Origin of the sequence: Streptomyces sp. NPDC026206 (genome assembly GCF_040638465.1) — a bacterium.
Classification (GTDB): domain Bacteria; phylum Actinomycetota; class Actinomycetes; order Streptomycetales; family Streptomycetaceae; genus Streptomyces.
Genome location: NZ_JBEZYL010000017.1, coordinates 55,271 through 110,464, shown reverse-complemented (window position 1 = coordinate 110,464; position 55,194 = coordinate 55,271). Strand labels below are relative to the sequence as shown.

Here is a 55,194-nt window from a genome sequence, read left to right as displayed (position 1 = left end):
GAGTCGATGACCTCAGTGGCACGGTCAGAGTGCTCGATCCAGGGGCTGGCGCGGGATCCCTGAGCGCTGCCCTCGTTGATCGACTGCACGCCGAGCGCCCCGACGTTGCGGTCCACGTCGTGGCTGTGGAAACCGACCCCGTCATCATGCCTTACCTGCGCGCCACTCTCGAGGAATGCCAGGCCGCCTACGGCATTTCGTACGACCTGGTCGAGGGTGACTACTTGCTTGGCGAAGACGCCAAATTGGGCGGTCCGTTCGACCTTGTGATCGCCAATCCTCCGTACGGAAAGCTCGCCGCAGATTCCCCCACACGGCTTGCAACAGCAGCGCGCGCCGTGGACACCCCAAATATCTACGTGGCCTTCTGGGTGCGGGCAATCGCTTCACTCAAGAAGGATGGACAGGGAGTCTTTATCGTTCCCCGCTCATGGGCGAGCGGGCCTTACTATCGGCAATTCCGCCACTGGCTGCTATCGACCGTAAGTCTCGATGTTCTCCATGAATTCGAAAGCCGCACTAAGGTATTCGCCGACACGAATGTAAAGCAGGAGAGTGTTATTGCGGCCTTCACTTTGGGGCCTCAAGCCCCGAATGTGATCCTCTCGAAGTCGGTAGCGCAATACGAGAATCCTATCGCGCGTTCTGTGCCATTCTCCGTCATTGTCCAAGGTGAAGACGATGACAAAATCGTACACTTCACCGAAGGTGTATCGGTGCCATCGGCGGCGAAATTCACCCTGGCCGACCTCGGTATCGGTGTCAGTACGGGAAAGGTGGTCGATTTTCGGAACCGCCAGTACCTGACTGATGACCTCAACATCCCCGGCGTCGCTCCAATGGTTTATCAGTCAAACATTCGATCCGGTGGGATTGAGTGGCCGCAAGCGAAGGCGAGAAAGCCGCAAGGATTCCTTGCCGTCGACGATGCCGCAATCCGCCAACTCCTCCCTCAAGGCCCGTACGTTGTCGTGAAACGACAAACTGCGAAGGAGGACCGCCGACGTGTCATTGCTGCGCTCTGGGATGGACCTAGTAAGGTCGCATTCGACAACAAGACGAATTATCTGCATGAATCGAAGAATCCGCTTGAGAGAGACCTCGCTCGCGGTCTTATGCTCTGGCTGAACTCGACCGTATTGGATCGATACTTCCGAGCCTTCTCGGGCCACACTCAGGTCAACGCGGGCGACCTGCGCCGCCTCCCGTTTCCCTCCCGTGAGGACCTTATTCTTCTCGCCAAGACGGCACCCGACGGCCTGCCCAGCCAGGAAGCGTTGGATGCCGTGGTAGCCAAACTCTTTTCGGAGATGCCAGACTCCACCGCGTGACCACTAGCAACGAAGTCGACGAGACGCTAGCGACCATCGACACCGCACGGGCGCTGTTGAAGAGCTTCGGGTTCGACGCGCAGCGACATAATGTCCGCAGCGCCGTGACACTGCTCGCGCTTGCTGGCCTGAAACCGGGAGACCGCTGGGCCGACTCGCATACTCCACGTCTTGGCGTGCAGAAGATCATGGACTGGTCTGGCGCGTATTGGGCCAAGCCCTACGCCACCGGAAGTCGGGAAGATTTCCGCAAGAAGACCCTGCGTCAGTGGGTTGATAACGGATTCGCGGTCCTCAACGCGGACAACCTGAATATCGCCACAAACTCGCAACTCAACGAGTACTGCCTGTCTGACGAGGCGGTTAGAGCAGTAAGGTCATATGGCGCGGACGCTTTCGAGGGGGCTCTGGTGGACTTCCTTAATGGAGCCTCAGAGGCAGTTAAAGCGCGTGCGGAAGCCCTCCATGCGGCTATGATCTCCGTTGATCTGCCTGACGGGGAAGAGTTCCTTCTCTCTCCCGCTGGACAGAATCCGTTGCTGAAGAAAATGGTCGAGGACTTTGTTCCGCGCTTTGCACCTGGTGCGAAGGTGCTCTACCTCGGAGATACGCGAGGGAAGCACGCTCGCTTCGAGGAAAGGATCTTTGAGGAGACCCTTGGGCTGACTTTCGATCCCCATGGGCGGATGCCGGACCTCGTCCTATACGACAAAGTCCGTAAGTGGCTCTTCCTCATGGAGGCTGTAAAAAGCAAGGGGCCGTTCGATGATGAGCGCCACCGTGCCCTACGAGGAATATTTGCAACGCCTGTAGCGGGACTCGTTTTCGTGAATTGTTTCGAGAATCGCGAGTCGATGCGCCAGTGGCTCCCAGAGCTTGCTTGGGAGACTGAGGCTTGGGTGGCGGACGATCCTGATCATCTGATTCACCTGAATGGCTCGCGCTTCCTCGGCCCTTACGAGCGCTAGCCTCGACCTTCGTGGCGGTCGGTTGGTTCCTCGGTGGGCTGCTTCGACGTTCGGACAGGCTTCGTCTACCACTCACCCCAACTCCCATCCCGTCTGCCGTCGGCCCACACGCATGTGGAGCGGGCGCGGTGCCGGGCGTCCAGGTGGAGCGCGCCACTGTACGAACGACCTGGACGCCCGGTGCCGTGTCTGCTCGGCTTGTCCTGGGCCGATGGCAGACGGGATGGGAGTTCCCCCCGCCGCCAGCCATCCACGGGCCGGCACCCGCGTACGGCGCCCCGTCCATCCCGGAGTCGGAGCGCCCCCGCCGGAGGCATGTTGGTGCGTGATGGCACTGCTGGCCCGTGGGGCTCGACTCATGCCCTTGGGCCTATCCCGTCTTGCAGGAGCGGGCGTCGGCGCAGCGCGCGCGGAGCGGGCCGCAGGCAGGAGCGTCGCGCGGAGCGGAGCCGGGAAGCCCGCCCGGCGGAGCGTAGCGGAGCCGGGTGCCTTGATGGAGTAGAGAAACTTTGACCGCGTGGGCCGTCTTGTGGTCATGCGTCGAGAGCTGCTGCCATATGGGTGGGGATGACGCAGATGCCGGGGGGCTGGCTTGAGCGATCTCAGGGTCACTGCGCGGGATGGTTCAGGGCGAGATCGGCTGTACGTGGAACTGCCCGACGGCATGGTCGTGGCGTGGCTCGACCGCGCGACTGGTGAGGTGACGATCGTGCGCGAGGAGTACCGGGCTGTTGCGCTGGAGGTCCTCGCTCCCTACGTGTCGCAACCGAATGGGCTTCCGCCATCGTCGATGTCGCCGCTGCCACCCAGGCTCCCATCGCTACCACCCCTCACGCCGGGCGACGACCTCGCCCGCAATCGTCCGGGGGAGGCACTCAGGGACAAGCTGGCCGCTGAAGGGCCCGGCTCCCTCGAACGACTGATCTCTTGGTTATTACGCCGCGAATCCGAGTGGAGCCCCTGGCGCAGGGGCCTGGTTGGCGAACGGCGGGTAGGGGCTGAGCTTGAGCGCTTATCCGGTCAAGGCTGGTACGTGCTGCACTCGATCCTGCTACCGAACTCGGTAGACATTGACCATCTGCTGATCGGCCCTGGCGGAGTCTTCAACATCAACACGAAGCACTACCCCGAGAAGAATGTCTGGGTCGGCAACGACTCCGTGACGGTCAACCATGGTCCACCGCGTCCACATACGCGCAGGGTCCGGACCGAAGCCCGACGCGTTCAACGCGTTCTGGAGAGGTACAGCGGAACGGCCGTTCATGTCCAGCCGGCTCTGGTGTTCGTCGGAGTGTCGGAGCTGGAGCCTGTAGCCACTCTCCACGACGTGAAAGTCTGGCATCAGCGGGAAGTGGCCGCGCTCGGCCCGTTGACGGGAGTGCTCACCCCAGGCCAGATACAGACCCTGTATGCGATTGCCCGCCACCGCCTTGCCTGGGCAGAGGTCTGACGGCAGCGGCGATCATCGCCCTGTTCGGCAGCGGCGCACGTCGCTAGGCTGGTGCCCGCAAGCTACTGAGTAGGGAGTGTGCTGCCGGGGATGGGACCGAAGACCGAGCGGGTGTACCGCGCGATCCTGGGGTGGGTCGAATCGGGTAAGTACGGGCCCGGGGACAAGCTTCCCTCAGAGCGGCAGATGACCGAAGACCTAGGCATCGGACGCACCGCGTTGCGCCAGGTGCTGGCACGGCTCAAAGCTGAAAACGTGATCCAGTCCCACGACCGGAGTTCGTACACGGTCCGCCCGCGCCCCTCCGACCGAGACGCGGTTGTCGAGCCGCCGGCCGACATGGAGCCCTGGCGCATCCATGGCGAGAGAACCGTCTACGACAACCGCTGGGTACAGCTGGCCGTCGTGGACGTCGAGCCGCCGAAGATGGAGCGATTCGAGCATCACGTCGTGCGGCTCCAGCATGTAGCGATCGCCGGGGTTGTCGACGCCCAAGATCGCGTCCTCATGCTCTGGCGCTACCGCTTCGTCCCGCAGCAATGGGGATGGGAACTGCCCGGCGGCATCGTGGATGAAGGGGAAGACCCGCACGCGGCTGCTCTTCGTGAGGTTGAGGAAGAGACCGGGTGGCGGCCGGACGCGCTTGAGCGCGTCGTCACCTATCAACCCATGGTGGGCATGGTGGACTCGCCCCACGAGATCTTCGTCGGACGGGGTGCCAGTTACGTCGGCGAGCCGACAGACACGGAAGAAGCTGGGCATGTGGCCTGGGTGCCACTGGCAGACGTCCCGGCCCTCATGGCCCGTGATCAGCTCATGGGGTCCGGAACCTTGGTGGGCCTGCTTCATCTGCTGGCGCAGCGGGGGGAGAGTGCCGCTAGAGCTGCTGGGTGATCTGTTCGATCCGGCGACGATGTCGGACGGACCCCGTTCGGTTGGCCAGGAGTCGAGCTTGCACGACGTTTTCACGAGCCTGGTCGTATTCACCGCGTGCCAGGTGGGCTTGGGCCAGATCGCAACGCAGCCCTGACGTCGCCCGGACGAACGTCGGGTCGGCCGCCTCCAAGGCGTCGTACAAATTGCTTACCGCACCTCCGTCCCCGATCAACGCGAGAGCATTGCCGCGCCACCGGGCCAGATGTCCAGCGTTCAGGAAGATGCTCAGCATGTCAGGGTCCCTGGCTTCTTCGCCCTCAGGAAGGCAGGCCATGGCCTTGTCCAGCGCCCGGCGGCAGGCGTCTGGGAGTCCGGCCTTGGCACACAGCTCTGCCTCGGCCGCATATAGCCACGCCCTGAGTCGCGGGGACAGCTTGCTGCCGCCGGCTCGCTGAGCGTCTCGTACGAGGTCTACGGCGAGGGACCCGCGCCCGGCGTCGCAGAGGACGTATGCCTGCTCGGCTGTGGCATGTGCGAGGTACATCGGCTCCTCGGCTTCCTGGGCTGCGCGCTTGCCCAGCTCGTAATGGCGCCAGGCTCGTTCGACCGCACCCACATCCAGAGCTTGCCAGGCTGCCAGGGTCGCGGCACCGGCCAGCGCCAGAGCCACGGGCCTGCGGGTCTCGGGGAGCACGGCGAAGGTGAGCGCGTCCTCCAGCCTCGTGAGGTGCCCGGTCATCTGATCAACCAGGGTCGTGGCGCCCATTTGGCGGTCCATCGTTCTCAGCAGCTCAGTTTGATCCATGAAGGTCTTCACCAAGGTCAAGCTGACGTTGCGTGCTGAGTCGATTCGATTGACCAACTCTTCGTACCCCTCAGCCGAAGGTGGCTGGATGGCGAGCCCGCTGCTGCCGAGTAGCTCCGCGTCAGTGACTCCGAACAGCGACCGGAGGATGCGCGCGTACCGCTCGGAGATCGGGCGGCGGCTGTTCTCCCACTCCGAGACGTACACGTGGAGGCTGGCCCGTGATGCCACGGTGAGCGTGTGCCGGAGCGCATAGCTCTCGATCTCTCGGACCAGCCGCTCTTGGGACCACTCTCGCGCGGTTCGCAGTTCACGCAGCCCGTTGGTCATTTCGCACCACCCACGATTGAGTCCGCCACTCCGCTGTCCGTCTCCCGACAGGTGCCCGGCATCTCTCCTGGTGGGAGGCGGTTAACTCCATGGGGGTTAACCGCTGTTGTCTACCGGAGAGTTGTGCGATGGGTGTTCTCTGGAACCGTCGCCAGAAGGTGAGTTGGCAAACCGAACAGCGACAACGCCTTGACTTCTGGTGCGCACCAGATGCACTCTAGTGGTGCGCACCAGTTGGGGGCGGGAAGCCCCAAAGTGCGGAGCGGCGCCCTACCGCCAAGCAAGTCGCCGCTCCCTCCCCTCTCGGAAAAGGGAGTTCCATTATGCGTCAAATCCCCGTCGATACGGCCCAGATGACGGTGATGTTGATTCAGGCCCCGGAGCCCAAGGTCAAGAACCGGGAGACCGGTGAGATCGCTCAGGACCGGACGACAGGTAAGACCCTGTACAACGTGAACGTAGCCGTCATCGTGGACGGCAAGCCGGACGCGGTCACAATCGTGGTTGCGGAAGACGGACGCTCTCCGGACCTGGTGCCAGGAATGCCGGTCACCTTCCCCGGGCTCGTCGCTCGTCCCTGGGAGACCAGCAACGGTCACGGCATCAGCTACCGGGCAACCGCTGTCATGGCGGCCACTCCTGTGGCGGCCTCGAACGGTAAGGGCGAATCCCGGTGACCACCGGAGACGCTGCCTCGCTGGTTGGCTTAGCTGCCTTCCTGACCGGACTGCTGGTTCTGCGTCGGATGCGCCCGGCGTGGTACTGGCTGAGCGTCGGAGCCTTGGTGGCACTGGTGCGGGTGCTGATCACCTACCGGTCCGTGATGGAAGCGTGCGGCCTGGCGGAACGACCGACCCGGCTCCGGATCTGGGTGGCCAAGCTGGCCCGCAGGGAACCCAGCAGGATGGTCCCGCGACTGCGGCGAGTGCGGGTCACCCGGACCGGTCTGATTCTTCGGATCAGGATGCAGCCGGGGCAGGAAGTCCACGACTTCGTGGTAGCCGCAGAACGGCTCAGGCACGCGTGGTTCGCCCACGGTGTGCACATCAGGGCCTTCAGGCCTGGGTGGCTGGAAGTCCGGTTGATCGCCTATGACGTCCTGCGCCAGGTGGTCATGCCCCGTGGGATCACGGGCAGTCTCCTGCGGGTGCCCGTGGCACTGCGTTCGGACGGGCTGCCACACGTGCGAGACTTCCGTAAAACCCCTCATGAGCTCGTCATCGGCGCGACGGAATCAGGTAAGTCCGTCTACCTCCGGGGTCTGGTGAAGGAGCTGGCTCCTCAGCCGGTCGCCCTGCTCGGTATCGACTGCAAATGGGGAGTAGAGCTCTCGCCCTTCGCTCCGCGCCTGTCGGCTCTGGCACCCACTCCGGAGGAATCGGCGCTCCTCCTCGATGTGCTGGTCCAGGAGATGACCGACCGCTATGAGCTGATCCGCGCGGCACAATGCCTCTCATCCGGCACGCCCCTCGAAGAGATCGCCTCCGACGTCTGGGGGCTGCCCGAACATCTCCGCCCGGTCCCGCTGGTGCTGATCGTCGATGAAGTCGCCGAGTTGTTCCTCGTCTCCACAGCGGCCGATGAAAAGCGCCGGGACCACATGGTCACCCAGCTGATCCGCCTTGCTCAGCTCGGCCGTGCCGCAGGGATGTACCTCGAAATTTGCGGACAGCGCTTCGGCTCCGAACTGGGCAAGGGCGCAACCGCGCTGCGGGCCCAGCTCTCGGGTCGTGTCTCACACCGGGTCAATGACGAAGGCTCCGCCAAGATGGCCCTGGCCGACGTCAGTGCCGCTGCCGTGCTCGCCGCGACCTCGATCCCTGAGGATCGCCCCGGCGAAGCGGTGGCCGGCGACTCCTCCGGCGGCTGGACAGTGATCCGCAGCCCACTCACCACCTTGCACGAGGCTACGGCGGCCTGCGCCGAGTACGCCCACATGACGCCGGACATTCCAGCCCTGGCCCCCTTCCGCCCGGACTCGACTGAGGTGCCCGTCGAAGCCCCGGCCCCGGTGCTCGAACCCGCGTAACCCCTCCGCTCCATCGGTCGGCGCGACCGTCTCGCGCCAGGTCCCTACCCCATCCATGCCCGCAACCGGACGCAAAGGAGATCAGCAATGTCCCGACGCACAGACGACTACGACCGCAGTGCCCGCATCACGCGGGATGTCTGCGACTACGCCGAGCGGGACGGGGCGGACGTCGAGTTCGCCAGCGTGATCGTTGACTCGATGCTTGAGCAGGGTCGTCGGGAGCGCCGGGGCGAGTACCCGCCCGAGGGTCACGACTACCCCAACCGGGACCGGTGATCGCCATGATCCCTGACCCGGAGGCCAGGTCGGCTGACGACCACCTGCAACATCACCTCGCCTGCCATGTCGGCGACTACCTCTGCAATCCCGAGCACGACCCGGAGTTCGCTGCGGCCCTCTACTCCACCACGGTCGCCGAGTTCGAGGCCAAGGACTGGGGCGCGTACCCGCCCAACGGCCACGGCTACCCCCGTGAGGAACGGTGATCGCCGTGGTGACGCGGAAGACCACCCGCCGGAAGCCCTCGTCAGAGCCGTGCCCGGACTGCACGGCGGGCCAGGTCTCCGAGGCCTTCAAGGTCGGCGGACGAAAGAAGCTCGAAAGCCCCGACCGGCAGCAAGCCATCTGCCTGACCTGCCTCGGTAGCGGCGAAGTCCCCGCCACCGACTGAACCGCCCCTCTCTCGGGGTCGGGTGGCACAGACCCACCCACCCGGCCCCGGCTCCCGACCTGACGCTCGGAAGGAGGACCGTGCGATGAAGCGACTCTCCCACCGTGACCCGGTGCTGGTGCAAGCCGTGATCGCCGGTGCCCTGTCCTTCGCCCACCTCCACGACATCGCCCAAGCCACCGGACAAGACGGCTGGAAAGGCTGGGCCTACCCCATCTCCGTCGACCTGCTTCTGGTCGCCGCATGGCGCCGCCTCCGCTCCGGCCACGGGGTCCGCCTGGCCTGGGTCTGGTTCCTCGTCGCCCTCACCACCTCTCTTGGTGCAAACGTCGCGACCGCCGGATTCCTGGACCTGGCCCACCCCCCGGCATGGCTGCGGATGCTCGTGGCCGGCTGGCCCGCTGCGGCCTTTCTCGGGGGCACCCTCCTAGCCCATACGCCGCAGCCCCTGGCCGCCGAGCCCACACATGAACCCGCCCGGGCTCCTCTTGCCCCGGCCCCGGAGCCAGCACCATCCATCACAGAACCTCAGAAGGTGATCGAGCCGCCGAGGCCGGAGCGGCAAGAACACCAAGAGCCGGACAGCGACCCGCAGCCCGTCAAGCCCGTGCCCGTGGCGCCCCCTGCTGCGCTGGTCGCCCACGCCCGGAAGCTCGCCGACACCCACAAAGCCACCACCGGACAGCCCATCGACATCGACACCCTGCGCGCCCGCCTCGGTGTCCCCGCATCGATGGCCGAAGCCATCGCCACCCAACTGACCTGACCACCACGAAGGGACCACTCATGCGACGCAAGCGCTTCTGGAACCGCGACCGTGTAGGGCAAATCGAGATCGCTACCCACACCGACCGCCTCGGCCGACTCGCCCACACTGCCGCCTGCACCGCCCCCGGCTGCGACTGGTCCGCCGACTACCTCAACCGCGCCGCCGCCGAACTCGCCGCACAGACCCACCGCTGCGACCCCCGCTGACAGCGGAGAAGGAGACACAGCCGTGAACATCCCGCTCTGGTTCGCCATCGCAGTGATCGGCTACCTCGGCATCAAGCTCACCCGCGTGCCCGCCTGGATGGTTGCCGTCCTCCTGATTGCTGGCTTCCTCCTGGCCGGGAGCTTCTTCAGCGGTGCGATTGAAGCCGGAATCAACGGCGGGGCCTCCGTCCTCGGCGGCTCCAAGTAACCAGCCCAGAAAGGACCGATCATGCTCCGACCCCGAGTCCCGACGAACCCGCTCCCCACCACTACGGCACTCACTACGAACATGGAACTCCAGCCGCAACCGGCTCAGGTCATCTGCCAGCACCACGCACAGGCCCCAGCAACTCCCGCTCGTGGGGGAGTGCGCCTCACGGCGGGCGCCACAGTCGCCGCCATCGGCGCGGGCGCGATCGGCGTGCTCGTCATCGGCGCGGTCCTGGTCGGCATGTTCCTGGCCATCTCCATCACGGCTGGCTCGCTTGCCGTCGTCGCCGTGGTCACGCGCTCGATGCTCAACAGCCAGAGCAAGCGCTAAGCGGCCCCCGGGGCGGCCTCTACCGCCAAGTATCCGCCGCCCCGAGGACCCGACCCCCCCCTTCCCGATCACCAAGACCAGCAAAGGGAGACCTCCATCATGCCCGAGCACAACCATGCCAAAACACGCCACTGCCCCCACTGCGGCGGCTTCTCCGCCGTAGCGGTCACCACCGGACAGCGCACCTTGGCCGGGTACCGCGAGACCGTCACCGCCACCTGTCCGGCCTGCCATGGCACCGGCATCGCGCCCCTGGCGAGCCGGATCAAGGCGGGTGCGGCGTGCTGACCTACATCGACTTCTTCTGCGGTGCGGGCGGCTCCTCCTCCGGCGCCGCCGCCGTCCCCGGCGTCCAGCCCGTGCTTGCCGCCAACCACTGGGACCGAGCGATCACCTCACACGCCGCGAACTTCCCCGACGCCGAGCACTTCACCGGAGACCTGCACGACGCGGACGCCGCCCGGTTCCCGGCCGCTGACCTGTTCTGGGCCTCGCCCGAGTGCCCCCAGTGGTCCAACGCCCGGGGCAAGCGACGCGACTTCGACAAGCAACCCGACCTGTTCGGCGAAACCCTGCCGGACGCCGCCGCCGACCGCTCCCGCGCCCTGATGTGGGACGTCCCCCGCTACCTCGACAGCTCCCACCGGCGCGGTCGTCCGGTCCTCGCCGGGGTGGTCGAGAACGTCATCGACGTACGGGCCTGGGACCTGTGGCAGACCTGGCGCGACGACATCCGCAACCTCGACTACGACACCAAGCTGATCGCGCTGAACTCCATGCACGCCCGCCCGGTCACCACCGAATGGGCGCCGCAATCGCGGGACCGCCTCTACCTCGCCTACTGGCATCGCTCGCTCGGCCGGGCCCCCGAATGGGACAAGTGGTTACGACCCCGGGCCTGGTGCTCGGTGTGCGGGGAGACGGTAAACGCGGTACAGGCGTTCAAGAACCCCCGCCGGGACATGGGGCGCTACCGGCAGCAGTACGTCTACCGCTGCCCCCGCGTCTCCTGCCGCAATACCATCGTGGAGCCCGAAGCCCGGCCGGCTGCGGCCGCCATCGACTGGACCTTGCCCGCAGAACGCATCGCCGACCGCACCAAGCCACTCGCCGCCGCCACCCTGCACCGCATCCGAGCAGGACTGGCCAGGTACGGAGCACCGATCCTCTCCCCGGTGGGCGGCACCTGGCGAACGGACGCCGCGCCGGTCACCAGTCCCATGCCCACACGCACCACGCGCGAAAACGACGGCTTGGCCGTACCCGCGCTCCTGGTCCCCGTCGAAGGCCGGGACGGCAAACACGCCGCACCTGCCACAGCGCCCCTGCGCACCCAAACTGCCCGCAACGAGACCGGCCTCGCCTGGGTGCCCTACCTCATCCCACTCCGAGGCGGCGGCGACAAGGAACGCGCCCGCCCCGTCACCGACGCTCTCACCACGGTCACGGCCTCTGGTAACCATCACGGACTCGTCACCACCTCCGGCTTCACACCCCAGGACGCCGCCCTGCTCGTCCCCTACTACGGCAACGGAGCCGCCCGCCCGGCCGACGCCCCCATCGGAGCATTGACCACACATGACCGTTCCGGCCTTGCCACCACCGACACGATCGCGGTGGACGACGTGCGATTCCGGATGTTGGAACCGGGCGAGATCGGCCGCGCCATGGCCTTCGCAGACAGCTACCGCGTGACCGGCAACAAGCGCGAGAAGGTCCGCCAGTACGGCAACGCCGTCACCCCGCCCGTCGCAGAGATTCTCATCTCCGCCCTCGTCGAAGCCGTCACCGGCGCCCCTCGCGAACGCCAGGAGGTGACCCGATGACTACTCACTCCGCCCGCGCCCTGACCGTGCCCCAGCCCTGGGCGAGCTGCATCGCCCACGGCACGAAGAGGGTCCTGAACCGACCCCAGCCCACCGACTACCGGGGCCCCATCCTCATCCACGCCGGACACACCACCGACCACCGCGCGTGGAACGCACCCCTGGCTCGTCCGTTCGTGCGGCGCCCGCAGCCCGCCGCCGCCATCGTCTCCGTGGCTTGGCTCAACGACTGTCATGCCTATGACGGATACTGCACCCTTTGGTCCGGCCGTGGCCTCTGGCACTGGCGTCTGACCAACGTCACCCCGCTGCCCAAGCCAGTGCCCTGGTCCGGTACCTCTGATCATCTTTGGCTGCCCCCGGCGCCCTTGCTGACCAACCCCCGCATCGTCGACGCGTTGGAGACGACGGCCCGTGCCTGACCTCCTCGACCCGACCACCCTGGGCGACCTGCTCAGGGTGGCTTCGGCCCCAGACTTCCGCCGATGGCAGGAACAGATCCGCCGTACCGGAGGCTGCGCCGACCCGGTCCACCTCCGAGGCTGGACGGTCACCCAAGACGGCACCACCGGCGAGATTCTCCACCGGTACAACACCGCCCATGAACCCGGCGGACGACTCCGCATCGCCTGCGGCAACCGCCGCGCCTCCCGCTGCCCCTCCTGCGCCTGGCTCTACGCCGGGGACACCTACCACCTCATCCGCGCCGGACTCGTCGGCGACGAAAACAAGAACATCCCCGGCAGCGTCCGTGACCGACCCCGGGCCTTCATCACCCTCACCGCTCCCTCCTTCGGCCCCGTCCACAACCAGCCCACCACCGGCCGCTGCCGCTGCGGCATCCACCACCGGGACGGCAACCCCGACCTGGGCACCCCGCTCGACCCGGAAACGTACGACTACGCCGCCGCCGTGATGTTCAACAACCACGCCGGAGATCTCTGGGCCCGCTTCACCCGGCGACTCCGTCGCGAGATCGCTCTACGCGCCGGGATCACCCAGCGCGAGTTCCCGTGGTACCTGCGGATCTCGTTCGGCAAGGTCGCCGAATTCCAGAAACGGGGAGCCGTTCACTTCCACGCCGTCATTCGGCTCGACGGACCAGACCTCTGCCCCGACGCGCTGCCCTCCTGGGCCACCCTCGATCTGCTCACCGACGCGATACACGCTGCCGCCTCGCACCCCTACACCACGGTCAAAGTCCCGCCGAACCCCAAGGCGGGCTACCCCGACGGGTGGTCCCTGCGCTGGGGCACCCAGATCGACATCCGACCTATCCGGGCCTTCGACGCCGGGACCGACATCACGGAACGAGCCGTCGCGTCCTACGTCGCCAAGTACGCAACAAAAGCCGCCGAGACCACCGGCACCCTGGACCGACGCATCGGCGAACTCGCCGAACTCGACCGTCACCAGGTCTCCGCCCACGCCCGCCGACTGATCCGTGCCTGCTACGACCTCGACCAGGCGTACCCCGACCGCCGGCTGTGGGCCTGGGCCCACATGCTTGGCTTCCGAGGCCACTTCTCCACCAAGTCCCGCCAGTACTCCACCACCCTCGGCGCCCTTCGCCAGACCCGCGCCGACTACCGCGCCACCCAGCAACGCCAAGCCCTCGGCCTGCCCGAGTACGACCCGGACGCCGTACTCGTCCTCGCCGACTGGCAGTACGCGGGCCACGGTCACACCCCCGGCGAATCCGCCCTCGCCGCCAGCATCGCCGAAGACATCCGCACCAACCGCGAAACCGCCCGCGAAGCACTCAGCGATCTACACGACCAGGAAGGAGACACCCCATGACCGCCGCAACCGCTGAGCTGCTGACCGTGCGGGAGGTCATGGCGCGGCTCAGGCTCGGGCGTTCCAAGGTCTACGACCTGATCCGTTCCCACCGCCTCATGTCGATCAAGATCGATGGCGCCCGCCGTATCCCCGTCGACGCCGTCCAGGACTTCATCCTCCAGCAGATGGAGGAGGCTGCCTGATGGCTGGCCAACGCAAGCGAAACCCCAACGGCGCGGGAACGATCACCAAGCGCAAAGACGGCAGGTATCAAGCGGCGGTCTACGTGCTCCAGCCGGATGGGACCCGCGCACGCAAGTTCACCTACGGCAAGACCTGGGCCGACTGCGATGTCAAGCGTCGGGAACTGCTCACCAAGGTTGCGAGCGGCGTACCCGTACCCACCCGGTCCGCAAAACTTTGCGAGTGGCTGCCGTACTGGCTGGACAACATCGTCAAGCCCCGCCGGAAGCGCACGACATACGCGAAGTACGAGATGCACGTACGGCTCTACCTGATCCCCCAACTCGGCAAGAAGACCTTGGAGCGACTCGGCGTGCGGGACGTCAGAAAGGCTCTCGCAGAGATCGCCAAGGCCACGACCGCAGCAACCGCCAAGGAGTCACACCGGGTGCTTCGGTCGGCTCTGTCAGCGGCCTGTCGTGAGGAACTGATCGCGCGCAATGTGGTCAAGCTGGTCGAGCCCCCGAAGGCGGACACCTACGAGAGTCAACTCTGGACACTGGACCAGACGTTGCGCTTCGTCCTCACCGCTCGCCGCGATCCGCTTTACGCGGCCTTCATGCTGGCGGTCTGCCTGGGTCTGCGTCGTGGTGAGCTGGTCGGCCTGCGGTGGCAGGACATCGACTTCGACAGTCGGACCCTGCAAGTACGCAAGCAGCGTCAGAGGGCCATGGGCGAGAACTACGAGGACGACACGAAGAACCGTCGCAAACGCACGCTCCCGCTACCAGCGCTCTGCATCGCTCCCCTGCGCTGGCAGCGGATGCGGCAGCAAGCCATGCGAATCAAGGCGGGTGACTCCTGGCAGGAGACAGATCTTGTGTTCACCACTCGTACCGGTCGGCCGATCGAGGGCAGTAACGTCCTGCGTTCCTTCTACCGGCTGACCGCCAAAGCCGGGCTGCCTCGCATCCGTGTGCACGATGCTCGACACGGTGCCGCCACTCTTCTCGCCGTTGGCAACGTGCACCCTCGCGTGGCCATGGAAATCCTCGGGCATAGCAAGATCAGTGTGACCATGGAGATCTACACTCACGTGCCGGATGAGCTGAAGCGCGAGGCGGTCGCTCACATGGATCGGATGCTCGGTCGCCACCGGCGTTGATGTCATCTGCGGATGTCAAAGAGCCCCCAGCCGTGATCGACTGGGGGCTTTCGCACTGGTGGGCACAGACGGATTTGAACCGCCGACATCCGCTTTGTAAGAGCGGCGCTCTACCGCTGAGCTATGCGCCCTGGCACGAAAGGACAGCCTACCTTGCCCCACCCCGGTGCTCGCAAACCCGGCCTCCGGGCCATGGGGGTGCCGGCACCACCCCCGATTCGGCAGTGGTGCTAGCACCACCCCCGATTCGGCAGCTGGCTGCATCCCCGGGGAAGGGCATCGCTCCTACGATCATCCATGCAGGTCAGAGCGTACGAACCTTGATCGGAGACCACCATGCCGTCCCGTTGCCGCCGCGCCGTCCGCATCTCGGCCCTCGCCGGCGCAGCCCTGCTCGCGAGTGCGGCGCTCTCCGGCTGCGGAACGACCGACGCCGACAGCGCCGCTCCGGAGGAGAAGACGTTCTCGGTCAGCGGCCACGAACTCGTCGTGGACTCGGACAACTCGGCCATCGAACTGCTCCCGGCGAGCGGCGGCGGCAAGGACATGAAGGTCACGCGGCGGTTCGACGGATGGGCCCTGGGCGGGTCGGCCGGGGTGTCGTGGGAGATGACGGACGGGAAGACCCTGAAGCTGCGCATGCGGTGCAAGGGGATCACCGTGGGATGCGAGGCCAAGCACCGGATCGAGGTGCCGCGCGGCGTCGCCGTCACGGTCAAGGACCGCAACGGCGCGATCGAGGCGCGGGGCTTCGAGACCGCCCTGAAGGTCGACGCGGACAACGGCGCGGTGGACGTCCGGGACTCCAGCGGGCCGCTCGAACTCAGCACGTCCAACGGACAGATCACCGCCGAGGGCATCCGCTCGCGCAAGGTGTCGGCCACCACGTCGAACGGGGCGATCCGCATCGCCGCCCAGCAGGTGCCGGACCGGATCGAGACCCGGTCCGACAACGGCGCCACCCGCATCACCGTGCCCCGCGCCGGATACAAGGTCGTCACCGGCTCCGGCAACGGCCGGACCAAGGTCGACGTGCCCCGGGACGACGCCTCCGGGCACACGGTCACCGCCCGCAGCGGCAACGGCGCGATCGACATCCGCACCGGCGGCTGACCGGCCCGGCCCGTGTATTCCCTGCGGCCGGATGGGAGAATGGCACCCGGCCTGGGGAGATCCATCGGGAGAGGGCAAGTGACGGCGACGTTCACACGTACGGTGACGGCTGCGGCCCGCGAGAGCCTCGCGCTCGTCCTGCTGCCCCTTCCCCTCCTCGTCGCCGCCGTGGCGACCGCGCCCGCCGCCTTCACCGGGGGCGGTACGCGCCGCTGGGGCCGGGGCCGGGGCGAGAGCCAGCGGGCGGAGGCGCAGGCAGCGAAGGACGCGGCGGCCGCCGCCTTCTACGAGCTGGACACCGCACAGCGCGAGCTGCGGATCTCCATCGAGACGATCACTGCCGTCGACCCCTCGCCGGCCGCCCGCAAGGCGGCCGCCGACTTCGAGGCGTTCGGGCGGCGCGTCGACGAGGTCTCCAGCACCTACATCACCGCCGTCGACGCGCACGACCTGGACCGCGACGACCTGGACGGCGCGGCCGCCGGCCGGGCGCGCGCCGACCTGGCGAAGGCCAAGGACGAGCTCGTACGGGCCAAGGCCGACCTGGAGCGGTTCGGGCAGAGCCTGGGCTCCCTGCTGACACGGGCCGAGAACCAGCTGGCGCAGGTCGCGCCCGCCGTGGAGCGGGCCCGGCAGGGGCTGCTCGCCGCCAGTAACGCCCTGGACGCCGCCCGTGCGACCGGGCTCAAGGCCGACGACCTCGCCGCGCGGCTGGCCGGGCTCTCCCCCGAGCTGACCAAGCTCAACCAGGGCGCGGGCCGGCACGGGGTGCAGGAGACCGTGGTGCGGGCCGAGCGCGTGCAGCGGGAGGCGGAGGCGATCCGCAGCGAGGCCGAGCAGCTGCCGCAGAGAGCGGCGGAGACCGACAAACGGCTCGTCTCCCTGCGGACCCGCGCGCAGGCGCTGACCACGCGCGCGGCGGGCGTCGCCCCCGTCCTGAGCGAGCTGCGGCGCCGCTACACCGCCGCGTGCTGGCAGGACCTGCAGCAGGTGCCGGAGGAGGCGGAGCGCGCGGTCGCGCTGGCGGAGCAGCGGCTGGGCGAGGCCCGGGCGGCCCGGGACGAACAGCGCTGGGCGGACGCCACCTCGCTGCTGGCCACGGTCCGGGCGCTGCTCAACACCACGGACGAGGACGTCTCGGCCGCCGGTGACCGGCTGCGGCGGCTGGACGAGGTGGCGTTCGACCACCACAAGGAGGTCGAGCGGACCCGCTTCGCCATCCGCGACGCCCAGCGGCTCGCGATGGCCGGGCGCAGCACGCCCGATCCGCGCCACGCACGCCCGCTCGACGAGGCGGTGGACCGCCTGGAGCGGGCGGTCGGCGGCCTGGAGGGCCGGCATCCGGACTGGTGGCACTTCCTGACCGAGACGGAGGCCGTTCGCCATTCGGTGGCCCGTGTGGTGCAGGAGATCCGTGAGGAGCGCGGGAAATCCAACCCGTCCGGGGGCGGCTCCCAGCAGTAGCCGGAGGAGCTCAAGGGCACCGTGCGAAGCGCGGTCCGGGGGCCTGGGGGCGTAGCCTCCCCGGACCGGGACGGCGTAGCCTCCCCGGTCCGGGACGGCGTAGCCTCCCCGGTCCGGGAAGGGGCGGGTGAGGCGGGTAGGGCGGGTAGGGGGAAAGCACCCCCGGGCTCCCCTGGCTAAGCTGCCCCCATGCCCCGTTACGAATACCGCTGCAAGCCCTGCGGCAGCACCTTCGAGCTGAACCGCCCCATGGCCGAGTCGTCGGCCCCCGCCACCTGCCCGGACGGGCACACGGACACCGTCAAGCTGCTCTCCACCGTCGCCGTCACCGGCACGGCGGGTGCTGCGCCCGCCCCTCAGCCGGCCGGTGGCTGCTGCGGGGGCGGCGGCTGCGGCTGACCCCGCGACAGGGCGTCACCGTCAGCCCACCCGGCGCGCCAGGGTCAGGCCGTCCGCGACGGTCAGCATGACCGACTCCATCCGCCGGTCCGCGGCCGCGTGCTCGTTGAACGCCCTGATGTGCGCGCCCGGACCGCTCGTCACGGCCGGGTCGGCGGCCTGGCCCATGAACAGGACGTTGTCCACGACGATCAGGCCGCCGGGGCGCAGCCGGGGCACCAGCTGCTCCCAGTAGTCGATGTAGCCGTCCTTGTTCGCGTCGAGGAAGGCCAGGTCGACGTGCGGCTCGGCGGGCAGGGCGCGCAGCGACTGAAGGGCGGGCGCGATGCGCAGGTCGATGCGGTCCGCCACCCCGGCCTTCGCCCATGCCTCGCGGGCGTGGGCCGTCCACTCCTGCGAGATGTCCAGGGTGATCAGCCGGCCGTCGGCGGGCAGCGCCTGCGCCATGGCCAGGGCGGACAGCCCGGTGAAGGTGCCGACCTCCACGACCTGCCGGGCGCCGGTGAGCCGGACGAGGAAGGCCAGCAGCGGGGCCTGCTCCTGGGCCACCTGCTTGATCGCCTCATCGGGGAAGAGGGCGTGGGTGGACTCGACCAGGGCGCGCTGCACGGGGTCGAGGGGCGGGTTGTGGGCGAGCACGTACGCGTACAGCTCGGGGGTGAGCGGAGCGCTCTTGGTCTCGGGCACGCGATCTCCTCGTCGACTCGTCGGAGGGCAACGGAGTTGAAGGACACGGTGACGCGTCCCCGAGAGTAGTGCCTCGCGGTGCGGGCACGGCCGCGGCGGCTACCGCCCCGCGAACGCCCGCAGGATTTCCTCCCCCGCCGCCACGCCCCGCGTCGGGAGCGCGGTCACGTGCGGGGCGCTCCAGCCCACGTCGGCCAGCTCGCCGTGGCCCGGCCGCCAGGCGCGGTCGGCGGCCAGCAGCAGATCGGCGTCCAGCAGCGAGTCACCGGCGGCGAGCACCTCGGTCGCGTCCGTGCGGCGCGCCACTTCCGCCATCGCCGCGCTCTTGGTGAGCGGCTTGGGCACGGCGTAGACCTTGCGGCCCTGCAGCGAGACCGTCCAGCCCCGTTCGCCGGCCCATACGGCCAGCTCCTTCACCCAGGCGTCGGGCAGCAGCTGCCGGTCGACGACGAGGTACGCGAACAGGTCCGCGGCCGTGCGCGCCTTGAGCAGCCACGCCGGGTCGGCCGTCCGCACCAGGCGCTCGTGGACCTCCTCCAGCGAGGCGCACTCGGCGGCCAGCGACCGGCGCACCCGCGCACGCCAGCCGAGGTCGGGCTCCCCGTGGACGAGCACCTCCCCGCCGTTGGCGCAGATCGCGAACTCGGGTGCGGGCCCGGGCAGGTGGATGCGGCGGTACTGCTCGGGCGTGCGGGTGGTGGTGGGGACGAAGGTGACGGTGCGGGCGAGCTCGGCGAGCAGCGCTGCGGCGGCCTCCGTCATGTAGGAGAGCGGCTTCTGTTCGTACATCTCCACGCACAGCAGGCGGGGCGCCTGCGCGTCCGGCATGGACAGGGCCAGTGCGGCGGTGGAGTAGATGAGCGTGCGGTCGAGGTCGCTGGCGACGAGCGTGCGGGCGGCGGTCACTGTGCGGCCACCGCCTTGCCGTCGGCGCCGGTCGCGCCCCGGGTGAAGCGGGGGTGGATCAGGCCCACGCAGCTGTACGGCAGGCCCTCCACCTCCTCGACCGGCACACCCCGCTGCGCGGCCAGCAGCCGCACATGGTCCAGGTCGGCTCCCACGCTGCGCTGGGCGAGGATCTTCCAGGGGACGCGGCGCAGCAGCACGCGTGTGGTCTCACCGACGCCCGGCTTGACGAGGTTGACGTCGTGGATGCCGTACTCGTCACTGATGCGCTCGACCGCCGCCCACCCGGCCCAGGTGGGGGTGCGGTCCGCGGCGGCCATCTCCTTGACGTCGAGGGCGACGTCCTGTCCGACCTCGGCGAAGCGGGCGGTGACGGTGTCGAGGAAGGAGCGGGAGACGTCGGCGTCCGCCAGCTCCCGGTAGTACTTCGCGCCGTGGAAGTCGTGCGGCCCCACGAGGTCCGCGCGCAGCACCGTGCGGGAGATCAGGCCCGAGACGGTGGAGTTGAGGCAGGCGGAGGGGATGAGGAAGTCGTCGCGCGTGCCGTAGGTCTCCACGCAGTGGCCCGGATCGGCGAGCACGGCGATGCGCGGGTCGAAGCCGGGGCCCCCTTGGCCGGGCCGATGGGCCGCGAGGGCGTCGGCGAGTTCGCGGGTGATCGCGCCCTTGCCCGTCCAGCCGTCGACGAAGACGACGTCGGAGGGGTCGTGGTGAGCGGCCAGCCAGCGCAGGGCGTTGGGGTCGATGCCCCGGCCCCGCACGATGGACACGGCGTAGTGCGGCAGGTCCAGACCGTGCGCGTGCCGCGCCCAGCGGCGCATCAGCACCCCTACGGGCGTGCCGGCCCGGGCCAGCGACACCAGGACGGGCCGCGGCGTCCGCTCGGCCAGCACGGTCTCGGTGACCACGCCGACGGCCCGTGCAACGCGGGCCGCGGAGGACTCGAGAGCCGAGTGGTAGAGCGCCTGGTAGCGCTCGCTGGGCTGGTACTCGACCGGCAGCGACTCGGCGTAGTGTGCGCCGCCGCTCTGGATGGCCTCCTCCCGCTCCTCGGTGGGCGCCTCGAGGTCCACGGCGGAGAGGTCCTGCAGCAGCCAGCCGACGTCCTCGGAGTCGTACGAGGAGAAGGCGGGGCCGCGGAGGGGTTCGGGCATGGGTGGGGCAGCCTCGGGGGTGTAGGAGGGGATGACGGCGAGCAGCAGGTGGCCGGTGTGCGGGCCGAGCACGTCCAGCAGGCCGCCCGGCGCGTGCAGTTCGGGGGTGTCCACCGTGGAGTCGACGACCACGACGACGGCGTCGAAACGGCCGCCCGCGACGTTGTACGCGTACCGCTCGCCTTCGTGCGTGGAGAAGGTGAGCCGCGACCGGATCGCGTAGCCGGGGTCGTCGACGGCGAGGACGGGCGAACGGGTGGTGGTGGAGAACCGCACGTCGGCGAGCGCGGGTTCGAGCGCCTGCGCGAGCCGCAGCGGCGCGTACATCAGCTCCTCGTTGCCGAGGACGAGGACGCGCTCGGTGCCTGCCGGGAGGGCGTCGCGGACACGGGCCGCCATGCGCGGCAGCGCGGCTTCCAGGCGCGTCCGGTGCGTGGGGGTGAAGCCGTGGCGGCCGCCGTCGGGCAGGCCGGCGGGCCAGCCGAGGCCGACGCGGGCCGTCAGCTGCGGTGGGCCCGGCACCGCCGAACCGGACGGCAGGGGGCTGAGCACCGTTGCGGCGGGGACAAGAGCCCCTGGCCCGCCCCTTCCCGAAACCGGGGCTCCGCCCCGGACCCCGGGGGCCCGGGGGCTTGCCCTCGGTTTCGGGAAGGGGCGGGCCAGGGGACTGTTCTCCGCCGCAGCGGCGCTGGGCCCCGACGGCGCGGTCCGGCGGTCATCACCGGCCGGGACCGGTGACGCCTCGTACCGGGCGACCAGCTCCCGCCCCCGTTCCAGCACCCCCGCCGGCAGGCGCACCGTGCCCTGGGCGAGCGCGATCAGGTCCACACGGGCACCCAGCTCGTCCGCGAACTCCTCCAGACGGGCCCGGTCCCGGGCCGACCGCATGTCGACGAGGGCGACGACCACGTACCGCTCACGCGGGAAGCGCGCGTGCAGCGCCGCGATCGTGTTCAGGACCGTCCGCCCCGTCGAGAACTCGTCGTCGACGAGCACCAGCGGGCCGTCGCCCGAGAAGAACCGCGGATCCTCCGGCAGCAGCAGGTGCGACGTGGCGTGGCTGTGCTCCTCCTCGAAGCCGCCCACCGGGGCGACGCCCGGCACCTCGCGGCGCGTGGAGTGCAGGCAGGGCGCGAGGCCGATGCCGTCCGCCACCGCGTGGCCCAGGCCCGTGGCGGTCTCGGCGTAGCCCAGCACGACCGCCCGCGCGGCGTCCGCCTCGCCCAGCAGCTCCCGCACCCGGCGGCCGAGGCCGGCCCCGGCCTCGTACACGACACCGGGGCGCTGCGGCACGTGCTTGCCCAGCACGTTGGAGACGAGCAGGTGCGCCCGCTTGGGGTTGCGGCGCAGCGCCAGGCCCAGCAGCTCCGGCAGCCGGGCGTCACCCTCCAGCCCGACGCCCAGCCGCCGCGCGACCCACTGTCCCGACCACACCACGGGCGAACTCTCCTTCATCGTGGAACTCATACGTCCTGCAATCCCGCGGCCAGCAGCTCCACGAAGCTCACATTCTCCCGGGCGACGCCGAACACCTCGGCACGCAGCACGGTCCGCTCGGCCCAGGCGCGGTGCGGTTTCACTTCGTTCATCTTGTTCGTATAGGCGGAGCGCAGTACTCCACCACCGTCGCGTTCCGGCCGCAGGATGTCCTGGGCGTCGCTGAACTCCTCGTGGCTGACGACGGACAGCGCATGCACGGGGGCGACGTGCGAAGGGTGGATGCAGGTCTTGCCCTGCAGGCCGTTGGCGCGGTCCAGCTGGATCTCGCGCAGGAGGCCGTCCATGTCGTGCTCGATCAGGGCGGTGCGCAGGGCCTCGGCGGGGCCGGCGAAGGGGCTGCGGCGCAGCTGGGGCTTGAACATCCGCTCGGGCTGCGGGAAGTACTCCCAGACCGGGCCGGTGACGGTGAAGCCGCTGCCGTCGGCGCGGCCGAGGACGTTGACGACGTCGGCGATGACGGAGGCGACGATCTGGACGTCGTACGCGGTCATGTCGGGCGCCCGGCGCAGCCCGTAGGCGGAGCAGAAATCGGTCACGCCCAGCCGCAGTGCCAGCACGCGGTCGCGGTACTTGTCGACGGCCCGGGCGATGCCGGCGAGGGTCTCGGTGCGGGTCTCCAGGTGCAGCAGTTCCGGCGATTCGAGCACGGGCATGGCGAACAGCCGCCGCCCCGAGGCCGTCTCCGCTTCGGCGAGCGCCTCAAGGAACGGAAGCCCTCGCTCCTCGGTGAACTTCGGCAGTACGAATCCGGACAGCAGCCGCCCGGCGGGGCCGAGCCGCCGCACGAGGTCGGTGATCTGCGCGGGCCGGCGGACCCGGATGAACAGCAGGGGGAGCCCGCCCCCCGCCTCCTTCTCGGCGTCGGCCAGCTCGGTGAACCGGCGGACCAGGTTCTCCTCGGCGCCGACGACGTCCGCGTCGCCGATGGAGTCCTCCAGGCACAGGACCATGGAGACCACCCCGCGTCGCGCCTGCTTCACGACGTCCACGGCGAGCGTGGTGCGCGTGGCGGGGCTGTAGAGCGTGGCACCGAGGGCGGCTGCGAGCGTACGGGCGGGGGAACCGGCGGTGAATTCACCCGGCTCCTTATGGAACAGCCCACTCCGCACCGCAGGCGCAAGGTGTCCGAAATGCCTCATTGCTCTCCCCGAATGCCACAGCCTGGGCGCCTTCCCCCCGGCCCGGCCGGCGCGGAAGTGTGGCCGATTATCGTACGTCCGGGAGTGGGTCAAGAGTTCCCCAATTCCGTTAAAAGCTCATGACCAGCGCGGATCCATCCGGTAAGTGATCGAGTGGCGCGAGAAGGCCCGGTCGCCCCCTGCGTTGTCCCCGGGCCGCACGGGAGGGCAGGATTGCGGGCATGACGCACGCGATGCTGAAGGGGTCGAACATCCCGCTGGACGCCCCGACCGTGCGGGCCGTACTGCGCTGGACTCCCGGCCCGGGCGTCCCGGACGTGGACGCCTCCGCCCTCCTGCTGGGCGACGAGGGCCGTGTGCGCTCGGACGAGGACTTCGTCTTCTACAACCAGCCCCGCCACCCCTCCGGCCTGGTCCGGCACCTGCCCAAGAAACGACTGGCCGAAGGGGCGACGGACTCGGTCGAGGCCGACCTGTCGGCGCTGGACGCCTCCGTGGCGCGCGTCGTGCTCGCGGCCTCGGCCGACGGCGGGCCCTTCGGGCTCGTCCGGGACCTGTGCGTGCTGCTGTACGACTCGGCGCGCGGCGGCACGGGAACGGCCGAGGTGGCGCCCATCGCGCGCTTCGACGTACGGGCCGAGACGGGCGACGAGACCGCGATGCTCTGCGGCGAGCTCTACCGGCGCGGGGACGGCTGGAAGTTCCGTGCGCTCGGCCAGGGGTACGCCTCGGGTCTCGTGGGACTGGCCACGGAGTTCGGCATCTCGGTCGAGGAGCAGGAGGGGCCGGAGGAGCCCGGCGGCCGTCCGGACGGAACGGGCGGCACAGGCGGGCGCGAGCAGGCGGCCGCCGCCCCGGACGCCGCACCCGAGTCCGTAGCCCTCACGCCCCGGGCCCAGACGCCCTCCCCCTCCCCAGCATCCGCATCCGCATCCGGCTACGCCTATCCGCCGCCGCCCTCCGCACCGCCCGTCGTTCCACCGCCCTCGCAGCCCGTGCCCCTGCCCGGAGCCACGCCGGAGCCCGCCTACGGCTATCCGCAGTACCCGCCGGCCCCGGCGGCCCAGCCGTCGTACGGCTACCCGCAGCAGCACCGGACACCGCAGACGCCCCAGCCGTCCTATGGCTACCCGCAGCAGCCCGCACCCGACCCGGCCTTCCGACTGCCCCCGCAGGGACCGCAGTTCCAGCCGCAGTTCCAGCCCGGCCGCTGACCCGGTGCCGGCCCCCGGCCGGCACCGGCCCCTCAGCCCCTCAGCCCCTCACACCTTGCTCTTGTAACCCCGCCCCCACTGCAGCCCCCACCCGTAGAGCCGGTCCAGCTCCGACTGGAAGCCGTACACGTACTTCATCTCGCGCCGCACGACGATCTCGCCCTTGATGTTCTCGATCAGCACCACCGCGCAGGAGCGCGCCTCGGGAGCGCGCTCGTCGAGCGCGACCTCCAGGCGCGGGCCGTTGCCGGGGTAGAGCGTCACCGTGGCGTGCGTGCGGTCGAACGCCGGGGTGCCGTCGTAGATGTAGACGAAGACCAGCAGCCGCTTGATCTGGTCGCGGTGGTCCATGTTGATGTAGATCGTCTCGCCCGATCCCGACCCGAACCGGTCGTCACCGCTGAGCTGAACATACGGCGGCGAGTTGACGCTGCCGAGTATGTTCCCGAGCGGCTGGACTACGCCCTTGGAACCGTCCTGCAGCTCGTACATACAGGCGAGGTCGAGGTCGACATTGACCATGGCCGGGCCCTGCGCCTGTACGACCTGCGGGGTGAACTTGCGCAGCGGGTGCCGCAGCCCGGCGACGAACGAGGGGCGCTCGTCGAAGTCCGAGGTACGCATCCGCCAGGACAGGTTGACGCGCAGGTTTCCGGTGACCGCACCCTGTTTGGTCAGCGAGAACGTGGGACGTCGCTTGGTCAGTTCGACAGCGCCACTGGCGCCGCCGACGTCGAATTGGCGCGCGGCGGCGCTCCCCCAGTTCCCGAAGAGCTTCTCCCAGATCGCCATTGCCGTTACCCCCACCACTTCGAGCACACATGCCACGGGGCGGCCGCGAGGATGATCCTCGCGACCGCCCCGGTGAGAGCGTTCCTCAAATGTGCCGGGGTCACACCCCGGACGACACCTCGGCCTTCGCACCGGATCCGTCGCCGGGCCCGGCCTCCTTGCGGTTGCGCACGATGGAGGACAGGAACGACAGGCCGATCAGCACGACGCCGACGAGGCCGGTGATGACGTCGTTGATCTCGTACTTGATGGTGATCAGCAGGATGACGGCGAGCGCGCCGATGGCGTAGTGCGCGCCGTGCTCCAGGTACACGTAGTCGTCCAGGGTGCCCTTGCGGACGAGGAAGACCGTGAGGGAGCGGATGTACATCGCGCCGATGCCCAGACCAAGGGCCATCTCGAAGATGTCGTTGGTGATGGCGAAGGCGCCGATGACACCGTCGAAGGAGAAGGACGCGTCGATGACCTCGAGGTAGAGGAACATGAAGAACGCGGCCTTGCCGGCCAGGCCGACGACCGAGCCGCCGCTCTTCCTCGCGGCCTGCTCCTCGGCCTCCTCGTCCTCCTCCGCCTCTTCGAGACGGTCCTCGAAGAATCCGGAGACGCCGCCGACGACCAGGTACGTCACCAGGCCGCCGATGCCGGCCAGCAGCACGGTCGCGGCCTTGTCGATCGTGCCCTCACCGCCGTGCACGGGGACGGACGTGGCGACGGTGGTGGCGGCGACCATCAGGACGACGAGCGCGACGACCGTGGAGAGCGTCTCCAGCTTGCCCAGCCGCGCCAGCGGCTTCTCCAGCCACGCCAGCCACTTGATGTCCCGGTCCTCGAGGATGAAGTCCAGGAAGATCATGAGCAGGAAGATGCCGCCGAAGGCGGCGATCGCCGGGTGGGCGCTGGTGACCAGCTGCTCGTAGCGGTCATGGTCCTGGATGGCGACCTTGACCGCCTCGATCGGCCCCAGCTTGGCGGTGATGGCCACGATGACGACCGGGAAGACGAGCCTCATGCCGAAGACGGCGATGAGGATGCCGAACGTCAGGAACATCTTCTGCCAGAACGGGTTCATCTTCCGGAGGATTCCGGCGTTGATGACCGCGTTGTCGAACGAGAGCGAGATCTCCAGGACGGAGAGGATCGCGACGATCGCCAGCCCCTGCCACCCCCAGAGGACGCCGGCCAAGGCCAGGCCGGCCGCCGTGATGGCGAACGACCAACCAAAGGTTTTCAGGAGCACTGGCTACCCAATCCTTCGCTGTTCGGGATGACCGCGCGGACGCGGCTTTACGAAACGTTGACCCCGAAGTCTAGGGCGATGCCTCGCAGCCCCGACGCGTACCCCTGTCCCACGGCCCGGAACTTCCACTCGCCGCCGTAGCGATAAACCTCTCCGAAGATCATCGCCGTTTCGCTTGAGGCGTCCTCGCTGAGGTCGTAGCGGGCGAGCTCGGTGCCGTCGGCCTGGTTGACGACGCGGATGTAGGCGTTGCTGACCTGGCCGAAGCTCTGGCCGCGCACATCGGCCTCGTGAATGGAGACCGGAAAGACGATCTTGTCGCAGGCGGCCGGCACCTTGGTGAGGTCGACCAGGATGGACTCGTCGTCGCCGTCACCCTCACCGGTGAGATTGTCACCTGTGTGTTCGACGGAGCCCTCGGGGCTCGTGAGGTTGTTGTAGAAGACGAAGTACTCGTCCCCCAGCACCCGGCCCGCGGCGCACAACAGCGCGCTGGCGTCGAGGTCGAAGGGGGCCCCCGTGGTGGAGCGCGCGTCCCAGCCGAGCCCGACGGTGACATTGGTGAGGTTCGGCGCGGCCTTGGAGAGGGAGACGTTGCCTCCCTTGGCGAGCGTGACACCCATGATCTTGGTCCTCCCCGAGTTGAGTTGTGTCGCCGTGCGCGTCCGGCGCCGCACTCCCGGAGAGGGTGTGCGGCGCCGGAACGCGTCGGCAGCCTGCGTCGGCCGTCAGACGTTCACGCCGAAGTCCTGCGCGATGCCGCGCAGGCCCGAGGCGTACCCCTGCCCGATGGCCCGGAACTTCCACTCGGCGCCGTTGCGGTACAGCTCGCCGAAGACCATGGCGGTCTCGGTCGAGGCGTCCTCGCTGAGGTCGTAGCGGGCGAGCTCGGTGCCGTCGGCCTGGTTCAGGACGCGAATGTAGGCGTTGCGGACCTGGCCGAAGCTCTGCTGGCGGGTCTCGGCCTCGTAGATGGAGACCGGGAAGACGATCTTGTGCACGTCCGCCGGGACACCGGCCAGGTTGACCTTGATGACCTCGTCGTCGCCTTCGCCCTCACCGGTGAGGTTGTCACCCTGGTGCTCGACGGAACCGTCGGGGCTCTTGAGGTTGTTGAAGAAGACGAAGTTCTGGTCGTTGGCGACCTTCCCCTGGTCGTTCGTCAGCAGGGCGCTGGCGTCCAGGTCGAAGTCCGTACCGGTGGTGGTACGGGCGTCCCAGCCGAGACCGACGACGACCGCGGTCAGGTTCGGGGCCGCCTTGGTCAGCGAGACGTTGCCGCCCTTGCTGAGACTGACTCCCACGAGTCCTCCATTGGTTCGAGGGGCCAGGCGAGTCCCGAGCCCCCGGTTGTGCGATGGCATCCGATCAACGTTTTGATCCTAGTGACCGGTTCCCACCGATTACAGGGTCTTGCGACAAGGACGCACAGGTCGCCCGCCAGGGTTGCCCCGGGCGTCACAGCAGTGCACTCAGAGCGCGGCGAGCGCCTTGGTGTACTCGTTCAGGTCACGCGCGTCGGGCAGGCCGTTGACGATCGTCCAGCGGACGACGCCCTCCTTGTCGATGATGAAGGTCCCGCGCACCGCGCAGCCCTTCTCCTCGTCGAAGACCTCGTAGGCGCGGCTGACCTCGCCGTGCGGCCAGAAGTCGGACAGCAGGGGGTACTCCAGGTTCTCCTGCTCCGCGAAGACGCGCAGGGAGAAGGGCGAGTCGTTGGAGACGGCCAGCAGCTGCACGTCGTCGTTGGCGAACTGCGGCAGCTCGTCGCGCAGGGCGCACAGCTCGCCGGTGCACACACCGGTGAAGGCGAAGGGATAGAAGAGCAGGACGACGTTCTTCCGGCCCCGGAAGTCGGAGAGCCGGACGGTCTCGCCGTGCTGGTTCCTCAGCTCGAAGTCAGGGGCCTTGGTGCCGGCGTCGATCGCCATGATGCGCATCCCTCTCTCGACGGCGCCGGCGCGAAGGGGGCGTGCGCCCCCGGCCTCCGGCGCAGGTAGGCGGCCAGTGTGTCACTGCGCGCCGGGGCGCGATGCACCGCGCCCCCCTGCAGCGGTGCTGCAGGGGGGCGCGGTGGTGGTCTCCGGCGACGGCCGGATCACGGCGAGGCTTGTGCTGTCAGCGCTTCGGGGCCACCAGGCGGGCTGCGACCCAGTCCTTGGCCACGCTGATGCTCTTGGTCTGGCTCAGCCCGGCGGTCTGTGCCGCCTCGCTGACGTCGCTGGGCTCGACATAGCCGTCGCGGCCGGTCTTGGGGATCATCAGCCAGATGATGCCGCCGTCCTCGAGCAGACCGATGGCGTCCACCAGCGCGTCCGTCAGGTCGCCGTCCTCGTCGCGGAACCACAGGACGACGGCGTCGGCCACGTCGTCGTAGTCCTCGTCGACAAGATCCTGGCCGGTGATCTCCTCAATGGCCTCGCGGAGCTCCTGATCGACATCGTCGTCGAAGCCGATCTCCTGGACCACCTGTCCGGGCTGGAAACCCAGCCTCGCGGCAGGGTTGGTCCGCTCCTCCGCGTGGTCCGCGGTCGCGCTCACGGATTGCCTCCTGTCATCTTTCGAGAAATGTTCTTGTGATCCTCGCGTACGCAAGGCATTGGGCGTAGTCCACACGTGCCGGACGGATCGCGCAAGTACCCGGCCATCCGCACCGCCGAAACGTTGACGGACGCGGACGTCTCATGGCAACTCCAACCATGAGGCAGCAGGCCCGAGTGATTCACGCCACAGCATTCTGCCGGGTTTCCGAAGTTACTCCGTGCGATTGCAGCAATCGGGTCCGAACGGCCGTACGCGGAGGACCCTCAATGGGGGCGTAAGGTTGCGATTTGGCCGCCCCGGGCGACCAACCTTCGACGCTTCGTCTCATGAGTGGTGGTTACTGCTCGGTAGAGATGACGTTTCCGCCGCCGCGGTCCACGATGGGAGCCGGCGCGACATAAAGCAAGAGCAGTATTGACCGCGTGCTGAGCACGACCCGAACAGCGAAGGAACAGCGTGGCTTCCGGATCCGATCGCAACCCGATCATCATTGGCGGCCTTCCCAGCCAGGTCCCGGACTTCGATCCCGAAGAGACCCAGGAATGGCTCGACTCGCTCGACGCAGCCGTCGATGAGCGAGGCCGGGAACGTGCCCGCTACCTCATGCTTCGCCTGATCGAGCGGGCGCGCGAGAAGCGCGTCGCCGTGCCCGAGATGCGCAGCACGGACTACGTCAACACCATCGCGACCAAGGACGAGCCGTTCTTCCCCGGCAACGAGGAGATCGAGCGCAAGGTCCTGAACGCGACCCGGTGGAACGCGGCCGTGATGGTCTCGCGTGCGCAGCGCCCGGGCATCGGCGTCGGCGGCCACATCGCCACCTTCGCCTCCTCGGCCTCGCTCTACGACGTCGGCTTCAACCACTTCTTCCGTGGCAAGGACGAGGGCGACGGCGGCGACCAGATCTTCTTCCAGGGCCACGCCTCGCCGGGCGTCTACGCCCGCGCGTTCCTGCTGGACCGACTCTCCGAGCAGCAGCTCGACGCCTTCCGGCAGGAGAAGTCCAAGGCCCCTTACGGCCTGTCCAGCTACCCGCACCCGCGCCTGATGCCGGACTTCTGGGAGTTCCCGACCGTCTCGATGGGCCTCGGCCCGCTCGGCGCGATCTACCAGGCCCGCATGAACCGCTACATGGAGGCGCGCGGCATCGCCGACACCTCCAAGTCCCACGTCTGGGCGTACCTGGGCGACGGCGAGATGGACGAGCCGGAGTCGCTCGGCCAGCTGTCCATCGCCGCGCGCGAGGGCCTGGACAACCTGACCTTCGTCGTCAACTGCAACCTGCAGCGCCTCGACGGCCCGGTGCGCGGCAACGGCAAGATCATGCAGGAGCTGGAGTCGCAGTTCCGCGGCGCCGGCTGGAACGTGATCAAGCTGGTGTGGGACCGCTCCTGGGACCCGCTGCTGGCCCAGGACCGCGACGGCATCCTGGTCAACAAGCTCAACAGCACCCCCGACGGCCAGTTCCAGACGTACGCGACCGAGACCGGCTCGTACATCCGTGAGCACTTCTTCGGCGACGACCAGCGTCTGCGGAAGATGGTCGAGGGCATGACCGACGACCAGATCCTGCACCTGGGCCGCGGTGGTCACGACCACAAGAAGATCTACGCGGCGTACGCGGCGGCCAAGGCCCACAAGGGCCAGCCGACCGTGATCCTGGCGCAGACCGTCAAGGGCTGGACCCTGGGTCCGAACTTCGAGGGCCGCAACGCGACCCACCAGATGAAGAAGCTCACGGTCGAGGACCTCAAGCGCTTCCGTGACCGTCTCCACATCCCGATCGCCGACAAGGAGCTGGAGTCCGGCCTGCCGCCGTACTACCACCCGGGTCGCGACTCGGAGGAGATCCAGTACATGCACGACCGGCGCAACTCGCTCGGCGGCTACGTGCCGACCCGTGTCGTGCGCGCCAAGCCGCTGGCTCTGCCGGAGGACAAGGTCTACGCGACCGCCAAGAAGGGCTCCGGGCAGCAGTCGATCGCCACGACCATGGCGTTCGTCCGCATCCTGAAGGACCTCATGCGGGACAAGGAGATCGGCAAGCGCTTCGTGCTGATCGCCCCCGACGAGTACCGCACCTTCGGCATGGACGCGTTCTTCCCGTCCGCGAAGATCTACAACCCGCTCGGCCAGCAGTACGAGGCCGTCGACCGCGAGCTGCTCCTTGCCTACAAGGAGTCGCCCACCGGTCAGATGCTGCACGACGGCATCTCGGAGGCGGGCTGCACGGCCTCGCTGATCGCGGCGGGCTCTGCCTACGCGACGCACGGCGAGCCGCTGATCCCGGTCTACGTCTTCTACTCGATGTTCGGTTTCCAGCGCACCGGTGACCAGTTCTGGCAGATGGCCGACCAGCTGGCGCGCGGCTTCGTCCTGGGCGCCACCGCCGGCCGTACGACGCTGACGGGTGAGGGTCTGCAGCACGCGGACGGCCACTCGCAGCTGCTGGCCTCCACGAACCCCGGTGTCGTCGCCTACGACCCGGCGTTCGGCTACGAGATGGCGCACATCGTCAAGGACGGTCTGCGCCGGATGTACGGCGGGACCCCCGAGGAGAACGAAGACGTCTTCTACTACCTCACCGTCTACAACGAGCCGATCCAGCACCCGGCCGAGCCGGAGAACGTGGACGCCGACGGCATCCTCAAGGGTCTGTACCGCTTCAAGCAGGGTGAGCAGGGTGCCGTCCCGGCGCAGATCCTCGCCTCCGGCGTGGCCGTGCCGTGGGCCGTCGAGGCCCAGCGGATCCTCGCCGAGGAGTGGAACGTCAAGGCGGACGTCTGGTCGGCGACCTCCTGGAACGAGCTGCGCCGCGACGCCATCGAGGTGGAGGAGCACAACCTCCTGCACCCGGAGGAGGAGCAGCGCGTCCCGTACGTGACGAGCAAGCTCGCCGCCGCCGAGGGCCCGAAGGTGGCCGTGTCCGACTGGATGCGGGCGGTTCCGGACCAGATCTCGCGCTGGGTGCCCGGCTCGTACCAGTCGCTGGGTGCGGACGGCTTCGGCTTCGCGGACACGCGTGGCGCGGCCCGTCGCTTCTTCCACATCGACGCGCAGTCGATCGTCCTGGCGGTGCTCACCGAGCTCGCCAAGGAGGGCAAGGTCGACCGCTCCGCCCTGAAGCAGGCGATCGACCGTTACCAGCTGCTCGACGTGACGGCAGCCGAGCCGGGTGCGGCCGGCGGCGACGCGTAGGCGTCACCCGCAGCACGAACGCCCGGGCCCCCGACCGCATCGCGGTCGGGGGCCCGGGCGTTCGTGTCAGCTTTCCCACACCTTGTAGGCCCGCACGATGTACGGCGACTCGGGCGTCCAGGTGCCCGATGGATAGGTCGAGAACTCGCCGGTCTCCGCGCAGGTGGCGCTCTGGTACGTGGTCACCGGCCGCCCCGTGCGGTTGACGAAGGACGCGGCGCTCACGCCGCCCGGCACGGTCGTGCAACTCTCGATGTCGATGCCCGCCAGCTCGCTGACCTGCCGCTGCCCCCGGAAATCGGTCCTCGGCCACAGGCACAGCTGCCCGGCGGCGCAGGGTCCGGACCGCTTCCCGGGCTGAGCGCTCGCGGCGGGCGCGCCCGCCGTCACGGCAGCGGTGAGAACGACGGCTCCGGCGAACGCGACGGCTCGATTCGTACGCATATGGGTTCCTCCCCCACTCGAATGGAACGCCGAGTCTGGTGGCCGCTGATCATCGCTGCCAAGAAGGCCGGGTCGGTCATGCCCGGATAGGGGAAGAGAGGGGATGGCTGATTTTCAGCCCGTCAGATGTGGGCCGCGGCCGCCCCGGCCCCGGCGTTCGCGCCGCGCTTGGTGAAGACGGCGACGGCCGCCGCGAGCAGCGCCACACAGCCGGCCACCGTGAAGCCGGTGTTGATCGCTGACACGAAAGTGTCATGGGCGACGGTGGAGATCTTCGCCGCGAGCTCCGGCGGGGTGTTCGGCGCCACGGGCGCCACGCCGACCTGGACGGCGTCGGCGGCCTGGGCCGCCTGCCCGGGCGTGACCTGGGGCAGCCCGGCGGCGGTCCACCTCTCGGGCAGCAGGTGGTCGACCCGGGCGGCGACGACCGCGCCCAGCACGGCCGTGCCGAGCGAGCCGCCGACCTGCATGGCGGCCTGCTGGAGGCCGCCGGCCACACCGGCGTGCTCCAGTGGCGCGTTGCCGACGATGACCTCGGTCGCACCCACCATGACCGGCGCGAAGCCCATGCCGAGCAGGGCGAACCACAGCGACAGCAGGGGCGTGCCGGTGCCGGGTTCGAGGTAGGCCAGCCCGAAGCAGGCCACGGCGGCGCAGAGCATGCCGGCGACCAGGGGGATGCGGGGGCCGATCCGGCTGATGAGCGCGCCTGCGACGGGCGAGGCGACGATCATCATGGCGGTGAGCGGCAGCAGGTGCAGACCGCTGTCGACCGGCGTCATCCCGTGCACGTTCTGCAGGTAGAAGGTGACGAAGAACAGGCCGCCCATGAAGGCGAAGGCCATCAGCACCATCAGGACCGTGCCGGCGGACAGCGGCAGGGACCGGAAGAGGCCCAGCGGCAGCAGCGGTTCACGCGCTTTGAACTGCCATGCGGCGAAGAGGACGAAGCACAGCAGCGACGCGGCGAGGAAGAGCAGCGTCCGGGCGCTTCCCCAGCTCCAGTCGGTCGCGTTGATCAGCGCCCAGATGAGACAGAACATCGCGGTGGACAGCAGCAGGATGCCCAGGATGTCGAAGGACCTGGGGGCGTTGGGGGTGCGGTGGTCCTTGAGGATGACCGCGCCGAGCGCGAGCGCGAGGGCGCCCACGGGAACGTTGATGAAGAACACGGACTGCCAGTTGACGTGCTCGACCAGCAGGCCGCCGACGATGGGGCCGCCCGCCGTGGAGGCGCCGATGACCATGCCCCACAGGCCGATCGCCATGTTGAGCTTCTCGGCCGGGAAGGTCGCGCGCAGCAGGCCGAGCGCGGCCGGCATCAAAAGCGCCCCGCACAGCCCCTGCAGGACGCGGAAGCCGACGACCGTCGACACGCTGCCCGACAGGGCGATGAGTCCGGAGGACAGGGCGAAGCCGGTGGTTCCGATAAGGAAGATCAGGCGGTGGCCGAAGCGGTCGCCGAGCTTGCCCGCGGTGATCAGGGCGACGGCGAGGGCGAGGAGATAGGCGTTGGTGATCCATTGCACGTCGGCGAGCGAGGCGCCGAGGTCCTTCTGGATGGCGGGGTTGGCGATGGCGACGATCGTGCCGTCGAGCGCGACCATCATCACGCCTGTCGCGACGGTGATCAGGGTCAGCCAGGGGTGGCCGCGTAATCCTTTCCGGGGCCCGAGCCCGGGCGTCGCGCCGGCGACGGTGGTCTGTGTCATGCGTCCGAGATTATGGCAGGCGCTGACAATTGACAATCTGATTCAACCGCCGTTGTCTGTCATCTTGGGCATGACTATCCTGAGCAGCGCAAACACAGCAGAAGAGGGCAGGACGATGCACACGGTCGAAGGCGCGACAGGCCTGCGGGAGCGCAAGAAGCGCCGGACGCGGGACGCCCTCATCAGGTCCGCCCTGGAGCTGTTCGCCCGGCAGGGCTACGAGGGGACGACCGTCGACGAGATCGCCGGCGCGGCGGACGTCTCGCAGCGCACCTTCTTCCGCTATTTCGCCGGCAAGGAAGACGTCGCCCTCTCCGTCCAGCACATGGTGGAGTCGCACTTCTTCGACGCCGTGTGCGAGCGCCCCGCCGCCGAGTCGCCGCTCACCGCGCTGCGCACCGCGGTGCTGTCCTCGTGGGACACCATCGAGGAGGCCATCCAGTCGGTCGTCCCGCTGACGCTGCACGTCCGCACGTTCCAGATGATCCAGTCGAACCCGCAGCTGCTGGCCGCCCATCTGCGCCGGCTCATGGAGCTGGAGGACCGGCTGACCCAGGAGATCGCCCGCCGGGAGGGCCTGCCCCCGCAGGATCCCCGGCCGCGCATCCTCGTCGCGGCGTTCAGCGGGGTGATGCGGGCGAACGGCAAGCTGTGGTCCGAGGTCGCGGACGGGGACATGAGCGAACTGAAGCGCACCACCGCCGCCTATTTGGATCAGATCGGACCGGCATTGGCGGAAAACTGGCGATCTTGAACGAAAGCCAGGAGAGTGCGCCCGAATACCGTTGATCCAAACGTGAGATAGCTCACCGACTCCCCGGACGCAAGCGAGTTTCTCCTAGTCTGGTCCGCGGTGACTTCCTTCCCGGAGCTCGGCTCCCACTCCCCCATCCCCTGGTCGAACGCGACCACGGCCTGGCGCGCGCTGCTCGCGCTGGCCGTGGTGTTCGTCATGCTCGCGACGACCGGCTGGACGGCCGTGAGAAGCCACAAGGCGGCCGCCGACCCGGGCGCGGCAGCGATGAAGGCCTGGCTGCACGGCTCCGTCGCCGGCCTGCCGCTCCCCTCGCCCACCGCGGACACCGCCACCCTGGCCCGCTTCTTCGGCGCGCTCTCCGGCGGCCAGCGCGAGCGCCTGGCCGAGCGCCACCCGCTCGTCCTCGGCAATCTGGCCGGTGCCCCCGCCGAGCTCCGCTACCGCGCCAACCGGATCGCCCTGGACCGGGCCCGTACGATCGAGGAGCGCCGCACGCACGACAGCGGCCTGACCCCTTCCGGCCGCTACGAGGCGACCCGGCGCATGCACCGCTTCGAGTCCCTGCTGGCCGACGGCCGGCAGATCCTCTCCTTCGATCCCGCCGGCCCCGGCCGGGTGGCCGAGGTCTTCGGCGACCTCGACCACGCCCAGCGGATCTCCGTGGTGGTGCCGGGCGTCGACACCAACGTGCTGACCTTCGAGAAGACCCAGCGCGCCTACAGCGCCCCCGTCGGCATGGCCCGGTCCCTCTACGCCGCCGAGCGGAAGGCCAGCCCCGCCACCGGCACGGCCGTCATCGCCTGGGCCGACTACACCTCGCCCGCCGGCGTGGGCATGGACGCCGCGACCGGCAAGCTCGCGGCCGAGGGCGCGCTGCGGCTGCGGAAAATGGTGCGGGCGCTGCCCGGCGAGTCCAAGGTCTCGCTGTTCTGCCACAGTTACGGCTCGGTGGTGTGCGGCGTCGCCGCCCGCGACCTCTCCCCGCGCGTCACGGACGTGGCGGTGGCCGGCAGTCCCGGCATGCGCGCCGAGCACGCCTCCGACCTGCGCAGCAGCGCCCGGATATGGGCGATGCGGGACGCGGACGACTGGATTCAGGGCGTGCCGCACATGGAGGTCGGCGGCCTCGGCCACGGCGCCGACCCGGTCTCCGAGGGCTTCGGCGCCCGGGTGCTGTCCGCCTCCGACGCCTCCGGCCACGCCGGCTACTTCGCCCCCGGCACCACCAGCCTCGCCAACTTCGCCGGGATCGGAGTCGGCGCCCCCGCCTCCGTTCGTTGCGCGAGGGACGGAAGTGACTGTACGGACGATCTGGGTCCGGATATCGCAGCCCCCGCCGTTTGACGCGCGTAGCGTCACGAGGGGGGACGGGCGGACGGCCGCCGCATACGATGAGCGGCATGGGTGATGTGCTGGCCGGTTTCCACACCGTCTGGGAGTTCGACACCGACTCCGTGCTCATCCGCTTCGAACGGGGGATCCGCACACCGAGGCTGCTCCAGGTGCTCGGTGAGCGACGCATCCCGTACGAGGCGCTCGCGGCCGTCGAGCAGGCCCCGGGGAAGCACGGGACGGTGGTGCTGCGCGCCGTGCCCAGACCGGGCGCCGATCCACTGGCCGACGCCGCCGACGGCCAGCTGAAGGAGGGCTGCGACCCCTACCGGCTGGTGCTCCCGGCCGAGCGCGAGCTGCTCGCCGAGTACTACGCCGAGCGCATACGGGCCGAGCTCGGCCCCCGTGCCACGGAGCCGGCCGAGCGGCATCTGGTGGCGGCGCCGACGCCGCCGCTGTCCTTCAAGGCCTATGACGGCAAGGCGTCCTTCGACGGGCGGACGATCTCCTTCCGCTGGTTCTGGACCGGGGCCTCCTCCGCCAAGTGGAAGGCGGGCGACCAGCGTTTCACCGTCGACGAGCTGACGGACGTGGACTGGCGCTCCCCCGACGCCCTCGGCGGACACCTGCGGCTCGTGCGCCGCACTGCGGACGGCCGGCGGCCGGGCGCCGCCGACCAGGACCCGGCGGCCGTGGTCTTCGGCATGGGCTACGGCCTCGTCCACGAGTCGCTGCCCTTCGCGGCGGCGGTGCTGGCGGCCGTACGGGCCAAGGCACCCGCCCTGGCCGGGGACCACCTGCACGGCGCTCACAGCGTGCCCGCCGCCCGCCCCGACCCGGGCGGCATCGCGGAGCGCATCCGGCATCTTGGCGAGCTGCACGACGCGGGGCTGCTGACGGACGAGGAGTTCAGCGCGAAGAAGGCGCAGCTGCTGGCGGAGCTGTAGGGCCCGGGGTGATACCGGGGTATGACGTCCCAGCTGGTCCCCCGGTGTGACGTTTTCCCTGGTCGGTCGCCCTACGCTGAGCACGTCATGTCTTCTTCACCGCTCCGCCGCGTACGCGCCGCGTTCGCCCCCGCCGGGCGGCCCGAGCCCCTTCTCGGCCACGCCCGCAGCCGCTTCGTGCGCCGCCTGCCCTACGGCGTCGCAGCGCTGTTCATCGCCATCCTCCTGCCCTCCGGAACCATGGTGCTGGGTGAGGAGTACGGGATGAACTCCGATCTCGCGCTGCTGCTCGGCATCGTGCAGACGGGGCCGCTGCTGCTCGCCGTGCGCCGCCCCCTGCCGGCCTGGGCGGTGGCCTTCGCCGGCCATGTCACGGGCGCGGCGGTCCTGCTGACCCTGCCTGCGTCCAAAGGCTGGGCCTGGCCGTGGACGCCCATGGGCATCATCGGCATGCTGCTGCTCCTGCTCGCCCTCGGCCTGCGCGAGCGGCCCCGCGTCCTGTTCGCGGCCTGGGCGCTGACGGGAGCGGTCAGCCTCCTCTTCGAGAGCCTGGACCCCGCCCGGAGCAACGGCTCCTGGCCGGTGCTGGTCATCGTGGGCGGCATCCTGCTCGTCGTGGGCGCCCTGTTGCGCGAACGCGGCCTGGCCCGGCGGGCGCTCGCCGAACAGGAGACCATCAGCGAGGCGGAACGGGCCCGCCGCACCCTGCTGGAGGAGCGCGCCCGCATCGCCCGCGAGCTGCACGACGTGGTAGCCCACCACATGTCCGTCATCACCGTGCAGGCCGACAGCGCCCCGTACCGCATCGCGGATCTCCCGGAGGCGGCCCGCGAGGAGTTCACCGCGATCGCCGCCACCGCGCGGGAGTCGCTGACCGAGATGCGGCGCCTGCTGGGCGTGCTGCGCAGCGAGGACGGCTCCGGTGCGGCCGGCGGGCCCGAGCGGGCGCCGCAGCCGGGCGTCGGGCGGATCCCGCAGCTGGTCGAGGCGACGGTACGGGCCGGGGTCCCGGTGGAGCTGTCGATGCCGGAGCCGGTGCCGGCCGCGCTGCCGCAGACCGTGGACCTGTCCGCCTACCGCATCGCCCAGGAGGCCCTGGCCAACGTCGTCCGGCACGCCCCGGGCGCTGCCACCCGGGTCTCGGTCTCCCTCGACGGGGACCGGACGGGCCTGACGCTCCTGGTCGTCAACGCCGCCACGGCCGAACCGGGCGCGCCGCCGCTGGAGACCAGCGGCACGGGCCACGGCCTGGTCGGCATGCGGGAGCGGGTCCGGCTGGTCGGCGGCACGCTCGACACCGGTCCGCTGCCCGACGGCGGCTTCCGGGTGGCGGCCCGGCTCCCGTTCGCCACAGAAGAGGAATCATCCCCCGCATGACCATCAAAGTGATCATCGTCGACGACCAGGCCATGGTGCGGGCGGGCTTCGCCGCGCTCCTGGCCGCCCAGGCCGACATCGACGTCGTCGGCGACGCTCCGGACGGGCGCCAGGGCGTGGAGCTGAGCCGCACCACACACCCGGACGTGGTGCTCATGGACGTGCGGATGCCGGAGATGGACGGCCTGGAGGCCGCCCGTCGGCTCCTCGACCCGCCGAAGGGGGTCACGCACCGGCCGAAGGTGCTGATGCTGACGACGTTCGACGTCGACGACTACGTCTACGAGGCGCTCCGCGCGGGAGCGTCCGGCTTCCTCCTCAAGGACGCGCCCCCCGCCGACCTGATCTCGGCCGTGCGCGTGGTCGCCGCCGGCGAGGCCCTCCTCGCTCCTTCCGTCACCCGCCGCCTCATCGCCGACTTCGCGAAGCGGCCCGCTCCGCGGCGGCGCGCGGGGGCGGTCCGGGTGAACGGGCTGACGCCGCGTGAGACGGAGGTGCTGGAGCTGATCGCGCGAGGGTTGTCGAACCAGGAGATCGCGGCCTCGCTGGTGCTGGCGGAGCAGACGGTGAAGACGCACATCGGGCGCGTGCTGGCGAAGTTGAACCTCCGCGACCGCGCGCAGGCGGTCGTCTTCGCCTACGAATCGGGCCTGGTCGCCCCGGGCGAGGGCTGACCGTCCCCACCCCGCCCCTTGGTGAAGGGGCGAGGTAGGGGAACGACTACTCGCGACCGGCCGACGTGAAGGCCATGTCCGCGTAGCGCCCGCCGGACACCTGCCCGGCAATCGGCTCCAGAGCGGCCAGCTCATCCGCTCCGAGCTCGATCCGCGTCGCCGCCGTGTTCTCCTCCAGGCGGGACCGGCGCCGCGTGCCCGGGATCGGAACGACCGTCAGGCCGTGTACCTGCGCCTGCTGCTGGGCCCACGCCAGGGCGACCTGGCCGAGGGAGATGCCGCGCGCCTCGGCGATGCGCCGCACCGGCTCCAGCAGGGCCGCGTTCGCCGCCGCGTTGTCGCCGGTGAAGCGCGGCAGCGTACGGCGCCAGTCGTCGCTCGACAGCTCCTTGTCCGCGTGCACGAACGCACCGGTCAGGAAGCCGCGGCCGAGCGGCGAGTAGGGCACGAGGGCGACGCCCAGCTCACGTGCCGCCGGCACGACGTTGGCCTCGATGTCACGGCTGAACAGCGACCACTCCGACTGCACGGCGGCGATCGGGTGCACGGCCTGCGCCTCGCGCAGCTCGCTGCCCGTGACCTCGCTCAGGCCCAGGTGCTTGACCTTGCCCTCCGCGACCAGTTCGGCCATCGCACCGACCGACTCCTCGATCGGGACGTCGGGGTTGCGCCGGTGCATGTAGTACAGGTCGATCTCGTCGACGCCCAGGCGCCGCAGGCTGGCCTCCACGGCCTGGCGGATGTACGGGCGGTCGTTGCGAATGGTCCGCTGTACCGGGTTGTCGGGGTCGGGGACGATCGCGAACTTGGTGGCCAGGACGACCTGGTCGCGGTGGGCCCGGATGAAGGGGGCGATGAACTTCTCGTTCTCGCCCAGCCCGTACATGTCGGCGGTGTCGAAGAGAGTGACACCGAGCTCCAGTGCCCGCTCCAGCGTCGCCCGTGCCTCGGCCTCGTCGGTCGTCGGACCGTAGGCGAAGCTCATGCCCATGCAGCCGAGCCCCTGGACGCCGACCTCGGGGCCGCCGTTGCCGAGTGCCACGCTCGTTATCGTGCTGTCGCTGCTCATGATGGTGCGTCAGACCCTTTCGGACGCCCGGCGCCGGGCGTCGGAGTAGATGTCGATCTTGTAGTCGAGTACGTCGAGCGTGCTGCGCAGCTCCGCGATGCGCTTGCGTACGTTCTCGCGGTGCTCGCTCAGCAGGCGCTCGCGTTCGGCGAAGGTGTGGTCGCCCTGGCGGACCAGCTCCGCGTAACGGACCATGTCGGCCACCGGCATGCCGGTCAGCCGCAGCCGTCCGACCAGATCCAGCCAGTCCAGGTCGCGGTCGGTGTAGCGGCGCTGCCCCGTGTGGGAGCGGTCGACGTGGGGCATCAGGCCGATCCGCTCGTACCAGCGCAGGGTGTGCGCGGACAGCCCGGCGTAGGCGACCACTTCACTGATCGTGTACCGGTCGCGCCCCTCCGGGCGGCGGTGGCGCTGCCGGTCCAGCTCCAGGCATCCGTGCACCGGTGCCGGTGCGCTGTCCATCACGGTCATGCCGCTCCCCCTCGCGAACTTCTGCGGTGACCCCCACGCTAGAGAGTTGGAGTGCACTCGAAGCAAGCGAGATCCGGTGCGATCCGGAAGCCGGGTTAGGCTCCTTGCCATGGAGAGCCTGCGGATGATCGAGAACTGGCCCGTGGAGACCGCCGCCGCGGCAGTCGTACGGGCGGACGGCACGCGTGCGGGATCGTACGGGCCGGCCGGGCACCGCTTCGCCCTCGCGTCCGTGACCAAACCGCTGGCCGCCTACGCCGCGCTGATCGCCGTCGAGGAGGGCGCGATCGAGCTGGAGGAGCCCGCCGGGCCGGCGGGCGCCACGGTCCGGCACCTGCTCGCGCACACCTCCGGGCTCGCCTTCGACGAGCACCGCACGATGGCCGGGCCCGGCACGCGGCGGATCTACTCCAACGCCGGCTTCGAGGTGCTGGGCGACCACATCGCCAAGGCCACCGACATCCCGTTCGCCGAGTACCTGCGGCAGGCGGTGCTGGAGCCGCTCGGCATGACCTCGACGGACCTTCCCGGGTCACCGGCCAAGGACGGCGTCTCGACGGTGGAGGACCTGGCCCGCTTCGCGGCGGAGCTGCAGGCACCGCGGCTGCTGTCGCGGGAGACCGTGGACGGGGCGACCTCGGTGGCCTTCCCCGGCCTGACGGGCGTCCTGCCCGGCTACGGCCACCAGCGCCCCAACGACTGGGGCCTGGGCTTCGAGATCCGGGGCGCGAAGTCCCCGCACTGGACGGGCGCCTCGTCCTCACCGCGCACCTACGGGCACTTCGGCCAGGCGGGCACGTTCCTGTGGGTCGACCCGGAGGCGGGCGCGGCGTGCGTGGCGCTGACGGACCGGGCGTTCGGCCCGTGGGCGGTCCAGGCGTGGCCGCCCCTGACGGACGCGGTCCTGGCCGAACTGCGCCCGGCCTGAACCGCCAAGCGGTAGCGCTGCCGTCAGCCGAAGTGCGGCTCGGCGTGCATCTCCCACGCCAGCAACTCGGCGGAGCCGATCGCCTCGGCCTCGGCACCGGCGGCATCCGGCACCCGCGCGGCGTCGCCCTCGCGCAGGACCTCGTCGCCGAGGCGCACGGTGCCCCGCACCACGTGCACGTACAGCCACGGAGCGTCCGGCAGCGCGGTGCGCTCCCCCGTGCGCAGCCGCCGCACGTGCAGCACCGCCTCCGCCCGCGACAGCGCGTACGGCGTCCCGTCGGCGATGCCCCGCACCACCTCGTACAGGGGCTCGCCCCCGAATTCGGACGGGGTGAGCCACATCTGGACGAACCGGAGCGGTACCGCCCCGGCGTTGCGCTCGACGTGGCGGACGCCGGAGCCCGCGCTCAGGCGCTGGACGTCGCCGGGGCGGACGGTCACCACATGACCGGTGGAGTCCTCGTGGGTGAGTTCGCCCTCCACGACCCAGGTGACGATCTCCACGTCGCGGTGCGGATGCCCGGCGAAGCCGGCGCCGCCCGCCAGCCGCTCCTCGTTGCAGGCCGCGAGCGGGCCGAACCGCACATTGTCGGGGTCGTAGAAACCGGAGAAGGAGAAGGCGTGCCAGGTCTCGATACCGGCCGCCGGGTCACCGCCCCGGAAGCGTTCGGCGGCCCGCTGCACGTGCGTCATCGGCCCACCGTAGCCCCGTGGAACGCTTGGCAGGGGCCCGGCGGCCCCGGAGCCCACCCGAATAAGGCAGGCTTGTCCCCGTGCCTGAACCAGCCGCTAACACCCCGCATCCGCACAGCGCCACCCTGCGCAACCTGGAGAAGTCCTCCGGAACGCTGGCCAACGCGGCCATCGCCCGGATGGACGCCCAGCTGCCGTGGTACCGGGCGATGCCCCCGGAGAACCGGTCCTGGATCGGCCTGGTCGCCCAGGCCGGCATCGCGGCCTTCACCGAGTGGTTCCGGCATCCGGAGACCCCGCAGGCCATCAGCACGGACGTCTTCGGCACCGCGCCCCGCGAGCTGACGCGGGCGATCACGCTGCGCCAGACCGTGGAGATGGTGCGGACCACCATCGAGGTCATGGAGTCGGCCATCGACGAGGTGGCCGCGCCGGGCGACGAGTCGTCGCTGCGCGAGGCGCTGCTGGTGTACGCCCGGGAGATCGCCTTCGCCACGGCCCAGGTCTACGCGCAGGCCGCCGAGGCGCGCGGCGCCTGGGACGCCCGGCTGGAGTCGCTGGTGGTCAACGCCGTGCTGTCGGGCGAGGCCGACGAGGGCGTCCTGTCACGGGCGGCGGCGCTGGGCTGGAGCTCGCCGGCGCATGTCGCGGTGGTGCTGGGTACCGCCCCGAACGGGGACAGCGAGCTGACGGTGGAGGCGATCCGCCGGGCCGCCCGGCACGCGAAGCTGCAGGTCCTGACGGGGGTGCTGGGCGACCGGCTGGTGGTGATCGCGGGCGGCTCCGACGAACCGCTGCAGGCGGCCAAGGCGCTGATCGGCCCGTTCGCCGCCGGGCCGGTGGTCGCCGGCCCCGTGGTGGGCGACCTGCTGGCGGCGACCAAGTCCGCGCAGGCCGCCGCGGCCGGCCTGAAGGCCTGTGCGGCATGGCCGGACGCCCCCCGTCCCGTGCTGGCCGACGACCTGCTGCCCGAGCGGGCGATGGCGGGTGACCCGGCCGCGCGCGAACAGCTGGTGGAGGAGATCTACAGACCACTGGAGGAGGCGGGTTCGGCGCTGCTGGAGACGCTGAGCGTCTACCTGGAACAGGCCAGCAGCCTGGAGGGGGCGGCCAGGATGTTGTTCGTCCACCCCAACACCGTGCGATACCGCCTCCGACGTGTGACGGACGTCACCGGCTGGTCACCCTCCGATGTCCGCTCGGCCTTCACGCTGCGGATCGCGCTGATCCTCGGGCGCCTGGCCGACGCGGAGTGACACCCTTAGGCTTTTGTCGAACGTCCACAATTCCCCTGACGGTTCTTCGTCCCTGTCCTCACGGGTGACCGATGCCGTCCACGAGAGAGAGTGTGAGGGTGCTCGTACTCGTCGCTCCCGGCCAAGGCGCTCAGACGCCCGGCTTCCTGACCCCCTGGCTCGACCTGCCCGGTGTATCCGGCCGTCTGGCCGAGTGGTCCGCCGCCATCGACCTGGACCTCGTCCACTACGGCACGAACGCCGACGCCGATGAGATCCGCGACACCTCGGTGGCCCAGCCGCTGCTCGTGGCGTCCGCGCTGATCTCGGCGGGACAGCTGTTCCCCACGCAGGACGACTTCGCGCGCCTCGTCGGCGCCGCCGCCGGTCACAGCGTGGGCGAGCTGGCCGCCGCCGCGCTGACCGGCGTACTGTCCGAGCGGGCCGCCATGGAGCTCGTACGCAGGCGCGGCCTGGCCATGGCCGAGGCCGCGGCCGTCACCGAGACCGGCATGGCCGCGCTGCTCGGTGGCGAGCCGGAGATCGTGCTGCCGCACCTGGAGAAGCTGGGCCTGACCCCGGCGAACGTCAACGGCTCGGGCCAGATCGTGGCCGCCGGCACCGCCGGGCAGCTGGCGGCGCTGGAGGCGGACAAGCCCGAGGGCACCCGCCGGGTCGTCGCGCTGAAGGTGGCGGGCGCCTTCCACACGCACCACATGGCCCCGGCCGTCTCGGTCCTTCAGGCCGCGGTCGGTGAGGTGGAAGTCGGCGACCCCCGCACGCGTTATGTCTCCAACAAGGACGGCCAGGTCGTCACCGGCGGCCGGGAGGTCGTGCAGCGGCTCGTGGGCCAGGTGGCCAACCCGGTCCGCTGGGACCTGTGCATGGAGACCTTCAAGGAGCTGGGCGTCACCGCGCTGATCGAGGTGGCCCCCGGCGGCACGCTCGTGGGCCTGGCCAAGCGCGCCCTGCCGGGCGTCAGGACCCTCGCGCTCAAGTCCCCGGACGACCTCGAGGCCGCCCGTGAGCTGATCGCCGAGCACGCTGCCGACGCCGCCGGCCCGGCCGAATAAGGAGCCCGACAGCATGACCTCGAAGATCAAGCCCGGTAAGGGCGCCCCGTACGCGCGCATCATGGGCGTGGGCGGCTACCGCCCCACCCGTGTGGTGCCGAACGAGGAGATCCTCAAGCACATCGACTCCTCGGACGAATGGATCCGCTCGCGCTCGGGCATCGCCACCCGGCACTGGGCCGGCCCGGAGGAGACCGTGGCCGCGATGTCCCTGGAGGCCGCGGGCAAGGCCATCGCGGATGCGGGCATCACGCCCGAGCAGATCGGCGCGGTCCTCGTCTCGACGGTGTCGCACTTCAAGCAGACCCCGGCCATCGCGACCGAGATCGCCCACAAGGTGGGTGCGGGCAAGCCCGCCGCCTTCGACATCTCGGCGGGCTGCGCGGGCTTCGGCTACGGCCTGGCCATCGCCAAGGGCATGATCACCGAGGGCTCGGCGGAGTACGTCCTGGTCATCGGTGTCGAGCGGCTCTCCGACCTGACCGACCTGAAGGACCGTGCCACGGCCTTCCTGTTCGGTGACGGCGCCGGTGCCGTGGTCGTCGGCCCCTCCAAGGAGCCCGCCATGGGCCCGACCGTGTGGGGCTCGGAGGGCGACAAGGCCGAGACGATCAAGCAGACCGTCGCATGGGACGTCTACCGCGAGGAGACGGACGTCCGCTTCCCCGCCATCACCCAGGAGGGCCAGGCGGTCTTCCGCTGGGCCGTCTTCGAGATGGCGAAGATCGCCCAGCAGGCGCTGGACGAGGCCGGGGTGAGCCCGGAAGACCTGGACGTCTTCATCCCGCACCAGGCGAACATGCGCATCATCGACTCGATGGTCAAGACCCTGAAGCTCCCGGAGAGCGTCACGGTCGCCCGTGACGTGGAGACCACCGGCAACACCTCGGCGGCGTCCATTCCGCTGGCCATGGAGCGGCTCCTGGCGACGGGGGCGGCGAAGAGCGGCGACACCGCGCTCCTCATCGGATTCGGGGCGGGTCTCGTGTACGCCGCCACGGTCGTTACCCTCCCCTAGGCGAGATCCACGGGACCGGCACCACCGGCCGGTCGCCCGAAGGTCACCGCACCAGCAGTTCCCTTACCGCAGTTCCACCGCACTATCGATAGAAGGAGCGCCACAATGGCCGCCACCCAGGAAGAGATCCTCAAGGGCCTCGCCGAGATCGTCAACGAGATCGCCGGCATCCCCACCGATGAGGTCAAGCTGGACAAGTCCTTCACCGACGACCTGGACGTCGACTCGCTGTCCATGGTCGAGGTCGTCGTCGCCGCCGAGGAGCGCTTCGACGTCAAGATCCCCGACGAGGACGTCAAGGGTCTGAAGACCGTCGGCGACGCTGCCGACTACATCCTGAAGCACCAGGCCTGACCGTAGCGTTCGTCGCCACCCCGGCGGTGGCGGTTCCAGCACCTCTACACGTGGAGACAATTCCTGTGAATCCGACCAATCGCACCGTGGTCGTCACCGGTATCGGCGCAACCACACCGCTGGGTGGCGACAGCGCATCGACCTGGGAAGGGCTGCTCGCCGGGCGTTCCGGCGCCAGGGCCCTGGAAGGCGAGCGCTTCGCCGACCTGCCGGTCCGCATCGCCGCCGTCGCGGCCGTCGATCCCGAGGACGTGCTGCCCCGGCCGCTCGCCCGCAAGCTGGACCGGTCGGCGCAGTTCGCGCTGATCGCCGCCCGCGAGGCGTGGGCCGACGCGGGCTTCACCGGCAAGGCCGGCGAGGACTCCGCGATCACCCCCGAGCGGCTCGGCACGGTCATCGCCTCCGGCATCGGCGGCGTGACCACCCTGCTCGACCAGTACGACGTGCTCAAGGAGAAGGGCGTCCGCCGCGTCTCCCCGCACACCGTGCCGATGCTGATGCCCAACGGTCCCTCCGCCAACGTCGGCCTCGAGGTGAACGCCCAGGCGGGCGTGCACACCCCCGTCAGCGCCTGTGCGTCCGGCGCCGAGGCCATCGGCTACGCCGTCGAGATGATCCGCACCGGTCGCGCCGACGTCGTTGTCGCGGGCGGCACCGAGGCGGCCATCCACCCGCTGCCCATCGCGGCCTTCGCCAACATGATGGCGATGTCCAAGAACAACGACGAGCCGGCCACGGCCTCGCGTCCGTACGACAAGACCCGTGACGGCTTCGTCCTCGGCGAGGGCGCCGGTGTCGTCGTCCTGGAGTCGGCCGAGCACGCCGCCCGGCGCGGCGCCCGGGTCTACTGCGAGGTACTGGGCCAGGGCCTGTCCGCGGACAGCCACCACATCGCCCAGCCCGAGCCGACCGGCCGCGGCATCGCCGCCGCGCTGCAGAACCTGCTCGACAACACCGACCTCAAGCCGTCGGAGGTCGTGCACCTCAACGCGCACGCCACCTCCACGCCGCAGGGCGACGCCGCGGAGCTCAAGGCCCTGCGCAAGGTCCTCGGCGACGACCTCGACCACGTCGCGGTCTCCGCGACCAAGTCGATGACCGGTCACCTGCTCGGCGGTGCCGGCGGCATCGAGACGGTCATGACCGTGCTCGCGCTGTACCACCGCACCGCGCCCCCCACGATCAACATCGAGGAGCTCGACGAGGACATCGACGCGGACATCGTCCGCGACGAGCCCCGCCGGCTTCCCGAGGGCTCCATCGCCGCGATCAACAACTCGTTCGGCTTCGGCGGCCACAACGTGGTGCTCGCCCTGCGGACGGTCTGATCACGACCGGCGCACCACTCTTACGGGCAAAGGGCCCGTCCCGGCCACCGCTGGCCGGGACGGGCCCTTCACCGTACGACCGCGCGGCCGCCCCCCTCGGCGCGGGCCTATTCCTCGAAGCTGGCGAAGTAGGACGCGGCCATGTCCTCGTCGCCGTGCCCCTGCTCGATGGCCCGGCGGAAGCGTTCGGCGCCCGCCGCCGCCACGTCGAGGCGCACCCCGGCCGACTCCGCCGCCGCGACGATCAGGCGGGCGTCCTTCTCCGCCGTCGTGGTGGCGAAGCTCGGCGGCGTGAGGCCGCCGTCCAGCAGGAGCCCGGCCTTGGCACGCAGATAGGGCATGTCGAGCGGGCCGCCCGCCACGGCGTCCAGGAAGCGCCCGGCATCCACTCCGAGGCCCTTGGCCAGGGCCAGGGCCTCGGCGGCGCCGTGGGTGACGGTGAGCACCCAGCTGTTGAGAACGAGTTTGAGCCGGGTGGCCGCGCCCTGCGTGCCGTCGTCGCCCACCCAGACGGTGCGCGAGCCGATGGCGTCGAAGACGGGGTCCAGGACGCGGCGCGCGGCGTCGGGCCCCGCGGCCAGCACCGTGAGCACGCCCTCCTCGGCGGGCTTCTTCGTGCCCAGGACCGGGGCGTCGACGAGGACCAGGTCCCGTTCGCGGGCGAAGGCGGCCAGGTCGTGGAGGCCGTCGAGGCCGGCGGTGGTGGACTGGGACCAGACCGCGCCGGGCCGCAGCCCGGGGGCGGCGGCGCGCATCACGTCAAGAGCGGCCGGGCCGTCGTAGAGCATGGTGAGCACGACGTCGGCGCCGCGTACGGCCTCCGCCGGCGTGTCCACGACGGTCACGCCGTGGGCGGCGAGGGGCTCGGCCTTGTCGCGGGTGCGGTTCCAGGCGCGTACGGACAGGCCGGCGCGTGCGAGGTTGCGGGCCATGGGGGCGCCCATGGTCCCGGTGCCGAGGACGGCGACGGAGACAGCGGGGGCGGAGGCTGTGTCGGACATGGCTCAGACGCTAGGCGTTGGAGTGTGCTCCAGGGCAAGGACCGCGTCACCGGTGAGTCGGCGCCCGGGCGGGACGCGAAGGCGGGACGCGAAGGCGCCGGGGGTCACACGACCTGGTGCAGCCACCGCACCGGTGCGCCCTCGCCCGCGTAGCGGAAGGGCTCCAGCTCGTCGTCCCAGGGCTTGCCGAGCAGCTTGGCGACCTCGGCCTGCAGGTCGCTCTCGCCCCGGCCGGAGCGCGCCATCGCGGCGCGCAGCCGGTCCTCGGGGATGAGGATGTCGCCGTGGATGCCGGTGACGGCGTGGAAGATGCCCAGGCCGGGGGTCGAGCTGTAGCGCTCGCCCTCGGCGGTGGCGCAGGGTTCGGCGGTCACCTCGAAGCGCAGCAGGTGCCAGCCGCGCAGTGCGGAGGCGAGCCTGGAGGCGGTGCCGGCCTGGCCCTGCCAGGAGAATTCGGAGCGCCAGGTGCCGGGCGCCGCGGGCTGCCGGATCCAGTCGAGGGCGACCCGCACGCCGAGAACGCCCCCCACGGCCCATTCGACGTGCGGGCACAGCGCGCGGGGCGCGGAGTGCACGTACAGAACTCCACGTGTCGTCACCGGGACCTCCAGTGCGGTTCGAGGTTCGCCTTCCTCAGCGGCCTCGCACCCGTAACGGTCCCGCCCGGGGCAGCGGTGGGCGCTGAGCCCGCATGGCCACCCCCGCACAAGCTCGCGAGGTTACCAACAGTAAACACCATCGGGAGCAATTCTCCTGAAAAGGGACAGGAAGTGACGTGTTGTGATGTCGTCGTGCCGCGTTCACAAAGATCCCGGAACAAGTTGATCACCGGGGAAAAGTTACCGTGCGGGGAGCCCTGCGGGGTGACGTACCGTCGGTCCAGAACAGATATCACCCGGCCGGAGGGGGAACGAGATGGGTACGACCAGGAGGCGAAGGCCGTCCGCGGGCATACGGACCGCCGCCGCGGTGCTCGGTGCCGCACTGCTGGCCACCGGCTGCGACGACGGCGGCGCCGAGAACAAGGCGTCCCCCGCGAAGTCCGCCCCCACCCGCCCGGCCTGGAACACCCGCCCCGAATCCCTGGCCTCCCTCGGCGACTCCATCACCCGCGGCTTCGACGCCTGCTCGGTGCTCAAGGACTGCCCCGAGGTCTCCTGGGCCACCGGCACGGAGGTCGACAGCGTCGCCCGGCGACTGCTGCTGTCCCCGCAGACCAGCAGCTGGAACTACGCGAGGACCGGCGCACGCATGGCCGACCTGCCGGATCAGATGCGCTCGGCCGTGACCCACAAGCCGCAGCTGGTGACCGTCCTCCTCGGCGCCAACGACGCCTGCCGCTCGGATGTGACCGAGATGACACCCGTCGACCGCTTCCGCGCGGACTTCGAGTCCTCCCTGGGCACCTTGCGCAGCAGCCTGCCCAAGTCCCAGGTGTACGTCGCCGGCATCCCCGATCTGAAGCGGCTGTGGTCGGAGGGGCGCAAGAACGCGCTCGGGAAGCAGATCTGGAAGATGGCGTCGATCTGCCCCTCGATGCTGCGCGACGCCGACGCCGTGGACGAGGCGGCCGAGGAACGGCGGGCACAGGTCGACAAACGGGTCGGCGAGTACAACGCGGTGCTCAAGGACGTCTGCTCCCGGGACGCGCTGTGCCGCTACGACGGCGCGGTCAACGGCTACGGCTTCACCGGCCAGGAGCTGAGCAGGTGGGACTGGTTCCACCCCAGCAAGAAGGGCCAGGGAGAGCTGGCCGGCATGGCCTACCGCACGATCACGTCCAAGGAACCGGTGGCGTAGGAGAACCGGACCCGGCAAGCACCGCAGCAGGGCCGCCCCGGTGCCGAAGGGCGCGGAAAGCGGACCGGCACCGGCAGGCACGGAAAGACGGCCCGGCGCCGGCGAACGCGGAAGGGCGGACCCGCACGGACCCGCACGGGCAGGCGCGGAAGCGCGAAGGGCGCCGCGGGCGTGGAAGGGGCAGGGGCAGGGCCTGTCAGGTGGCCCCGCCCCTGGCGCGGCCGGAGAGCCGGCCCCGTCTCACGGCCCGGTCCCGCACCGCCGGCGCGGGCGCGGACCGTGCACCGGTGCCCGTACCCTCGCCCCGGGCGACCGGTCGTCCGCGCACCGCCCGATGGAGCCCAGGCCGTGGCCGAGGGCTCGCGCGAAGACCGCGACCACCCTCTTCCAGCACGCTATCCGATGAATGCGCGTGCCGCATAAGCGAGTTCACCCGTCACGGGGACAACACCGGTCGCCCGGCCGGTCATTCCGTACTCTCGCCGTGTGTGCAGAGCCCGACGCCGGTGATGCCGTCCCAGTCCGTCAGCTCCTCCACCAGCGGATGCGCGGAGCCCTTGCCCTCCAGGCTCAGCACGACACCCGCCTCCTTGCCCTTGCCCTTCCCCTTGTCGGGCCCCTCCCCGGCGCCCGCCTCGGCGTCGACCTGTACGTCCGTCACCTGGAAGCCGCTCTTCGTGCACAGCTCCAGCACCCGGCCCAGCAGGCCCCGGCGCGTACGGTAGGACAGCCGCAGCTCGACCCGCTCGGTGACCGGTGCAACCGCCAGCCGCCGCGTGACGACGGGGAATCCACGGACCACCAGGAAGTGCACCACGGTCGCGGCGGCCCCCAGCAGCGGCAGTCCGCCGCCGCACGCCATGCCCACGGCACAGGTCAGCCAGATGGTGGCGGCCGTCGTCAGGCCGCGCACCGCGTCGCGGCGGACGAAGATGAGGCCGCCGCCGATGAAGCCGATGCCGGAGACGATCTGCGCCGCCACCCGGGAACCGTCCAGGCGGGCGCCCCCGGCCAGCTCGGGCATCGCGCCGAAGCCGTGGATCGAGATCTCCATGAACAGGGCGCTGCCCACTCCGACCAGGGTGTGCGTGCGCAGGCCCGCGCTCTTCTGCTGCAGTTCGCGCTCCAGGCCGATGAGCGAGGAAAGGAGCAGGGCGAGCCCCAACTCGATGAGCTGGCGTACCCCTTGGCCGCTGCCCGGTTCGAACAGCGGGGCAGCGAAATGGCGTCCGGCGGATATGAGCGGGTCGGCGAGAAGCTGCGAGAATGCCATCTCGCCATTGTGGCCTGAAGGTGACTGTGCGCGAGGGGAGTTGACCTCCCCCTACCGCCAATGCCTTCGCAGTGGTTTCCTTCCAGCTCATGAGACCCATTGATTCTTCCCGGACATCCCGTCGGGCCCGCCTCGGCACCCTGGGCGCCGCTCTGCTCGCCTGCGCACCGCTGGCCCTCTCGGCCCCCGCCGCGGCCGACCCCTCCCCCGCCTCCTCCTCCGCACGGACCGCACCGCTCACCGTCGAGGAGCAGCGGCTGACCGGCGCCGTGCCGCGGGAGATCCTGCGGCGCAGCGGTTTCGACGACATGGCGCCCGGCTTCGCCCGCGCCCTGTCCCGTACCCGCTCCGTCGGGCAGGCGCAGTTGCTGGCCACGGCCGAGGGGCGGCGGCTGTGGCGGCGGGCCGTGGACCGGGTGCAGGGCCGGGGGCCGGACGGCGGGGACCTGAGCCGGGACGACGACCGTCCGCTGTACTGGGCCCGGCTGGGCATGACGCGAGCCCTGCGCGAGTGGCAGCCGGCGTTCGCGCTGGACGAGCGGCGCCGCGCGGATCTCGTGGCGGTGGTGGAGCGCGGCTCGCGCGGCCAGGACTCGGTCGTGCTGCCGCCGGGTTCCCAGGTCAAGCGCGTCGTGATCACCGGCTTCGACCCGTTCCAGCTCGACTCCGACATCCGCCGCTCCAACCCCTCGGGGGCCGCGGCGCTCGCCCTCGACGGCACCACCGTCGAGACCTCCGCGGGCCCGGCGCGCATCGAGGCGGCCCTCTTCCCGGTGCGCTGGGCGGACTTCGCGGACGGCACGGTCGAGCGGACGCTGCTGCCGCACTTCCGGTCCGGGGCGCGCCGGGCCGACCTGTTCACCACCATCAGCCAGGGCCGGCCCGGCCGCTTCGACCTGGAGCGCACCAACGGGGCGTGGCGCGGCGGCTACCCGGACAACGCGAACGAATCCCGTACGGAGACCGTGCCCGTGCCGCCCGGCGTGCCGACCGTGACCCCGCAGCCGCAGTGGACGACGACGACCCTGCCGTACGCCGCGATCACCGCGGCGGGGACCGGGCCGTTCCCGGTCCAGGACAACACCGCCGTCACCGAGATCCCGGCGGGCGGCACGGAGGAGGCCGACCGGGCGGACGGCCCGACACCGGGCTCGACCGCCCGCGCGGGCGGCGGCGGCGACTACCTCTCCAACGAGATCGCCTACCGGGCGACCCTGCTGCGCGACGCCGTGCGTCCCGGCATACCGGGCGGCCATCTGCACACCCCCGTGCTGCGGTTCGGCGAGGGCAACACCGATCCGGCGACGGGGCAGGTCACGGACCCCGCCTTCGTGAGGGACCGGCTGGCGATCACCGCGCAGATCCGGTCGGTGATCGCGGTGGCCGTGGGCAGCGCCGGACGGGCATGATGGCTGCGTGATCATCTCTGCTGCGCAGTTCACCGCCCGGCCCCGCGACATCGACGCCAACGTCGCCCGCATGGCCGGTTTCGTCACCGAGGCCGGCGAGCGGGGCGCCTCGCTCGTCGTCTTCGCCGAACTGGCCGTCACGGGCTACGAGCTCGACGCCATAGCCGACGGGGCCGGCCGGCTGACCCTGGCACCGGACGACCCCCGGCTCACGCCGCTGCGCGAGGCGTGCCGGGCGGCCGGCGTCGCGGCGGTGGTCAACTGCGCGGGGCGGGCGCCGGCCGGGCCGACGATCAGTTCGTTCGTGTACGGGCCGGACGGCGCGCTGCTCACCCGCTACGACAAGCAGCACGTAACGCAGACCGAGGCCGCGGCCGGCTTCGTCGCGGGGACGGCCGACGGGCGGTTCGCGCTCAACGGCGTCGCCTTCGCCCTCGCCATCTGTTTCGACGCCCACTTCCCCGCCCTCGCGGCCCGCGCGGCGGCCGACGGCTGCCGGGTGCTGCTGGCGAGTTCGCTGTACGGCCGGGGCGCGGGCCAGGCCGAACGACGGGAGATCTTCCCGGCCCTGGCGAAGGACAACGGCCTGCACGTGCTCCTCGCCAACCACGTGGGCCGGGCCGGCCCGTACGACGCGTGCGGACTGAGCGCGGTGTGGGGCCCGGACGGCACGGCCGTCGCGGAGGGGGCGGACGCGGAGGAGGGGCTGGTGCTCGGTCCTCAATCGCCGGACGGGCTTGGTTGAGCCCGTCCGGTGGCGCCTCCCGGCGGTGGCTGGGGGAGTTCGAGACCGGGTCCGTGGCGGAGCTCCGGCACGCGGCGAAGCCGCAGACCGGCTACAGCGGGAAGGGGCGGGACCGGGAGGACTCTCCGTCCTCGCGCTCAGCCGCCTCGTCCCCCTCGGCCTCGTCGTCCTCCTCGGCTGCCTCCCCCGTCAGCTCCCGCACCAGCAGCGTCGCCCCGGCAACCGCCCCCGGCATGACGAACACCGCCACGAACGGCACCAGGAACAGCAGCACCAACGGCACCCCGAAGCCGAGCGTGAGCAGCTTGCGCGAGCGCAGCATCCGCAGCCGTTCACGCAGCGCCACCCCGCGCCGCTGGAGGGCGACGGCGGTGAGCTCCTCGGCGAGGAAGAAGCCGGAGACGCAGAAGCCGATCGCGGGAATGACGGTCTGTCCGATGACGGGCACGAAGCCCAGCGCGAAGAGCAGGATGCCCCACAGCGCCACCCGCACGAGCACGGCGAGGCTCTCGCGGGCCGAGTTCCACAGGTCCCGCCAGAGCGGCAGCCCGGAGGCGGGGGCGGTGCCGCCCTCGGCGAGGTCGACCCGCTCGGAGAGCGACTCGTAGAAGGGCTGGCCCACCAGCAGTGTCACGGCGGTGAAGGAGATCAGCGAGAGCAGCAGGCAGCCGCCGAAGAACACCGCCGTCAGGGCCCCGCGGAAGAGGCCGAGCCAGGGCGTGCCCCAGTCGTCGGCGAAGGGCGTGGCCCAGTCGACGGCATCGTCCGCCCATACGACGAGCGCGACGATCGCCGCCGCGTACCCGACCAGTGTGATCAGGCCGGGCAGCAGCCCGAACCCCCACTGCCGGCGGTTACGCCCCACCCAGCGCTGACCCTTGGCCAGGTACGTCATGCCCGCAACAAGATCTCGCATGGCGGGAAAGCGTAGCCGCTTGGCGGGAATGCGATCGTCGCGCCCGGAAGCCTGCCGTCCGTCAGACGACGTCGAGGGTGACCTCGATGTTGCCGCGCGTGGCGTTGGAGTAGGGGCAGACCTGGTGGGCCTTCTCCACGAGGGAGCGGGCGGTCGCCTCGTCGACGTTCGGGATGCGGGCCGAGAGCGCGACCTTGATGCCGAAGCCGCCGTCCGCGGCCTTGCCTATGCCGACCTCGGCGGTGACGGTCGAGCCGGAGATGTCGGCCTTGGCCTGGCGGGCGACGACGCCCAGCGCGCCCTGGAAGCAGGCGCTGAACCCGGCGGCGAAGAGCTGCTCGGGGTTGGTGCCGGC

At 70.2% G+C, this 55,194-nt stretch carries 59 protein-coding genes and 1 tRNA gene (2 of these 60 only partly in view); 38 read left to right on the top strand and 22 right to left on the bottom strand.

The annotated features are described in order from the left end of the window. From AB0F13_RS22540 to AB0F13_RS22525, 4 genes are all read left to right on the top strand, one after another. Positions 1-1,331, top strand: partial view of an Eco57I restriction-modification methylase domain-containing protein gene (locus tag AB0F13_RS22540; protein WP_362085099.1) — the 3' portion only. Its footprint begins 130 nt before the window's first position; the window shows 1,331 of its 1,461 coding nt (coding positions 131-1,461); its start codon lies beyond the left edge, outside the window; the stop codon is at positions 1,329-1,331. Next, positions 1,328-2,299, top strand: a complete 972-nt coding sequence (locus tag AB0F13_RS22535; RefSeq protein WP_362085096.1) for a BsuBI/PstI family type II restriction endonuclease — start codon at positions 1,328-1,330, stop codon at positions 2,297-2,299. Before AB0F13_RS22540 ends, AB0F13_RS22535 begins: the two co-directional genes overlap by 4 nt. Before the next feature lie 646 nt (positions 2,300-2,945). Then, a complete protein-coding gene (locus AB0F13_RS22530) occupies positions 2,946-3,749 on the top strand; it encodes a nuclease-related domain-containing protein (RefSeq protein WP_362085093.1) in 804 nt (267 codons plus the stop codon). Between the two features lie 90 nt (positions 3,750-3,839). Continuing rightward, complete coding sequence (locus AB0F13_RS22525; protein ID WP_362085090.1) at positions 3,840-4,643, top strand: NUDIX domain-containing protein; 804 nt, start codon at positions 3,840-3,842, stop codon at positions 4,641-4,643. On the opposite strand, the gene AB0F13_RS22520 is transcribed toward AB0F13_RS22525, so the two are convergent. After that, entirely contained in the window at positions 4,627-5,760 is a 1,134-nt protein-coding gene (locus AB0F13_RS22520; protein ID WP_362085088.1) for a helix-turn-helix transcriptional regulator, read from the bottom strand. The two genes, AB0F13_RS22525 and AB0F13_RS22520, sit on opposite strands and share 17 nt — an antisense overlap. A 323-nt stretch (positions 5,761-6,083) precedes the next feature. Between AB0F13_RS22520 and AB0F13_RS22515 the strand changes: the two genes are divergently transcribed. The 15 genes from AB0F13_RS22515 to AB0F13_RS22445 all read left to right on the top strand — a co-directional run bounded on the left by AB0F13_RS22515 (position 6,084) and on the right by AB0F13_RS22445 (position 14,934). Continuing rightward, positions 6,084-6,437 (top strand): hypothetical protein, encoded by a 354-nt coding sequence (locus AB0F13_RS22515; protein WP_362085085.1) that lies wholly within the window; start codon positions 6,084-6,086, stop codon positions 6,435-6,437. A 68-nt stretch (positions 6,438-6,505) separates the two neighbouring features. Continuing rightward, complete coding sequence (locus tag AB0F13_RS22510; protein ID WP_362085207.1) at positions 6,506-7,789, top strand: FtsK/SpoIIIE domain-containing protein; 1,284 nt, start codon at positions 6,506-6,508, stop codon at positions 7,787-7,789. A gap of 87 nt (positions 7,790-7,876) precedes the next feature. Next, positions 7,877-8,068: a hypothetical protein gene (locus AB0F13_RS22505; RefSeq protein ID WP_362085082.1), complete on the top strand. Its 192-nt coding sequence runs from the start codon at positions 7,877-7,879 to the stop codon at positions 8,066-8,068. 5 nt (positions 8,069-8,073) lie between these two features. Further along, positions 8,074-8,277: a hypothetical protein gene (locus AB0F13_RS22500; protein WP_362085079.1), complete on the top strand. Its 204-nt coding sequence runs from the start codon at positions 8,074-8,076 to the stop codon at positions 8,275-8,277. Between the two features lie 5 nt (positions 8,278-8,282). Beyond that, on the top strand, positions 8,283-8,462 hold the full coding sequence (locus tag AB0F13_RS22495) for a hypothetical protein (RefSeq protein ID WP_362085076.1): 180 nt from the start codon (positions 8,283-8,285) through the stop codon (positions 8,460-8,462). 85 nt (positions 8,463-8,547) lie between these two features. Next, positions 8,548-9,228, top strand: coding sequence for a DUF2637 domain-containing protein (locus AB0F13_RS22490; protein ID WP_362085073.1), 681 nt, complete (start codon positions 8,548-8,550; stop codon positions 9,226-9,228). 20 nt (positions 9,229-9,248) lie between these two features. Then, a complete protein-coding gene (locus AB0F13_RS22485; protein WP_362085070.1) occupies positions 9,249-9,437 on the top strand; it encodes a mobile element transfer protein in 189 nt (62 codons plus the stop codon). A gap of 22 nt (positions 9,438-9,459) precedes the next feature. Further along, complete coding sequence (locus AB0F13_RS22480; RefSeq protein ID WP_362085067.1) at positions 9,460-9,645, top strand: hypothetical protein; 186 nt, start codon at positions 9,460-9,462, stop codon at positions 9,643-9,645. A 21-nt stretch (positions 9,646-9,666) separates the two neighbouring features. Then, positions 9,667-9,978, top strand: coding sequence for a SpdD-like protein (locus AB0F13_RS22475; protein ID WP_362085064.1), 312 nt, complete (start codon positions 9,667-9,669; stop codon positions 9,976-9,978). Positions 9,979-10,077: 99 nt separating this feature from the next. Beyond that, positions 10,078-10,266 (top strand): hypothetical protein, encoded by a 189-nt coding sequence (locus tag AB0F13_RS22470; protein WP_362085061.1) that lies wholly within the window; start codon positions 10,078-10,080, stop codon positions 10,264-10,266. Continuing rightward, positions 10,260-11,804, top strand: coding sequence for a DNA cytosine methyltransferase (locus AB0F13_RS22465; RefSeq protein WP_362085058.1), 1,545 nt, complete (start codon positions 10,260-10,262; stop codon positions 11,802-11,804). The genes AB0F13_RS22470 and AB0F13_RS22465 overlap by 7 nt, the downstream gene beginning before the upstream one ends. Further along, positions 11,801-12,226 carry a hypothetical protein gene (locus tag AB0F13_RS22460; RefSeq protein WP_362085056.1) on the top strand — a complete coding sequence of 142 codons (426 nt, stop codon included), beginning with the start codon at positions 11,801-11,803 and terminating at the stop codon, positions 12,224-12,226. Before AB0F13_RS22465 ends, AB0F13_RS22460 begins: the two co-directional genes overlap by 4 nt. Continuing rightward, positions 12,219-13,604, top strand: a complete 1,386-nt coding sequence (gene repSA / locus AB0F13_RS22455; RefSeq protein ID WP_362085053.1) for a replication initiator protein RepSA — start codon at positions 12,219-12,221, stop codon at positions 13,602-13,604. The genes AB0F13_RS22460 and repSA overlap by 8 nt, the downstream gene beginning before the upstream one ends. Continuing rightward, the gene (locus tag AB0F13_RS22450; protein WP_362085050.1) at positions 13,601-13,789 is read left to right on the top strand and encodes a helix-turn-helix domain-containing protein; all 189 of its coding nucleotides are present in this window, start codon (positions 13,601-13,603) and stop codon (positions 13,787-13,789) included. The genes repSA and AB0F13_RS22450 overlap by 4 nt, the downstream gene beginning before the upstream one ends. Beyond that, entirely contained in the window at positions 13,789-14,934 is a 1,146-nt protein-coding gene (locus AB0F13_RS22445; RefSeq protein WP_362085047.1) for a site-specific integrase, read from the top strand. Before AB0F13_RS22450 ends, AB0F13_RS22445 begins: the two co-directional genes overlap by 1 nt. Positions 14,935-14,990: 56 nt before the next feature. Here AB0F13_RS22445 and AB0F13_RS22440 read toward each other — a convergent pair. Next, positions 14,991-15,065: transfer RNA gene (locus tag AB0F13_RS22440), tRNA-Val, on the bottom strand. A 205-nt stretch (positions 15,066-15,270) separates the two neighbouring features. Between AB0F13_RS22440 and AB0F13_RS22435 the strand changes: the two genes are divergently transcribed. The 3 genes from AB0F13_RS22435 to AB0F13_RS22425 all read left to right on the top strand — a co-directional run bounded on the left by AB0F13_RS22435 (position 15,271) and on the right by AB0F13_RS22425 (position 17,910). After that, the gene (locus AB0F13_RS22435) at positions 15,271-16,047 is read left to right on the top strand and encodes a DUF4097 family beta strand repeat-containing protein (protein ID WP_362085044.1); all 777 of its coding nucleotides are present in this window, start codon (positions 15,271-15,273) and stop codon (positions 16,045-16,047) included. Between the two features lie 78 nt (positions 16,048-16,125). Further along, positions 16,126-17,511, top strand: coding sequence for a hypothetical protein (locus tag AB0F13_RS22430; protein WP_362085041.1), 1,386 nt, complete (start codon positions 16,126-16,128; stop codon positions 17,509-17,511). Between the two features lie 189 nt (positions 17,512-17,700). Next, positions 17,701-17,910, top strand: coding sequence for a zinc ribbon domain-containing protein (locus AB0F13_RS22425; RefSeq protein WP_362085038.1), 210 nt, complete (start codon positions 17,701-17,703; stop codon positions 17,908-17,910). Between the two features lie 21 nt (positions 17,911-17,931). Here AB0F13_RS22425 and AB0F13_RS22420 read toward each other — a convergent pair whose 3' ends face one another. The 4 genes from AB0F13_RS22420 to AB0F13_RS22405 all read right to left on the bottom strand — a co-directional run bounded on the left by AB0F13_RS22420 (position 17,932) and on the right by AB0F13_RS22405 (position 23,296). Further along, the gene (locus tag AB0F13_RS22420; protein WP_362085035.1) at positions 17,932-18,597 is read right to left on the bottom strand and encodes a class I SAM-dependent methyltransferase; all 666 of its coding nucleotides are present in this window, start codon (positions 18,595-18,597) and stop codon (positions 17,932-17,934) included. A 99-nt stretch (positions 18,598-18,696) separates the two neighbouring features. After that, the gene (locus AB0F13_RS22415; RefSeq protein WP_362085033.1) at positions 18,697-19,503 is read right to left on the bottom strand and encodes an HAD family hydrolase; all 807 of its coding nucleotides are present in this window, start codon (positions 19,501-19,503) and stop codon (positions 18,697-18,699) included. After that, a complete protein-coding gene (locus tag AB0F13_RS22410) occupies positions 19,500-22,124 on the bottom strand; it encodes a phosphoribosyltransferase (RefSeq protein WP_362085030.1) in 2,625 nt (874 codons plus the stop codon). The genes AB0F13_RS22415 and AB0F13_RS22410 overlap by 4 nt, the downstream gene beginning before the upstream one ends. Then, entirely contained in the window at positions 22,121-23,296 is a 1,176-nt protein-coding gene (locus tag AB0F13_RS22405) for an HpcH/HpaI aldolase/citrate lyase family protein (protein ID WP_362085027.1), read from the bottom strand. Before AB0F13_RS22405 ends, AB0F13_RS22410 begins: the two co-directional genes overlap by 4 nt. Before the next feature lie 221 nt (positions 23,297-23,517). On the opposite strand from AB0F13_RS22405, the gene AB0F13_RS22400 reads away from it, so the two are divergent. Next, on the top strand, positions 23,518-24,510 hold the full coding sequence (locus AB0F13_RS22400) for a TerD family protein (RefSeq protein ID WP_362085024.1): 993 nt from the start codon (positions 23,518-23,520) through the stop codon (positions 24,508-24,510). 48 nt (positions 24,511-24,558) lie between these two features. On the opposite strand, the gene AB0F13_RS22395 is transcribed toward AB0F13_RS22400, so the two are convergent. From AB0F13_RS22395 to AB0F13_RS22370, 6 genes are all read right to left on the bottom strand, one after another. Then, positions 24,559-25,302, bottom strand: a complete 744-nt coding sequence (locus tag AB0F13_RS22395) for a Tellurium resistance (protein ID WP_362085021.1) — start codon at positions 25,300-25,302, stop codon at positions 24,559-24,561. A gap of 100 nt (positions 25,303-25,402) precedes the next feature. After that, the gene (locus tag AB0F13_RS22390; RefSeq protein ID WP_362085018.1) at positions 25,403-26,539 is read right to left on the bottom strand and encodes a DUF475 domain-containing protein; all 1,137 of its coding nucleotides are present in this window, start codon (positions 26,537-26,539) and stop codon (positions 25,403-25,405) included. Positions 26,540-26,586: 47 nt separating this feature from the next. After that, positions 26,587-27,162, bottom strand: a complete 576-nt coding sequence (locus tag AB0F13_RS22385; RefSeq protein WP_190110296.1) for a TerD family protein — start codon at positions 27,160-27,162, stop codon at positions 26,587-26,589. A 105-nt stretch (positions 27,163-27,267) separates the two neighbouring features. Then, a complete protein-coding gene (locus tag AB0F13_RS22380) occupies positions 27,268-27,843 on the bottom strand; it encodes a TerD family protein (RefSeq protein WP_225659977.1) in 576 nt (191 codons plus the stop codon). 168 nt (positions 27,844-28,011) lie between these two features. Next, a complete protein-coding gene (locus tag AB0F13_RS22375; protein WP_362085015.1) occupies positions 28,012-28,470 on the bottom strand; it encodes a peroxiredoxin in 459 nt (152 codons plus the stop codon). Between the two features lie 187 nt (positions 28,471-28,657). Continuing rightward, positions 28,658-29,080, bottom strand: a complete 423-nt coding sequence (locus tag AB0F13_RS22370; protein ID WP_362085012.1) for a DUF3052 domain-containing protein — start codon at positions 29,078-29,080, stop codon at positions 28,658-28,660. A 459-nt stretch (positions 29,081-29,539) separates the two neighbouring features. Here AB0F13_RS22370 and aceE point away from each other — a divergent pair, with 459 nt between their 5' ends. After that, positions 29,540-32,281: a pyruvate dehydrogenase (acetyl-transferring), homodimeric type gene (gene aceE / locus AB0F13_RS22365; RefSeq protein WP_362085009.1), complete on the top strand. Its 2,742-nt coding sequence runs from the start codon at positions 29,540-29,542 to the stop codon at positions 32,279-32,281. Positions 32,282-32,347: 66 nt separating this feature from the next. Here the strand turns inward: aceE and AB0F13_RS22360 are convergent, their stop codons facing one another. Next, complete coding sequence (locus AB0F13_RS22360) at positions 32,348-32,725, bottom strand: peptidase inhibitor family I36 protein (RefSeq protein ID WP_362085006.1); 378 nt, start codon at positions 32,723-32,725, stop codon at positions 32,348-32,350. Positions 32,726-32,847: 122 nt separating this feature from the next. Further along, entirely contained in the window at positions 32,848-34,437 is a 1,590-nt protein-coding gene (locus AB0F13_RS22355; protein ID WP_362085003.1) for an MFS transporter, read from the bottom strand. Positions 34,438-34,552: 115 nt separating this feature from the next. On the opposite strand from AB0F13_RS22355, the gene AB0F13_RS22350 reads away from it, so the two are divergent. From AB0F13_RS22350 to AB0F13_RS22330, 5 genes are all read left to right on the top strand, one after another. Beyond that, the gene (locus AB0F13_RS22350; protein ID WP_362085204.1) at positions 34,553-35,191 is read left to right on the top strand and encodes a TetR family transcriptional regulator; all 639 of its coding nucleotides are present in this window, start codon (positions 34,553-34,555) and stop codon (positions 35,189-35,191) included. A gap of 99 nt (positions 35,192-35,290) precedes the next feature. Beyond that, positions 35,291-36,538, top strand: a complete 1,248-nt coding sequence (locus AB0F13_RS22345) for an alpha/beta hydrolase (protein ID WP_362085000.1) — start codon at positions 35,291-35,293, stop codon at positions 36,536-36,538. A 56-nt stretch (positions 36,539-36,594) separates the two neighbouring features. Next, positions 36,595-37,473 carry a DUF4429 domain-containing protein gene (locus AB0F13_RS22340; RefSeq protein ID WP_362084997.1) on the top strand — a complete coding sequence of 293 codons (879 nt, stop codon included), beginning with the start codon at positions 36,595-36,597 and terminating at the stop codon, positions 37,471-37,473. An 87-nt stretch (positions 37,474-37,560) separates the two neighbouring features. Continuing rightward, positions 37,561-38,850: a sensor histidine kinase gene (locus AB0F13_RS22335; RefSeq protein ID WP_362084994.1), complete on the top strand. Its 1,290-nt coding sequence runs from the start codon at positions 37,561-37,563 to the stop codon at positions 38,848-38,850. Continuing rightward, complete coding sequence (locus AB0F13_RS22330) at positions 38,847-39,524, top strand: response regulator transcription factor (protein WP_362084991.1); 678 nt, start codon at positions 38,847-38,849, stop codon at positions 39,522-39,524. Before AB0F13_RS22335 ends, AB0F13_RS22330 begins: the two co-directional genes overlap by 4 nt. A 46-nt stretch (positions 39,525-39,570) precedes the next feature. Here the strand turns inward: AB0F13_RS22330 and AB0F13_RS22325 are convergent, their stop codons facing one another. Both AB0F13_RS22325 and AB0F13_RS22320 read right to left on the bottom strand, forming a co-directional pair. Further along, positions 39,571-40,593 (bottom strand): aldo/keto reductase, encoded by a 1,023-nt coding sequence (locus tag AB0F13_RS22325; RefSeq protein WP_362084988.1) that lies wholly within the window; start codon positions 40,591-40,593, stop codon positions 39,571-39,573. A 9-nt stretch (positions 40,594-40,602) separates the two neighbouring features. Further along, on the bottom strand, positions 40,603-41,055 hold the full coding sequence (locus AB0F13_RS22320; protein ID WP_362085201.1) for a MerR family transcriptional regulator: 453 nt from the start codon (positions 41,053-41,055) through the stop codon (positions 40,603-40,605). 118 nt (positions 41,056-41,173) lie between these two features. Here AB0F13_RS22320 and AB0F13_RS22315 point away from each other — a divergent pair, with 118 nt between their 5' ends. Beyond that, positions 41,174-41,992, top strand: coding sequence for a serine hydrolase domain-containing protein (locus tag AB0F13_RS22315; protein ID WP_362084985.1), 819 nt, complete (start codon positions 41,174-41,176; stop codon positions 41,990-41,992). Positions 41,993-42,015: 23 nt separating this feature from the next. Here AB0F13_RS22315 and AB0F13_RS22310 read toward each other — a convergent pair whose 3' ends face one another. Continuing rightward, on the bottom strand, positions 42,016-42,687 hold the full coding sequence (locus tag AB0F13_RS22310) for a pirin family protein (RefSeq protein ID WP_362084982.1): 672 nt from the start codon (positions 42,685-42,687) through the stop codon (positions 42,016-42,018). Between the two features lie 80 nt (positions 42,688-42,767). On the opposite strand from AB0F13_RS22310, the gene AB0F13_RS22305 reads away from it, so the two are divergent. The 5 genes from AB0F13_RS22305 (at position 42,768) to fabF (ending at position 47,695) form a co-directional block, all read left to right on the top strand. After that, positions 42,768-43,943 (top strand): helix-turn-helix domain-containing protein, encoded by a 1,176-nt coding sequence (locus AB0F13_RS22305; protein WP_362084979.1) that lies wholly within the window; start codon positions 42,768-42,770, stop codon positions 43,941-43,943. A gap of 98 nt (positions 43,944-44,041) precedes the next feature. Further along, positions 44,042-44,995, top strand: a complete 954-nt coding sequence (locus AB0F13_RS22300; protein ID WP_362084976.1) for an ACP S-malonyltransferase — start codon at positions 44,042-44,044, stop codon at positions 44,993-44,995. A gap of 13 nt (positions 44,996-45,008) precedes the next feature. Continuing rightward, positions 45,009-46,013, top strand: coding sequence for a ketoacyl-ACP synthase III (locus tag AB0F13_RS22295; protein ID WP_362084973.1), 1,005 nt, complete (start codon positions 45,009-45,011; stop codon positions 46,011-46,013). A 105-nt stretch (positions 46,014-46,118) separates the two neighbouring features. After that, positions 46,119-46,367 carry an acyl carrier protein gene (locus AB0F13_RS22290; protein WP_362084970.1) on the top strand — a complete coding sequence of 83 codons (249 nt, stop codon included), beginning with the start codon at positions 46,119-46,121 and terminating at the stop codon, positions 46,365-46,367. A gap of 65 nt (positions 46,368-46,432) precedes the next feature. After that, on the top strand, positions 46,433-47,695 hold the full coding sequence (fabF, locus tag AB0F13_RS22285; RefSeq protein ID WP_362084967.1) for a beta-ketoacyl-ACP synthase II: 1,263 nt from the start codon (positions 46,433-46,435) through the stop codon (positions 47,693-47,695). 107 nt (positions 47,696-47,802) lie between these two features. Here the strand turns inward: fabF and AB0F13_RS22280 are convergent, their stop codons facing one another. Together AB0F13_RS22280 and AB0F13_RS22275 are read right to left on the bottom strand one after the other, a co-directional pair. Next, positions 47,803-48,696, bottom strand: coding sequence for an NAD(P)-dependent oxidoreductase (locus tag AB0F13_RS22280; protein WP_362084965.1), 894 nt, complete (start codon positions 48,694-48,696; stop codon positions 47,803-47,805). A 104-nt stretch (positions 48,697-48,800) separates the two neighbouring features. Further along, positions 48,801-49,295, bottom strand: a complete 495-nt coding sequence (locus tag AB0F13_RS22275; RefSeq protein WP_362084962.1) for a DUF3145 domain-containing protein — start codon at positions 49,293-49,295, stop codon at positions 48,801-48,803. 316 nt (positions 49,296-49,611) lie between these two features. Here AB0F13_RS22275 and AB0F13_RS22270 point away from each other — a divergent pair, with 316 nt between their 5' ends. Continuing rightward, entirely contained in the window at positions 49,612-50,496 is an 885-nt protein-coding gene (locus AB0F13_RS22270) for an SGNH/GDSL hydrolase family protein (RefSeq protein ID WP_362084959.1), read from the top strand. Positions 50,497-50,962: 466 nt separating this feature from the next. On the opposite strand, the gene AB0F13_RS22265 is transcribed toward AB0F13_RS22270, so the two are convergent. Further along, positions 50,963-51,769 carry an MgtC/SapB family protein gene (locus tag AB0F13_RS22265; protein WP_362084956.1) on the bottom strand — a complete coding sequence of 269 codons (807 nt, stop codon included), beginning with the start codon at positions 51,767-51,769 and terminating at the stop codon, positions 50,963-50,965. 89 nt (positions 51,770-51,858) lie between these two features. Here AB0F13_RS22265 and AB0F13_RS22260 point away from each other — a divergent pair, with 89 nt between their 5' ends. Together AB0F13_RS22260 and AB0F13_RS22255 are read left to right on the top strand one after the other, a co-directional pair. After that, complete coding sequence (locus AB0F13_RS22260) at positions 51,859-53,178, top strand: pyroglutamyl peptidase (RefSeq protein WP_362084953.1); 1,320 nt, start codon at positions 51,859-51,861, stop codon at positions 53,176-53,178. Positions 53,179-53,185: 7 nt separating this feature from the next. Then, positions 53,186-53,923 carry a carbon-nitrogen hydrolase family protein gene (locus AB0F13_RS22255; RefSeq protein WP_362084950.1) on the top strand — a complete coding sequence of 246 codons (738 nt, stop codon included), beginning with the start codon at positions 53,186-53,188 and terminating at the stop codon, positions 53,921-53,923. 91 nt (positions 53,924-54,014) lie between these two features. On the opposite strand, the gene AB0F13_RS22250 is transcribed toward AB0F13_RS22255, so the two are convergent. Continuing rightward, positions 54,015-54,839, bottom strand: a complete 825-nt coding sequence (locus tag AB0F13_RS22250; RefSeq protein ID WP_362084947.1) for an EI24 domain-containing protein — start codon at positions 54,837-54,839, stop codon at positions 54,015-54,017. Positions 54,840-54,900: 61 nt separating this feature from the next. Then, on the bottom strand, positions 54,901-55,194 hold the 3' portion of the coding sequence (locus AB0F13_RS22245) for an organic hydroperoxide resistance protein (RefSeq protein ID WP_362084945.1). The gene runs 135 nt beyond the window's last position; only the last 294 of its 429 coding nucleotides appear in the window; its start codon lies beyond the right edge, outside the window — the gene reads right to left on this strand; its stop codon occupies positions 54,901-54,903.

Bases quoted from the DNA above. Each gene is read 5' to 3' on its own strand.
- AB0F13_RS22525 (WP_362085090.1), top strand. From the start codon at position 3,840: ATGGGACCGAAGACCGAGCGGGTGTACCGCGCGATCCTGGGGTGGGTC.
- AB0F13_RS22520 (WP_362085088.1), bottom strand. From the start codon at position 5,760: ATGACCAACGGGCTGCGTGAACTGCGAACCGCGCGAGAGTGGTCCCAA.
- AB0F13_RS22515 (WP_362085085.1), top strand. From the start codon at position 6,084: ATGCGTCAAATCCCCGTCGATACGGCCCAGATGACGGTGATGTTGATT.
- AB0F13_RS22510 (WP_362085207.1), top strand. From the start codon at position 6,506: ATGCGCCCGGCGTGGTACTGGCTGAGCGTCGGAGCCTTGGTGGCACTG.
- AB0F13_RS22505 (WP_362085082.1), top strand. From the start codon at position 7,877: ATGTCCCGACGCACAGACGACTACGACCGCAGTGCCCGCATCACGCGG.
- AB0F13_RS22500 (WP_362085079.1), top strand. From the start codon at position 8,074: ATGATCCCTGACCCGGAGGCCAGGTCGGCTGACGACCACCTGCAACAT.
- AB0F13_RS22490 (WP_362085073.1), top strand. From the start codon at position 8,548: ATGAAGCGACTCTCCCACCGTGACCCGGTGCTGGTGCAAGCCGTGATC.
- AB0F13_RS22485 (WP_362085070.1), top strand. From the start codon at position 9,249: ATGCGACGCAAGCGCTTCTGGAACCGCGACCGTGTAGGGCAAATCGAG.
- AB0F13_RS22475 (WP_362085064.1), top strand. From the start codon at position 9,667: ATGCTCCGACCCCGAGTCCCGACGAACCCGCTCCCCACCACTACGGCA.
- AB0F13_RS22470 (WP_362085061.1), top strand. From the start codon at position 10,078: ATGCCCGAGCACAACCATGCCAAAACACGCCACTGCCCCCACTGCGGC.
- AB0F13_RS22460 (WP_362085056.1), top strand. From the start codon at position 11,801: ATGACTACTCACTCCGCCCGCGCCCTGACCGTGCCCCAGCCCTGGGCG.
- AB0F13_RS22450 (WP_362085050.1), top strand. From the start codon at position 13,601: ATGACCGCCGCAACCGCTGAGCTGCTGACCGTGCGGGAGGTCATGGCG.
- AB0F13_RS22445 (WP_362085047.1), top strand. From the start codon at position 13,789: ATGGCTGGCCAACGCAAGCGAAACCCCAACGGCGCGGGAACGATCACC.
- AB0F13_RS22435 (WP_362085044.1), top strand. From the start codon at position 15,271: ATGCCGTCCCGTTGCCGCCGCGCCGTCCGCATCTCGGCCCTCGCCGGC.
- AB0F13_RS22425 (WP_362085038.1), top strand. From the start codon at position 17,701: ATGCCCCGTTACGAATACCGCTGCAAGCCCTGCGGCAGCACCTTCGAG.
- AB0F13_RS22410 (WP_362085030.1), bottom strand. From the start codon at position 22,124: ATGAGTTCCACGATGAAGGAGAGTTCGCCCGTGGTGTGGTCGGGACAG.
- AB0F13_RS22405 (WP_362085027.1), bottom strand. From the start codon at position 23,296: ATGAGGCATTTCGGACACCTTGCGCCTGCGGTGCGGAGTGGGCTGTTC.
- AB0F13_RS22400 (WP_362085024.1), top strand. From the start codon at position 23,518: ATGACGCACGCGATGCTGAAGGGGTCGAACATCCCGCTGGACGCCCCG.
- AB0F13_RS22395 (WP_362085021.1), bottom strand. From the start codon at position 25,302: ATGGCGATCTGGGAGAAGCTCTTCGGGAACTGGGGGAGCGCCGCCGCG.
- AB0F13_RS22385 (WP_190110296.1), bottom strand. From the start codon at position 27,162: ATGGGTGTCACGCTCGCCAAGGGAGGCAACGTCTCCCTCTCCAAGGCC.
- AB0F13_RS22375 (WP_362085015.1), bottom strand. From the start codon at position 28,470: ATGGCGATCGACGCCGGCACCAAGGCCCCTGACTTCGAGCTGAGGAAC.
- AB0F13_RS22360 (WP_362085006.1), bottom strand. From the start codon at position 32,725: ATGCGTACGAATCGAGCCGTCGCGTTCGCCGGAGCCGTCGTTCTCACC.
- AB0F13_RS22355 (WP_362085003.1), bottom strand. From the start codon at position 34,437: ATGACACAGACCACCGTCGCCGGCGCGACGCCCGGGCTCGGGCCCCGG.
- AB0F13_RS22350 (WP_362085204.1), top strand. From the start codon at position 34,553: ATGCACACGGTCGAAGGCGCGACAGGCCTGCGGGAGCGCAAGAAGCGC.
- AB0F13_RS22340 (WP_362084997.1), top strand. From the start codon at position 36,595: ATGGGTGATGTGCTGGCCGGTTTCCACACCGTCTGGGAGTTCGACACC.
- AB0F13_RS22335 (WP_362084994.1), top strand. From the start codon at position 37,561: ATGTCTTCTTCACCGCTCCGCCGCGTACGCGCCGCGTTCGCCCCCGCC.
- AB0F13_RS22330 (WP_362084991.1), top strand. From the start codon at position 38,847: ATGACCATCAAAGTGATCATCGTCGACGACCAGGCCATGGTGCGGGCG.
- AB0F13_RS22325 (WP_362084988.1), bottom strand. From the start codon at position 40,593: ATGAGCAGCGACAGCACGATAACGAGCGTGGCACTCGGCAACGGCGGC.
- AB0F13_RS22320 (WP_362085201.1), bottom strand. From the start codon at position 41,055: ATGGACAGCGCACCGGCACCGGTGCACGGATGCCTGGAGCTGGACCGG.
- AB0F13_RS22315 (WP_362084985.1), top strand. From the start codon at position 41,174: ATGGAGAGCCTGCGGATGATCGAGAACTGGCCCGTGGAGACCGCCGCC.
- AB0F13_RS22310 (WP_362084982.1), bottom strand. From the start codon at position 42,687: ATGACGCACGTGCAGCGGGCCGCCGAACGCTTCCGGGGCGGTGACCCG.
- AB0F13_RS22295 (WP_362084973.1), top strand. From the start codon at position 45,009: ATGACCTCGAAGATCAAGCCCGGTAAGGGCGCCCCGTACGCGCGCATC.
- AB0F13_RS22290 (WP_362084970.1), top strand. From the start codon at position 46,119: ATGGCCGCCACCCAGGAAGAGATCCTCAAGGGCCTCGCCGAGATCGTC.
- AB0F13_RS22280 (WP_362084965.1), bottom strand. From the start codon at position 48,696: ATGTCCGACACAGCCTCCGCCCCCGCTGTCTCCGTCGCCGTCCTCGGC.
- AB0F13_RS22270 (WP_362084959.1), top strand. From the start codon at position 49,612: ATGGGTACGACCAGGAGGCGAAGGCCGTCCGCGGGCATACGGACCGCC.
- AB0F13_RS22265 (WP_362084956.1), bottom strand. From the start codon at position 51,769: ATGGCATTCTCGCAGCTTCTCGCCGACCCGCTCATATCCGCCGGACGC.
- AB0F13_RS22260 (WP_362084953.1), top strand. From the start codon at position 51,859: ATGAGACCCATTGATTCTTCCCGGACATCCCGTCGGGCCCGCCTCGGC.
- AB0F13_RS22250 (WP_362084947.1), bottom strand. From the start codon at position 54,839: ATGCGAGATCTTGTTGCGGGCATGACGTACCTGGCCAAGGGTCAGCGC.